This window comes from Nocardiopsis sp. KDC1DS13DA1, from assembly GCF_055632325.1.
In genome coordinates, this window is record NZ_JBVMUY010000005.1 from 1 (window position 1) to 54,743 (window position 54,743).

The following is a 54,743-nucleotide window of genomic DNA, read 5'->3' on the forward strand; positions in this document are numbered from 1 at the left end:
GAGGGGGGGGGGGGGGGGGGGGTGTGGTAGGGGCGGGGTGGGAAGAGGGCCGTGCGGCAAAGAGGGGGTCGTGGTGGAGGGTGTGGCGGGCATCGCTGAGGAGGAGGCGGCTGTCGCGCGCCGGTACCGGGGGTTCGCGCGGCACTACGCGGCTGGGTCCTCGCCCGTCTACGAGCGGATCGCGTTGGGGGTGGCCGCCGACCCTGAGATGGTGCGGTTGGTGATGAGGTTGCCGGCGGGGAACAAGCGTCAGCCGAACCTGCTGTTGGCGGCGGTGCGGTATCTGGGTGGGCCGGTGGAGGAGTGGCCGGAGTTTCGGGGCTGGGTGGTGCGGAACTGGGAGCGTGTGGAGCGGGTGGTGTTGGAGCGCTGCACCCAGACCAACGAGGTGCGGCGGTGTGCGACGTTGCTGCCGGTGTTGGCGTCGTTGCCGGGGCCGTTGGCGTTGGTGGAGGTGGGGGCGTCGGCGGGGCTGTGTCTGTATCCCGACCGGTACCGGTACTCCTTCGACGGGGGTGTGCCGGTGGGGCCCGGGGAGGGTGGGGTGGTGCTGGAGTGCGACACGTTCGGTGGGGTGCCGGTTCCGGATCGGGTGCCGGAGGTGGTGTGGCGGGCGGGGATTGACCTGAACCCGTTGGACGCGGGTGATGCGGGGGATGTGGCGTGGTTGGAGTCGTTGGTGTGGCCGGGGCCGGTGGAGGCCGAGCGGAGGGGGCGGTTGCGTGCGGCGGCTCGGGTGGTGGCGGCCGACCCGCCGCTGATGGTGGCGGGGGATCTGGTGGAGTGTGTGCCGCGGGTGGTGGCGATGGCTCCGGAGGGGGCCACGGTGGTGGTGTTCCACAGTGCGGTGTTGGCGTATGTGTCGCCTGCGGGGGTGGCGGCGTTCGAGGAGGTGGTGCGGGGTGTGCGGGGGCACTGGGTGTCGAACGAGGGGTGGCGGGTGTTCGCGGGGTGGGAGCGGGCGCGTCCTGATCGGGAGGCGCGGTTGACGTTGGCGTTGGACGGTCGGGTGGTGGCCTACACGGGTGAGCACGGCCAGTCGGTGACCTGGGTGGGGTGAGTGGCCGGTGGGCGGGGCCCCGTACCGGGCGGGTGCGGGGCCCTTGGCGTGTTCAGGCGGTGGGGTGGGCGTCGAGTTCGGCGATGAGGGCGTCGCGGCGCTGGGCGGGCAGGAAGGCGGCGGTGAAGGAGTTGCGGGCCAGTTGGCGCAGGGCGGCCTCGTCCAGGCCCAGGTGTTCGCGCAGGCCCTCGTAGTTGTCGTGGACGTAGCCGCCGAAGTAGGCGGGGTCGTCGGAGTTGACGGTGACCAGCAGGCCGGCGTCCATGAGGGCGGGCAGCGGGTGGTGGGCGAGTGTGTCCACGGTGCGTAGGCGCACGTTGGAGAAGGGGCACACGGTCAGCGGGGTCTGGGTGGCGGCCAGGTGGGCGATGAGGTCGGTGTCGTCCAGGCAGCGGATGCCGTGGTCGATGCGCTCGACCTTGAGCAGGTTGAGGGCCTGCCAGATGTAGGAGGCGGGGCCTTCCTCTCCGGCGTGGGCGACGCAGCGCAGGCCCATGTCGCGGGCGGCGTCGAAGACGTGGGTGAATTTCTCGGGCGGGTGGCCGACCTCGGCCGAGTCCAGGCCCACGGCGGTGATGCGGTGCAGGTGGGGGCGTGCCTGCTGGAGGGTGGCCAGGGCTTGGGTGGCGGGGCGGTCGCGTAGGAAGCACAGGATGAGGGCGGTGCTGATGCCGTGGCGCTGTTGGCTGGTGTCCAGGGCGGCGGCCAGGCCGTTGATGACGGTGTCGATGCTGACGCCGCGGCTGGTGTGGGCCTGGGGGTCGAAGAAGATCTCGGCGTGGCGGACGCCCTGGGCGGCGGCGCGGGTGAGGTAGGCCTCGGCCAGGTCGGTGAAGTCCTGTTCGGTGCGCAGGACCGCCATGAGTTCGTAGTACAGGTTCAGGAAGGACTGCAGGTCGGTGAAGGAGTAGGCGGCCCGCAGGGCGTCGATGGTGGGGTGGGGCAGGGTGATGTCGTTGCGTTGGGCCAGGGTGAACGCGAGTTCGGGCTCCAGGGTGCCTTCGATGTGGACGTGGAGTTCGGCTTTGGGCAGGGGTGTGGGCACGGGTCGGGTCTTTCGCGTGTTCTGGGGTTGGTGGTGTGGCCATTGTGGCTGATGGGTGGGGGTGGTCGGTGCGTGTTGGGGGGTGTGGGGGGTCACCGTGTCCGGAACCGGTGGTGCGGTGGGCAGGAGTCGGTGGGTGTGGGTGGGCTGACCCGCACGGGAGCGGGCGCCCACGGTTGGTGGGCGCCCGCTCGGTTGTGTGCTACTTGCGGCCGCGGCCGTCGTCCTTGCCGGGGGTCCAGTTCAGGGCGCTGGCCCGTTCCATGAACTCCTCGACGGTGATGTCGCCGCGGGCGAACCGGTCGGCGAGGGTGCGGCGGGCGTCCTCCTCGGGCGGGGCGGTGTGGTGGTTGGTCCAGGGCGGTGGGCCGCCGTGGCGGCGGCGCAGGACGGTGAAGGCCAGGGCGCCCAGGGCCAGGGCGATGAGCAGGCAGAACATGAGTGCTCCCAGGGGTGCGAAGGGCGGCGGGCCGTCTCCCCAGGGTGGGGAGCCCGCCAGGGTGGTGGCCGCGGTGGTGGCGTTGACGGTGTCCATGGGTCCACTGTGTGCGGGGGCGGGGGTCGCGGTCGTCGCCCGTGGGGCGGCTCGTGGTGTACGTGGGTGGGCGTAGGGGGTCTACGCGTGGTGGGGGACGTCGGGGTCGGGGGGCGGGTTCTAGGGTCGGTGGTGTGAGCGAGCTGCGGGTGTTGGTGTGGGACCTGGTGTTGGGTGTGGCCTTGGGCGCGGTGGCGTTGGTGGCCGTGCGTGGCCAGATGGCGGTGCGCCAGTCACCGCGGGCCTGGGAGGGGGGTCCGCCGTGGGCGGGTGGGTCGCCCGGGGGCGTGGACTGGGGTGTGGTGTCGCTGCCCTGGGGTGTGTGGGCGGGTGTGGCCGTGTTGGCGGTGGCGGTGGGTGTGCGCCGGGTGTGGCCGCGGGTGGCGTTGGCGGTTGCCGCGGTGGGGGCGGGGTTGTTCGCGGTTGCTGGGGGGCATGTGTGGGTGCCGGTGGTGGTGATGCCCGCTCTGGTGGTGTTCTCGGTGGCGATCCGGATGGCGCCGGTGCGGTTCGTGGTGTGGGCGGTGCCGTTGGTGGTGGGTGTGGGGTTGGTGTCGCGGGTGGGTGAGCCGTGGTGGGGGTGGGCTGATGGTGGTGCGGTGGCGGCTGTGGTGTTCGCGGTGGGGGCGATGGCCGTTCCGGCGGGGGCGGGGGTGTTCGTTGGGGCGCGCAGGGAGGCGCGGCGGCGGGAGAAGGCTGAGGAGGTGGAGCGGCACCGGTATGAGGAGCGGTTGCGGATCGCGCGGGAGGTGCACGATGTGGTGGGGCACAGCCTGTCGGTGATCAGTATGCAGGCGGGGGTGGCGTTGCACGTGGTGGATCGGCGGCCGGAGCAGGCGACGGTGGCGTTGGAGGCGATCCGGGACAGTAGCCGTGCGGCGTTGGAGGAGTTGCGGGGCACGTTGGCGGTGTTTCGTGGTGAGGGTGGGGCGGAGCGGGCTCCGTTGCCGGGGTTGGGGCGTGTGGAGCCTTTGGTGCAGGAGTGGCGTGCGGCGGGTCGTGAGGTGGAGTTGGTGTGGGAGGGGCGGGGGTGTGAGGTGCCTGCGGCGGTGGAGCATGCGGCGTTTCGGATCGTGCAGGAGGCGTTGACGAACGCGGTGCGTCACGCGGGTCGGGTGCCGGTGCGGGTGGAGGTGCGGTGTGGGGAGGGTGTGTTGGTGGTGGGTGTGCGTGATGGGGGTCGTGGGGTGGGTGGTGTGCGTGAGGGGTCGGGGATCGCGGGGATGCGTGAGCGGGCTCGGGCGGTGGGCGGGCTCCTGGAGGTGGGTTCGGTGGATGGTGGGGGGTTTGAGGTGGTGGCGGTGCTGCCGTTGGGGGGTGAGCGGTGACGGTGCGGGTGGTGGTGGCTGATGATCAGCCGCTGGTGCGGATGGGTTTGCGGGTGCTGTTGGAGGCTGAGGAGGATCTGGAGTTGGTGGGGGAGGCTGGTGATGGGGCTGAGGCGGTGCGGGTGGTGCGCAGGGAGCGGCCCGATGTGGTGTTGATGGATGTGCGGATGCCGGTGATGGACGGGTTGGAGGCGTTGCGGCGGATCAGTGCGCAGGAGGGGTTGGCTGGTACCCGGGTGGTGGTGTTGACGACGTTCGAGTTGGACGAGTACGTGTTCGAGGCGTTGCGGGCGGGTGCGTCGGGGTTCTTGATCAAGGACAGTGATCCGGGCCAGATGTTGGCGGCGGTGCGGGTGGCGGCCCGGGGTGAGGCGTTGTTGTCGCCGTCGGTGACGCGGCGGGTGGTGGCGGCGTTCACCTCGTCGGCGCCGGTGGGGGGTGAGGCGCCGCGGTTGGGGGTGTTGACCGGCCGGGAGCGTGAGGTGGTGGGGTTGGTCGGTGAGGGGTTGAGCAATGAGGAGATCGCGGAGCGGTTGGTGGTGTCTCCGGCGACGGCGCGCACGCATGTGAGCCGGTCGATGGTGAAGTTGGGGGCGCGGGACCGGGCGCAGTTGGTGGTGTTCGCGTTCCGGGCGGGTTTGGTGCGGTGAGGTGGTGTGCCCCGCCATCTGGGTGGTGGCGGGGCGGGCGGGTCAGCGGGCGAGGCGGTCGGTGGCGGCGCGGGCGGCTTGGAGCATGGTGGGTTCGCCCTGGGTGTGGCCGCGTCCGTGTCCGGCGCCGGAGAGGATGGTCAGTTCGGCGTCGGTCCAGCGTTGGGCCAGGCGGTGGGGGATGTCGGTGGGTCCGCTGATGTCGAGGCGGCCGTGGATCATGTGGCCGGGGATGCCGTGGAGGGTGGGGGCGTTCTGGAGCAGGTGGCCGTCGGGGAGGAAGGCGGCGTTGCTCCAGTAGTGGGTGACCAGGCGGGCGAAGGTCATGCGGAAGTGGGGGTCGTCGTAGCGGGGGTTGGGGCGGGCGTCGGGGACGGTGGAGATGTGTACGTCCTCCCATCGGCACCAGGCGCGGGCGGCGTCCTCGCGCACGCGCGGGTCGGGGTCGGCCAGGAGGCGGGCGTAGGCGGTGGCCAGGTCGTGGGGGTCGGCGTGGGGTCCGGCGGCGTGGCGGAAGCGGTCCCATTCCTCGGGGAAGACGCGGCCCATGTCGTGGGTGATCCAGTGGACTTCGGCTGCGGTGGTGGTGGTGACGCAGACCAGGACGATGCCGTGGACGCGGGTGGGGTGGGTTTGGGCGTAGGCCAGGGCGAGGGTGGTGCCCCAGGAGGCGCCCAGGAGGAGCCAGGTGTCGATGCCCAGGTGGGTGCGCAGGGTTTCGATGTCGGTGATGAGGTGGTGGGTGGTGTTGGTGGTCAGGTCGGTGGTGGGGTCGTGGGCGGGTGGGGTGCTGCGGCCGGTTCCGCGTTGGTCCAGGAGGATGACGCGGTGGCGGGTGGTGTCGAAGAAGTGGGTCCAGCCGGGGTGGCAGCCGGAGCCGGGTCCGCCGTGGAGGACGAGGGCGGGGGTGCCGTGGGGGTTGCCGTGGGCCTGCCAGTGGAGGTGGTGGCCCTGGCCGGCGTCGAGCATGCCCTCGGCGTGGGGTGTGGGTGTGGTCATGGTGACTCCTTGTGGTGGGGTGCGTGGAGTCTAGGGGATGGGGCGGGTGGTGTGGGGGGTGGGATGCTGGGGTTTTCGATGACTGTGTGGGGAGTGTGTGGTGGGTGAGTCTGTGGTGGCGGAGGACGAGTTCGTCGTGTTCTGGAGTGAGCGGCGGTTGTGCATGTTGGCCAGTTCGCGTCCGGACGGGAGTATTCACCAGGTGCCGGTGGGGGTGACGTTCGATCCGGTGCGGCGGGTGGCGCGGGTGATCTCCGACGGCGGGAGTTACAAGGCGCGGAATCTGGCGGCGCGTGTGGGGGTGCGGGTGGCGGTGAGCCAGGTGGAGGGGCGCCGGTGGTCGACGTTGGAGGGTGTGGCGCGGGTGTTGCGGGATCCGGGTGCGGTGGCTGAGGCGGAGCGCCGGTATGAGGAGCGGTATCGGCGGCCGCGGGAGAACCCGCATCGGGTGGTGATCGAGATCGCGGTGGATCGGGTGTTGGGGAATGTGCGTCCGGTGTGGGGGTGAGGTGTGGGGGGCCTGGCCCCCCTTTTTTTGTGGTCAGTGGGGTGGCAGGGGGATGCGTTCGAGGTCGGCGGCCAGCACGATGGGTCCGTCGAACTCCTGTGCGGCTTGGGCGACGAAGTGGGGTTCGTCGGTGGTGTCGTAGCGTTCGGACAGGTGGGTGAGGACGAGGGTGCGTACTTGGGCCTGGGCGGCGATGCGTCCGGCCTGGCGGGCGGTGAGGTGTTGGTAGGAGCGGGCGAGGTGGGCCTGGTTGTCGAGGAAGGTGGCCTCGATGACGAGCATGTCGGCGCCGCGGGCGAGTTCGACGGCGTTGGGGCATGCGCCGGTGTCCATGACGAAGGCGAACACCTGTCCGGGGCGGGGGGTGGCGCAGTCGGCGAGGGTGAGGGTGTGTCCGTCGTCGGTGGTCAGGGTGCCCTGGGTTTGGAGTTGGGTGATGCGGGGGCCGTGGATGCCGTGGGCGCGTAGGCGGTCGGGGAGCATGCGCCAGCCGTCGGGTTGGGCGATGCGGTAGCCGTGGCAGGGGATGGAGTGGTTCAGGGGCAGGGTGGTGATGTGGAGGTCTTTGTCTCCGGGGATGTGGGTGGTGTCGGGGGTGAGGGGTTGGCTGATGATGACGCTGGTGTCGTGGAAGGCGGAGGCGTGGCGGAGGCGGCGCCAGTACTGTTCGCCGTCGGCGGGGTAGGCGATGCGGACGGGGTGGGGGACGCGGTCGCGGGACAGGCGTTGGATGATGCCGGGCAGGCCGAGGCAGTGGTCGCCGTGGAAGTGGGTGATGAGTACGCGGGTGATGTCGGTGGCGGCGAGTTTGGCCAGGCGCATCTGGCGTTGGGTGCCTTCGCCGGGGTCGAGGAGGATGCCGTGGTTGTCCCAGCGTAGGAAGTAGCCGTTGTGGTTGCGGTTGCGGGTGGGGACGGCGCTGGAGGTGCCCAGGACCACGAGTTCGCGTGTGGACATGGTCGGATCATGTCAGTTGCGGGGTGGTGGGGCACGTGGTCTGTGGGGGTGTGTGGTTCAGGCGGGGTCGATGGGGGTCAGGACGCGGCGCAGGAGGTCGGCGAGTTGGGTGCGTTCGTCGGGGGTGAGGGGGGCCAGGACGGTGGCTTCGCGGTTGAGTTGGTCGGGGTAGAGGCGGTCGATGAGGTCGCGGCCCTGGGGGGTGAGTTGGACCTGGACTTCGCGGCGGTCGCGTTGGAGGGGGGTGCGGGTGATGAGTCCGGCGGTTTCCAGGCGGGTGAGGCGTTTGGTGGTGGCGGCGCCGGAGGAGAGGGTGGCGCGGGTGAGTTGGCGGGGGCGCAGGCCCTGGGGGGAGCGGCGTAGGGCGGACAGGACCTCGAATTCGGGGCGGGTGAGGTCGCTGTCGGCGAGGTGGTCCTCGGTGATGGTGTTCATCAGGGAGGCCAGGCGGCGGACGCGGCCGATGGTTTCCATGCTGGACAGGTCCAGGTCTGGGCGTTGGTGGGCCCAGGCGTCGCGGAAGCGGGCGACGGCGTCGCTCATGGTGTGTTGTTCCTGACGGCCGGTGGTCGGGGTGCCCCCGGGTGTGGGTGGCGGGTGACCACACTAATATAATTTACTTGTGAATTACTTTGGTTCTGCCCGGTGGGTCCGCCTGTTCGGTCTGGGAGGTGCCCTGCGGCCCCGACGCGTGATGGGCAATGTCGTGGTGACGGCGGTGCGCGCCGGAGTGTGCGTGGCCGTGCCCCTGGTGGTGCTGGTGGGGGTCGGCCGTGTCGACCTGGCCCCCTACGCCGCGCTGGGGTGCTTCACCGCCCTGTACGCGCGCGATGACACCTACGCCCGCCGTCGTCGGGTGCTGGCCCTGGTGGGGGTCACGTTGACGGTGTCGGTGCTGGTGGGGGCCCTGACCCGGGCCCTGGTGGGTCAGGCGTGGGTGTCGGTGCTGGTGGTGGCGGTGGTGGCCGCTGGGGTCAAGTTCGCCTCCGACGCCTGGGACCTGGGTCCGCCGGGCGGGCTGATGTTCGTGTTCGCGGCGGGGGTGAGCTCCTACACCGCGCAGAGCCTGGGCGCGATACCGGTGGAGGTCGCCACGACCGCGGTGTCGGCCGCCCTGTGCTGGGTGGTGGCGTCGGTGGGGGTGTGGGTGCACCCCAGCGCGCCGGAGCGGTTGGTGGTGGCGCGTGCCCTGGTGGCGGTGGCCCACCAGCTGCGGGATCCGTGTCTGGGGCGGCGGCGGGGGGCCGAGGCCGCGGTGCGTCAGGCGTGGGCGGTGGTGGTGGCCGCGCCGCGTTCGCGTGTGGCGGTGCCCGAGCTGGAGGTGTTGACGGCGCGCGCGGACGCGGCGTTGGCGGGGTCGGGGGACCGGGTGGTGGACGCGCGCACGGCCGCGGAGTTCACCGAGTTGGCGCGGCGGTGCCGTCGTGCCCGTGTGCCCGAGGTGTTGGCGGGTGAGGGGGAGCGGGCGGTGCTGGCCGCCCGCGTGGAGCGGGTGCGTGGGGCCCGGCCGGGTGCGGTCGGGTGGGGTGCGCGGCTGGGGCGGGCGTGGCGGTGGCCCTCGGCGGCGCCGGTGTCGGCGGCGCGGGTGATGGTGGCCGCTCTGGTGGCGGGTGCGCTGGCTCCGGTGTTGGGGGTGGAGCACTGGTACTGGGCGGTGGTGTCGGCGGCGTCGGTGTTGCAGGCCACGAACGTGTCCTCGACCTGGCATCGGACGGTGCAGCGTGCCGTGGGCACGATCGCGGGGATCCTGGTGGCGGCGGCGGTGTTCGCGGTGGAGCACACGGTGTGGAGCACGGTGGTGTTGATCGTGGCCTGTCAGATCGGCGCGGAGTTGGTGGTGATGACCAACTACGCGTACGCGATCGTGTTGGTGACGCCGTTGACGTTGGCGTTGTCGAGTCTGGTCCAGCCGGGGGCGACCACGGACGGGATGGTGTTGGAGCGGTTCTGGGCCACGGTGTTGGGGGCCGTGGTGGGGGCTGTGGTGTGTGTGGTGGTGCTCAATCTGCGGGGTCCGGCGCGGGTGGAGGCGGCGTTGGCGTTGTGTGAGCGTGAGTGCGCGCGGGTGGAGTCCGGTGGTGGTGTGGTGGCCCGGTACCGGTTGGCGGGGGCGTTGGTGGATCTGTGGCGGGTGCAGGAGGAGGCCGAGGGTGAGGTGGGGGCGCGCGGTGGTGAGGCCGGGCGGGTGTGGGGTGTGGAGTCGCGGGCGCGGGCGTTGGTGGATGGCGGTCGTGTGGTGGCGCCTGGTGCGTTGGCGGGGTCAGCGCAGGGTGTGGGGGTCGATGCCCAGTAGGTCGGCCAGGGCGTGTTCTCCGCGGGGGGTCACGTGGAGGGCGCGGCCGGTTCCCAGGGGTTGGCACCAGCCGGAGGTGAGGGCGTGGTGGCACAGGGCGGCGCCGGCGGCTCCGGCCAGGTGGGGGCGGCGTTGGGTCCAGTCCAGGCAGGAGCGGGCCAGGGGGCGTCGGCCGGTGCGGGGCAGGTCGATGCCGTGGTCGGTGAACCAGGCCAGTCCGGTGTCGGTGAGGGCGAATCCGGTGTCCTGTCGTAGGAGGCCCTGGTGGGTGAGGGCGTCGGTGATGGTCACGCCCAGGTGTCCGGCCAGGTGGTCGTAGCAGGTGCGTGCGCGGGCCAGGGCGTGGTTGGCGCGGTGGGCGCGCAGGGTGGGTGGTGGGGTGGTGGGTGTGGTGTGCGCGGCCAGGGTTTCGATGAGGTGGGCGGTGTGGGGGTCGGTGAGGCGGACGTAGCGGTGGCGGCCCTGGCGTTGCTGGGTGAGGAGGCCGCCCTCGACCAGGAGGGTGAGGTGTTCGCTGACGGTGGGTGCGGTGACGTGGGTGTGGTGGGCGAGTTCGGTGGCGGTCCAGGCGCGGTTGTCCAGCAGGGCCAGGCAGATGCGGGCGCGGGTGGGGTGGGCCAGGAGGCGGGCCAGTGCTGCCAGGTGGGTGCCGTGGTCGGTCATGGTTCCAGGATGGGGTGGGCGCGCTGGGGCGGGTGCCCGGGCGCGCCCGGTGTGGTGGGGTTCAGCGGTGGCCGACGAGGATGGTGGCGTCGGTGTGGGGGTCGGTGACGGTCTGGGGGGTGAGGCCGCCGCGGGTGAGGGCGGTGCTGGCCTGGGGGATCTGGTGGTCGTTGACCTCGATGAGGAGGTGGCCGGTGGGGGTGAGCCATTGGTGGGCGTGGGCGGCGACGCGGCGGGCGAGGTCGAGGCCGTCGGGGCCGCCGTCGAGGGCGTGGCGGGCCTCGTGGTCGCGGGCTTCGGGTGGCAGGAGGGGGATCTGGTCGGTGGGGACGTAGGGGACGTTGGCGACCAGGACGTCGACGTGTCCGCGTAGGTGGTGGGGTAGGGCGCTGAACAGGTCGCCGTGGTGGACGGTGTGGCCGGGGAGGTTGCGGCGGGCGCAGGCGACGCTGGCGGGGTCGATGTCGGCGGCGTGCAGGGTCAGGCCGGGGTGGGTGCGGGCCAGGTGGGCGCCCAGGGCGCCGGTGCCGCAGCACAGGTCGACGGCGGTGCCGCGGGGTGGTAGGAGGGTGGCGGCGTGGCGGGCCAGGTGTTCGGTGCGGGGGCGGGGGACGAACACGCCGGGGTCGACGGCGATGCGCAGGTCGCAAAAGCGTGCCCAGCCCAGGACGTGTTCGAGGGGGGTTCCGGCGCAGCGTTGGTCGGTCATGGCGGCGAGCCGGTCGGGGGTGTGGGCGGTGGTGGCCAGGAGGAGGGCTTCGTCCTCGGCGAAGACGCAGCCGGCCTGGCGCAGGCGGTGGGTGAGGGCGGACAGGGTGGGGGTGTGGGGCGAGTCCACGGGTGCCTTTCGGGTCGTGGGTCGCCCGTGGTCAGGGGTGGGTTGGTCCGGTCCCTGGTGAGGGCGCCCAGCGGTTGGTTGCGAGGATCGCTTCTCACCTCCCTTGGTGGTCGCGTTGGGCGTCTGCCACCGTACACGAATTTGTGTGTTTTGTCGGTTTTTTGTGTGGTGGGGGTTGCTGTTCGGGGTGGGGCGGGTGGGCGCTTTTCCCTCGGGTCGGCTCAGGGCGCCGCGCCCGGTCGGGGGTCGTGGCGTGGACCTGGAGCCGACCGCGGCGGGGTCGGCGGCGGCGCCCGCCCGGCAGCCCGCGGGGGTCAGCCGCCCGGCGCCGGGCGGCTTGGGGCCGTGCGGGCCCACGGCGCTGTGCACGGCCCCTGCCCCTGCCCGGCGCTCCCGGGCGTCAGCGCGCCGGGTGGTAGGGCGTGGCCTCCACCAGTGTCACCCCGACCACCGCGCCGCGCGGGGAGGTGAAGGTGCGCCGTTCGCCCCGTGCCGCCCCCAGCAGCGAGGAGCCCAGCGGGGACTGCGGCGAGTACACCGTCACCGGGTCCGCCACCGACGCGTCCCGGGCGCCGAGCAGGAACTCCTCGGTCTCCTGCTCGCCGTCGTAGCGGATCGTCAGCACCTTGCCGGGCGCGGCGACGCCGTCGTCGGGTGCGGTCTGCTCCACCACGGCCTCGCGCAGCAGCCGTTCGATCGTCTGTACCCGGGCCAGGCGTACGGCCGGGTCGTGAATGTAGCGGGGCGCGGGGATGATGTCTCCCGCGCCCCCGGTGCCGGATCCAGAATCCGCACCGGTGTCGTCCTCGGGGAGTGCGCTCAGCACCCGGAGCTCCTCCTCGAGCCGCTTGTACGCCTCCCTGGTCATCCAGGGGTCGGTGGTCTTGTGCATGGGTCGTTCCTTGTCTTCACGAACGCGCGCCACGGACCGGTTGTCCGTGGCGCGGATGGGAGCAGGCGAGGGCCGGGGGCGCTGTCCCTCGAACACGAGTGTCCCCACCGGGGGCGGGCGACCCGTTATCGTTGGGCGACAATCAGGGTGTTGGTTCTTGTCGTTTTTCGACAACAGGCGGTGGTGGGGAGGCGGGAGGATGATCAACCTCGACCGGCTCGTCAACGTTCTGGGCGGTTATGGCGCCCACCTGGTCGGCGAGGGCGGTCTGCGCCGTCGCCAGCTGCGCAGTGTGGCCATGCACGACCCCACCGACGACGCACCGCCCCTGGGCGACGTCTTCCTCGCGGTGGGTGTCGGCTCCGCCGGGGCCGCCCTGCGGTTGGCCGGGCAGGCGCGTGCCGTCGTCGTCATCGTGCGCTGCGCCGCGGGTCCCGGCGCGGATGTGCGCGAGGCGTTGTGCGAGCGCGGTATCGCCATGGTCGTGGTCGAGCCCGCCGTCTCCTGGAGCCAGATCTCCGGCATCGTCTACGGGCTGGTGCTGGAGGGGCGCGAGACCGAGTCGGGGCGCGGCCCCAGTGACCTGTTCGCGCTCGCCGACACCGTTGCCGCCGAGGTCGGTGCCCCTGTCACGATCGAGGACCGGGCCTGGCGGCTGATCGCCTACTCGGCCGGGCAGTCCGACACCGACCGGGTACGCCGCGACACCGTCATCGAGCGCCGTGCTCCGGCCGCGGTCCGTGCCCGGCTGGAGGCCGACGGGACGGTTGCCCGGTTGGCCGGTGCCGAGGGGCCCGTGCGTGTGCCGGCGCTGGCGGAGTTGGGGATGGGCGGGCGTACGGCCGTGCCGATCCGGGTGGGTCGTGAACTCCTGGGTTCGTTGTGGGCGATGGGTGACGCTCCCCTGGACGCCCGTCGTGCCCGGGCGCTGAGCGAGGGGGCGCGCACGGTGGGTCTGCACATGCTGCGCGCCCGGGTGAGCAGTGACCTGGAGCGTCAGGTGGAGTCGGAGTCGGTCATCGACCTGTTGGAGGGTTCGGGGGATCCGGTGCAGGCCGTCGGTCGGATCGGGTTGCCCGAGGAGGGGTTGCGGGTCATCGCCCTGCATGTGCGCGACCAGCCGGCCGATGCCGCTCTGCTGCATCTGTTCGAGCAGGTCACCACGGGGTTCGGTTGGTCGCGGCCGGGGCGCAGCACGCTGCTGGGGACCACCGTCTACACGGTGTTGCCCTGCGGTGGGCAGGTCGCTCCGGCGCTGGAGTGGGTGCGTGCCACGGTGCGTGGTCTGCCCGGGCACCCGGGTGTGGCGGCGGGGGTGGGTGGTGCGGCCGCGGTGGGGGATCTGCCCGACAGCCGCCGGGAGGCCGACGAGTGTTTGACCCTGGCGGGGGAGGGGGCCGCTCCGGTGGTCTATGACCAGGCTTGGGACGCCGTGCTGCTGCGTCGGCTGCGCCTGGTGGCCGAGGCGGGGCGGATGCCGGGCCGCAACCCGGTCGCGGTGCTCGTGCGCCATGACCGTGACCACGGCAGCGACTACACCCGCACGCTGCGGGCCTGGCTGTACGCCCACGGTGACCTGGGTGCGGCCGCCGGTCTGTTGGGGGTGCACCCCAACACGGTCCGTTACCGTCTGCGTCGCCTGGGCGGTGTCACCGACCTGCGGTTGGACGATCCGGACGCGCGGGCGGCGCTCACCGTGGCGCTGGCCGCCCTGCCCGAGTAGGACGGGTGGTCGGTGGGTGGTTTCGGGTCGGCTCAGGGGTCGGGTCGGTCCGGTTGGCCGGGGTGGCCGGGCCGCGTGGTGTGCGCTGGTTGCGCCTGGTTCTTGTGCGGGTGGTTGGACTGAGCGCCCGGCCCCCGCGTCCTGGCGGGAACCGTCGAGGGTGGCTGCGCCCGCACCGGCGCGGCCGACTGGGCGGCCGCGCCGGTGCGGGCGGGATCGGGGGTTCCTACCCGGTGGCGAGGATCGGAGGAGGGGGCGCGCGGATGCGGTCAGCGCAGCGGAGGACCCGGAAGAACACCGCCTAGTCCCCGGCCAGCACGGTGAAGGTGAACGCGGTGCTCCTGGGGCGGCGCAGCGCGACGTCGCACTTGACCCGGTGGCGTACCTGGTTCCTGCTGAGGCCGAGCCCGTGGGCGATGAGCCACTCCGGGCGCACCGGTACCGGGTCCTGGAAGGTGACCTGCACCTGGAGCGGCCACGTCCGGTCGATCGGTGGCGAGGGGGTGTCCAGCCGCCAGGCTCCCCTCCAGTCCAGGGTGAAGCGGTTGCGTCGGGCGAGCAGCGGATCCAGCAGTCTGGAGGCCACCAGCTCCGGATCGTTGGCGTGGTAGCCGTCGAGTTCGGTCGGATCCAAGGATCTGACCGGTGCCCGCTCGTGCACGGTGAGCTTGCTCGTGCGGTCGCAGGACACGCAGCGGATCAGGAGCCACACGTCCAGCAGTTTGCCGTTGGCGTTGACGCGGAATCTGCCCTGGCCTGTGGTGGCCGACTCCGAGCGGCAGTGCGGGCACCGCGACGACAGCAGAGGCAGCCGGGTCCGGTGAACGACCCAGGGCAGCACGGTATGGGGTGGTGAAGACATGATCTCTCTGGACCTGACACGAGGCCGATTGCGCGCGGCCTCAGACGCTGTGGGGCCGGGCGCGCGCGGGCAGCCCGGCAGAGCCGGCGGGAGGGCCGGCCTGGGGGTGGGTGAAAGAAGGTGTCAGGTCTACAGAGCAGGCGGGGTCACGCGGTCCGGTCCCTTGTCCTCACGGTGATGGGGGCACGGGCAACCTACGGGATCGGGGGAGGAGGGCTCCAACGGTTTTTTCGGCGGCGGTGGCCCCGGGGCCGGGTGGGGCCGCGTCCGTTCGCCCCCCGGGAGGGGCGGGCCGAGCCCGTGGTGCGCCCCGGGGGGCGCGGTTTCTTCAGGTCGACAGGACGGTGAGCCCGGTGCGGCACCGTGGTGCGGGTTCACCCACGGTGGACTCCTTGTGCGGGGTCGGCGTTGGTCGCCCATGAGGCGAGGAGGCAAAGCGCCTCGTGGGTGGGGCTGTGGTGTGGCGCGGTCCAGATCACGAGCTGTTGCTCGGAGTCGTGGGCCTCGACGAGGGTGTCCCAGTCAAGGGTGAGCTCTCCGACCTGGCGGTGGTGGAGCGTCTTGGTGCCGGTGGTGAGGCTGGCGACATTGCGTTCGGCCCACCACTGGCTGAACTGGGGGTCCTGCACTGAGAGTTCACCGACCAGTGATGTCAGGCCGGGGTCGTCGGGGTGCTTGGCCGCTTCCATGCGCAGCTGGGCGACGGCGGTGCGGGCCACGGACTCCCAGTCGGCGTACAGGGCCCGCATCACGGGGTGGGTGAAGAGTATGCGCACGTAGTTGCGCTGCTTGGCGGGGATCTGGGCGAAGTCGACCATCATGGCCGCTGCCAGCCGGTTCCAGCCGAGGATGTCCATTCTTCTGCCCATGACGATCGCCGGCGTCGTGCTGAGATCGTCCAGGAGTCTGCGCAGTTGCGGCTGGACCTTCTGCGTGCTCGGGCGGCGTGTCCGGGTGGAGGGCTTGCCGGCGAGGTTGAACAGGTAGCGGCGCTGGTCGTCGTCGAGCCTCAGTACGTCGGCGATGGTCTTCAGTACTGGTGCGGACGCGGTGATGCGTCCCTGCTCGATCCGTGTGTAGTAGTCGGTGCTGATCGATGCCAGGTGGGCGACCTCCTCACGCCGAAGACCGGTCACACGGCGCGGCCCGGGGGTGTGGGCAAGCCCGACCTCACCGGGGGTCAACCTGGCGCGACGGGTCCTGAGGAAGGTGCCGAGCTCGTTCAGCGTGGTTTTGCCAGCCATGTCACGAGTGTCTCACCCTCCCTGTTTGTGCATGGGGGGATAGAACACTCCCAGGATGTTTCCTTCCGCTGCCGCTGGAGCTCATGGCGCACCACCATGGGACCGGGGCACCGCGCGCACCGCGCGGGACCACGAGCGTGAGGGGGACCGACCTTGACCGAACAGCCATCGGCAGCGCAGCGGGCCGTCGGCGACATCACTCCGAAGCTGGCCGACCTGACCGACCAGGTGTTGTTCGGGGACGTGTGGGAGCGGCCCGGGCTCTCGCGGCGGGACCGCAGCCTTGTGACCGTCTCCGCGCTCGTCGCGCTCTACCGCGGCGAGCAGCTGAACTTCCACCTGAAGTTCGCGATGGACAACGGACTGGGCGAAGGCGAGCTTGCCGAGGCCCTCACCCATCTGGCGTTCTACGCCGGCTGGCCCAACGCGATGGACGCCGCCGCACGGCTGAGGGCGCTGCGTAGCAGTGACGATCACCAGGAGGAACGATGAGTGGCATGGACATCGACCCGATCTTCCCGCGCGGGCAGAGGAACGAGGCCTACGCCGCGAACTTCATCGGGCAGAGCTACCTGAACATGCTCACCACCGAGGGCGTCGTCGTCGCCAACGTGACCTTCGAGCCCGGGTGCCGCAACAACTGGCACATCCACCACGCCTCCTCCGGGGGCGGGCAGATCCTGCTCGCCACGGCGGGAAGCGGCTGGTTCCAGGCCGAGGGCGAAGATCCCGTGAGCCTGGAACCGGGATCGGTGGTCCAGATCCCCGCCGGAAAGAAGCACTGGCACGGCGCCAAGGCCGACTCCTGGTTCACCCACATCGCCATCGAGGTGCCCGGCCAGGACACCCGCAACGAGTGGCTCGAACCGGTCACCGACGAGCAGTACGGCAAGCTCAGCTGAGAAGGGAAAACGCATGACGATCCTGAACGAGACCTACACCCTGTCCCACGGCGTGACCGTTCCCAAGCTGGGTCTGGGCACGTGGTTCATCGACGACGGCGCCGCGGCGCAGGCGGTCCGCGACGCCGTCGAGATCGGGTACCGCAACATCGACACCGCGCAGGCCTACGGCAACGAGCGCGGCGTGGGTGAGGGTGTTCGCACCGCGGGTGTGGCCCGCGAGGACCTGTTCGTGTCCACCAAGCTGGCCGCGCAGATCAAGGACTACGACCAGGCGGTCGCCGCGATCGACGGGTCGCTGGAGGCACTGGGGCTGGACCACGTCGATCTGATGCTCATCCACAGTCCGCAGCCATGGGACGACTTCCGCGGCGGGGACTACGCCGAAGGCAACCGCGAGGCCTGGCGTGCTCTGGAGGACGCGTACAAGGCCGGCAAGCTCCGTTCGATCGGGGTGTCCAACTTCCTGCGGTCCGACCTGGAGAACATCCTCGGATCCTGCGCCGTGGCACCGCAGGTGAACCAACTGCTCGTCCACGTCGGCAACACCCCCTCCGAGCTCATCGCCTTCTGCCGCAGCAACGACATCCTCGTGCAGGCGTACTCACCGATCGCCCACGGGCAGATGCTCAAGAACGCCGACGTCGTGGCGATGGCCGCAAGGTACGGGGTGACCGTCCCGCAGCTGTGCATCCGCTACACGCTCCAACTGGGCACCGTGTCGCTGCCCAAGACCGCGAACCCCGACCACATGCGCAGCAACGCCCGGGTCGACTTCACCATCTCCGAGGAGGAAATGGAGGCCCTGGGGGGCGTGCGCATGCAGGACTACGGTGAGCACAGCGTGTTCCCCGTCTACAGCGGCAAGTAGCGACCGCAGTCCGCCCAGGACCGGCGCAGAGCCCTGACGAAGGGGTTCATCGCCGGGTTCGAGTGGGTCGGGGAGTCGGACACCGCGCAGAGCACGCCGGACGGCCGGCGGGTCGGTGACCGCGCCCGGGAGTCGAACCCGCTCTGGGCGGTGTCCGACTCCCGATCAGGGGCTGCGGCGTCCCTGTCCGGCCCGGTGCGCGTTCGTGTGCCCTCCAGCTACCCGCCCACCGGGCCGGTGCCGCTGCCCGGTGTCCTCGGTTCGCCCCTTCCGGGCACGTCCGCCGCCCCCGGCCCGCGCAGCGCCCGCACATGGGTGGCGTCCACGGTGGCCAGCGCTGCGGGAGCGGCCCGGCGCACCCGCCCGCGGGCCAGGAGGATCCCTCCGGCCAGCAGTGGGGCGGCGGACGTGCGTTGGGCGGCGGGGGCCAGGGCCAGGTCGATCAGGCCGGTGCGGTCCTCCAGGGTCGCGAACACGATCCGCGCACCGGAGCGGGTGGGCGGGGTCTGCACGCTGACCCGCAGCCCGGCCACGGTGACCGGGGCGCCGTCGGGGAGCCGGTGCAGGTCGGCGGCGTCCACACGGCCGCGGCGTGCGGACAGGTCCGCGAACTGTTCGGCGTGGGCGTCCAGCACGTGCCCGCTGGTCTCATAGCCCAGCACCCGCACCTCCTCGGCCACGGCGTCGATCCGGCTCATCGGCGCGACCGCGGCGGGTGCGCCGTGCGGGTGGGGGACCAGGGTGAGCTGGTCGGGGCAGGCGCGTGGGGTGCGGCGGGCCCGGAGTAGCCGGTGCGCCCGCACCAGGGTGGTGCGGCGGCGGGCGGCCCCGCCGGTGAGGGTGTCCAGGCCGCCGGCGAGGATCACCTCCTCCAGCGCGCGGCCGTCCAGGTCGGTGCGGGCCAGCAGGTCGGCCAGGCCGGTGAACGGGCGGCGGGTGAGCAGCTGGTCCAGGTGGGTGCCGGTGAGGGCGGGCACGTCCGCGAGCGGGGCCCGCACGCCCCACCGGTGGGCGTCCACGCGCTCCACCGCCCAGGCGCGGGCGGAGGCGTTGACGTCCAGGCCCAGGACCACCACGCCCATGCGGCGGGCGTCGTGCAGGAGCAGGCGCCGGGGGTACATGCCCGGGTCGTGTTCCAGGAGCCCGGCGGTGAAGGCGGCCGGGTGGTGGCGTTTGAGGTAGGCGGACTGGTAGGTGGGGACCGCGAAGGCCGCCCCGTGGGCGCGGCAGAACCCGAAGGCGCCGAACGCGGCGACCATCCGCCACACCCGGTCGATGGTGTGGGGGGTGTGGCCGCGTGCGGCGGCGCGGGTGCGGACCTCCTCCCGGACCTGGGTGCGGCCCTGGTCGGTGGCCAGGGTGCGGCGCATGGCTTCGGCGCGGTCCAGCCCGCAGTCGGTGAGGGCGTCCAGGACCTGGAGGAGTTGTTCGTGCCAGAGCAGGGCGCCGCCGGTCGGGGCCAGGATCGGGTCCAGGTCGGGGTGCGGTGCCGGTGGTGGGGTGCCGGAGCGTGCGGCCAGGTAGGCGGCGACCATGTCCACGCCCATGGGGCCGGGTCGGAACAGGCTGATGTCGGCGACCAGGTCGTCGCGTGTGGTGGGGCGCAGGCGGGTGAGAAGTGAGCGTTGGCCGGGGGACTCGATCTGGAAGCAGCCCAGGGTGCGGCCCTGGGCGATCATGTGGGCGGTGGCCGCGTCGGCGTCGGGGAGGGCGTCCAGGTCCGGTTCGGTGCCGGTGGTGCGGGTGATTTCGGCGCTGGTGTGGGCGAGGGCGGACTGCATCCGCACCCCCAGGATGTCGAGTTTGAGCAGGCCCAGTGGTTCGACGGTGTCCTTGGTGGCCTGGACCATCGCGTACCCCGCCCCGGAGGGCTGGGTGGGGATGCGGGCGGTGAGGTCGGTGTCGGTGAGTACGAGCCCGCAGGGGTGCAGGGCCGCGTGTCGGGGCAGTCCGTCCAACCGCTCGGCCAGGGCGAAGAGTGCGTCGACGTGCTCCCCGTGGAGCGGGGCGCCGCCGACGCGGGCCAGTTCGGGTAGTTCAGCGGCCTTGTGGCGGATGTGGGAGGCCCGGACCCGGTGGCCGAACCCGGTGGCGATGGCCTCGACCTCCGCCGCGGGCAGGGACAGGGCTGCTCCGGCGTCGCGGATGGCTGAGCGGGCGCGGTAGGTGTCGAGCATCGCTACCGCCGCGGCGGTGCCGGGGTGGGCGGCGATCACCGCGTCGTAGGCCTGAAGGCGGCGTGCGGACTCCACGTCCACGTCGATGTCGGGGGCTCCGGGGCGTGAGGGGGTGAGGAACCGTTCCATGAGCAGGCCGTGGTCCAGGGGGTTGATGGCGCTGATGCCGAGCAGGTGCACGATCAGGCTCCCGGCCGCGGACCCGCGCACCGAGCAGCGGATGTTCTTGGCTTTGATGGCGTCGACGGCGTCGGCGATGGTGAGCAGGTAGGACCACAGGCCCATCCGGTCCACGACGGCCAGTTCCTCCTCCAGTCGGGCTCGGGCGCGGGGGTCGCGGTCCAGGCCCTGGCGGGTGGCGCCCTGGGCGCAGCGGGAGCGGAGTTCGGCGTGCGGGTGGGGGCGGTGGGGCAGGTGCAGGCGTCCCATGCCCAGGTCGGCGGTCGGGTCCAGGGCGCAGGAGGCGGCCAAGGCGGTGGTGTGGGCGAGCAGGCGCCGGGCGCGTGTGGTGTCGCCGGCGCACACTCCGATCGCGACGTCGGCCATCTGTGTGCCGGTGGCCAGGTGGGCGCGGTCGGTGGGCGGGTCGGGGGTGTAGCCGCCGGGCGCCCACTGGCGGATGCGGTCCAGGGCCCGGGCCAGGGGCGCGCCGCCGGGGTCGGGGTGGCGCACCCGGTTGGTGAGCACGGCCAGGACGCGGTCCTGGTCGGCCAGGTGCACCATCGCCCGGGCGGTGGTGCGCTGGCCGGGGCAGCCGTGGTCGTGTGGGGCCAGGGCGACCTGGGCGCCGGTGGTGCGCCAGGTGCCCAGCAGGGTGCGGGCGTGGGCGCCCCGCCGTTGGGTCAGCGCCGTGCCCACGTCGGAGTCCGGGCCCAGGAGCACGACCAGCCCGTCGGCGTGGGCGGCCACGTCGTGGGGGGTGAGCGCGAGTGGGCCGGGCCGGTGGTGCAGGGTGGTGAGCAGGTGGCACAGCGACGCCCAGCCCGTGGCTCCGCGGGCCAGGAGCACGGCCCGCCCCTGGTCGGGGGTGCCCAGGGCCAGGTCCACCCCCAGCACCGGGTCCAGTCCGGCCTGGCGGCAGGCCTGGACGTGGTCGACGGCGCCGAAGAGGTGGTCGCGGTCGGTGAGGGCCGCGGTGGGGTGGCCGTCGGCGGCCGCGGCGGCCACCAGCGCGGCCGGGTCGGCGGTGCCGTGCCGGAAGGAGTAGGAGGAGGCGACCCGCAGGTGTGCGAACACCGAGTTTCCTCCCCTCCCACAGCAGCGGCAGGGGAAGACACCGCACGTTTGTCGAACACTTGTTCGATCACTGTAGCGCCGGCGAAGCCCTGTTGGGAACCGTTGAGCTGCGCCGATACCCCGGTCCGAGGTCGGATCGCCTGTGGGGCGGGCGGTTCGGCGGTGCCGGTGAGATCGATTTCCCGTCGTCTGGGGCGCGCGGGGTGGTGTCAGGGTTCCGATCAAGGTTCTGCCCGGTATCGGACGCCTGGTGTGCGCGGAGCAGGAACGCGCGGGTCCCCGCAGGGGGTGGGCCATGTGCGCCGGAAAGCGGCAACGGATTGATCAACGGGCCTGCTCGCATCCGTGTCGGGGCCCGTACTTGTCGGGCCCTGTCATCACGCGGGTGCCCTCCTCGCCCCCAGTGCCGATGGCTCGGTCACCAGCCCGGCCAGGATCGCCTCTCCTTCTCCGTCATGACCGCCGACCCGTCCGGCAAGCCCCGGTGCGTCCAGTCCGCGATGTCGTTGTTGCCCAGGAACAGGTTGGCCGCCATGCTCCGCACCTGGTCCGGGGGCGGGCGGAAAGACCACCCCACGTGATCGGCCAGGGGCACGACCAGGACGGTGCGGTCGTCGCTGAAGTCGGTGCGCACGAGCAGCCCCCGGTCGTTCTGGGTGATCACGGGCAGGGGCGCGGCGGGCGGCTGGTAGCGGGGTGGCTGGGCCGCCGTCTCCAGGACATCGCCCATCAAGTCGGGGGAGCCGTCCGGCCAGTCCTCGTAGGACTGGCCGGGTTCGACCTCGGCGGCGCCGCACTCCGCGTGGTACTCCAGGGTGTCTTCGATGCTGGGGCGGTGCATGACCGGGTAGGTCATGCACCGCCTGGCGGGGCGTGACGCGGAATCGGCAGGGGCCGTCGTCGCTGGGGAGGAAGGCCGTGAGCGGGCGCAGGGCGGGATCGCGGGTGGTGCCGCGGCCGGCGATCAGGACCAGGCCGGGAACCCTGGCGCCCCGCCGTCGCACAGCGCGCCAGGGTCGACCGGCGCGAACCCGAATTCCGTCAGCAGCCGCGTGAAGGGGGCTTGGTCTTCTCGTCGTCACCGGTGACGCCCTGGAGTGTCGAATGCGTCCCGTGTGGACGATGTGGCGCCTAGAGCTGTGTGGCGCCGCCGTCGACGAGCAGCTCCGCGCCCGTGGTGAAAGTGCTTTGGTCGCCGACCAGGTAGAGGGCGGTGGCGGCGACCTCGTCGGGACGGCCGACACGGCCGAGCGGAGTCGGTGGGGCGGTCCGATCGCCGCGCGGCAAAGCGGCGCGGAGCTCGTCCCCGCCCGGGGTCTCGACAGGGCCGGGGGTGAGGGTGTTGACGCGGATTCCGCGGTCGGCCAGTTCCGCGGCCCAGGTGCGGGCGAGGCTGCGGATCGCGGCCTTGGTGGCGGCATAGACGCCCAGGCCCGGGGCGGCCCGCAGGGCCGCGCTGGAGGAGAGCAGCACCACCGATGCGCCGGTCCTCAGCAGCGGCAGTGCCTTCTGGACGGTGAAGACCGTGCCCTTGAGATTGGTCGAGGTGGTGCGGTCGTACTCCTTCTCGGTGATCGTGCCGAGCGGGCCGTGGTCCCCGACCCCGGCGTTGGCCACCACCTGATAATCCGCAGGGTGCCCCGGCCTTCAGGCCGGGGGTGAATGCGGTCCGCCGCGTAGCGGCACAGAGGACGACGAACCTCCCTCAGGGGCGGTTCGTCGTCTCGCCAGCGCCGACGGTCCGGCGGATCAGGGCGACCAGGTAGGAGTTCACAGACCGGTCGTCGGCCGCCGCCGCTGCTTTGAGTTGTTCGTTCAACTCGTCGGGGAGTCTCACCGTGATCTTCTGCATGCCATCACTCTACTGGCAAAGTGATGGTAAACTGACGGCATGCCCAGGTTCCGATTGCACCCCACCCGCGCACAGGAAGCCCAGCTGTTCGGGCATTGCGCGCAGGCCCGGCATGCCTGGAACCTGGCGTTGGAGGTCAACTCCTCCTACCGCAAGGGCGGGGCCCGTACCGAACGGCCACCCCGGTTCGCGGGGATGTGCCGGATGCTGTCGCAGGTACGCCAGACCGGTACCACCGGCATGAGCTCGGAGGAAGCCGACTACATCAATTGGGTGGTGTCCGGGAATGTGGACGTCCAGCAGCAGGCGCTGCGGGACTTTGACCAGGCCCTGACGAACTTCTTCAACGGCTCGCACCGGTATCCGACGCCGCGCAAGAAGTACCGCAACGAAGGGTTCCGGATCATCGGGACCGGCCGGGTTCTGGCGTTCACGGCTGACGGCGAACCTCTCTTGAACGCCAAGGGCAAGCAGGTCATGCACCGCAAAGTGCTGGTGCACAAGCTCAACAAGAAGTGGGCCCAGGTCAAGATCCCAGGGTGCGGGTGGGTGAAGTTCCGCAACACCCACCAGGGTCTGCCGGACGCCAAGTCGTACCGGGTGACCTACCGGCACGGCCAGTGGCACATCAGCTTCGCCGTGGTACCCGACCCGATCGAGGCGCCCAGCGACGGGTCCGTGGTCGGCATCGACCGGGGCGTGACCATCACCGCCGCCCTCTCTTCAGGCAAGATGCTCAACTGCCCGCAACTGTCGAAGAAGGAACGAACCAAGCGCCGCAAGCACGAACGCCGTGCCGCACGCGCCGCGAAGGGCAGCCCACAGCGCAAAGCCGAACTGGCGAAGGTCAACCGGTACCGGCGTAAGGAGGCGAACCGGCGCAAGGACTGGGCGGAGAAAACCTCCACCCGTCTGGCCCGCGGCTTCGACACCATACGGTTCGAACGCCTCAACATCAAGAACATGACGGCCTCCGCGCGGGGCACCGCCATCGGGCCCGGGCGCAACGTCGCCCAAAAATCTGGCCTGAACCGGGCCATCCTCGCTCAAGGATGGGGACTCCTTCGCACCCGGACCGGACACAAAGCCCCTGGCCGGGTTGAAGACATCCCGGCCCCCTACACCAGTCTGCAATGCAGCGACTGCAAGTGGATCGACAAGAACTCGCGCAAGAGCCAAGCCGAGTGGTCGTGCACCAACTGCGGATTCACCTGCAATGCCGACCTGAATGCTTCCTACAACGTCGCGGCAGGGCAGGGTGCAAGCCCCGGGTCGAAGACCCGTGCCGGAGGGGCGACCGGGAGAGATCCCGCGAGCGTCCGTGAACCCCAGCAACTCCCGCTTTTCTGAGTCGGTGTTGTTGGAATCCCCCTCGTTCACGAGGGGGAGGATGTCAAAATGTCCAGGCGGCCGCTGCGGTCCGCGATCTGGGCGAAGAGCCGGTCGAGGTCGCCGAGGTCGGAGGTATCGCCCTGGATGGCGATGCCGCGGGCGCCAACCTGTGCGACGGCGGCCTCCAGCGCGGCCGTGCGGCGCCCGGTCAGGTACACGGTCGCGCCCTCGGCGGCGAAACGGCGGGCGATCGCCAGGCCGATGCCGCTGGAGGCGCCGGTGACCAGGGCGGTCCTGTCGTCCAGCTGTCCCATGAGATTCTCCGATTTCTTGATGTAACCTTTTTGGTTACATCGTTGGGCGCGGGATGCGATCCCCTTCGGTCAGGGAGGTCGAGGGTCCGAGGTCAGGCGGCTTTCAGGACGTCCCGCAGCACGTCCTCCAGCGTGGTCTTGGCCAGCTCCCCGCGCAGTGCGGCCTCCACGTCGTCGTACACGGCGGTCATCGCCGGCCCGATGCCGTGGCCCACGACGCACTCGGGGTCCGGTGTCGCGGGATGCAGGGCGAAGACCGGTCCCGGTTCGATCGCCTGGTAGACGTCGAGCAGGGTGATCGCCGCCAGGTCCCGCACGAGCATCCAGCCCGCCCCCGCCCCTCGCCGTGAATCGGCCAGACCGGCCTTGCGCAGCTCGGCCAGCAGGCGGCGGATCACCACCGGGTTGGTGTTGACGCTGGTGGCGATCTGCTCGGAGGTGGCGACCTCGTGGCCGCGCCGCTGATACAGCCCGATCCATGTCAGGGCGTGCGCCGCGATGGTCAGTCTGCTGTTGGCGCTCACGCCGCACTCCACCTCCCCGACCTCGTCAACAGTCGTAACAATAATAGTTACAACTACTCGTGGCAAGTCCCGCGGGACCGGCCGGACCTGCCTCGTCAGCCCGCCTGGCGCGTGTACCGCTCGGAGTGGTCTAGCGATCCGGTGTGGTTCGCCCGGATGTGTCCTGCTTCGGGCCGCCGATCATTGCGCTTACCAGTGCGGCCAGAGGGGCGGCCGAACCCTTCCCGTTGGATTTTGCGCGCACACTACCGGGACCCCTTGTCGCCTGGCGGCACAGCGAACAGATATCCGGTTGCCCGGTGGCGAGGGTGGCGGATGGAATGTGCGACATGATCACACGTGCGCGATCACCGCGGCCACAGGGACGAACACCCGCCACCGGATCCTGTCTCCCGACGGGCCCGGGCCGCACCCGACCGAACCCTCACACAGGAGCCGCCGACACATGAACACGTCACCATCGTCGCCTGGGTCGGAGCGGACTGATGGATCACCGGTGCGGATCGGCGCCCTGGCCCCGCTGACCCGGCCTGGCTGGGTCGAGGCGGGCCAACACCTGCTCGCCGGACTCCGGACGGCCGTCGGTGAGGTCAACGACACCGGCGGGATCGCCGGCAGATCGCTGGAGCTGGTGGTCCGAGACACCGCGGCCGATCCGCGAAGGGCCGTGGCGGCCGTGGACGAACTGGCGGGCCTGGGTGTGTGCGCTCTGGCCGGGGAGTACCACAGCGTCGTCGCCCGCGCCGCCGCCTCCAGGGCCGACGACCTCGGTCTGCCGTTCCTCTGCTCTTCGGCGGTTCTGGACACGCTCACCGAACAGCCGACGCGACGGGTCGCGCGCCTGTGTCCGGCGCAGTCGCACGGCTGGCGGATCTACGCGGACTTCCTCCTGGGAGCAGGTCACCGTCGCATCGCCCTGGCGGCCCAGCCGAGTCTCTACTGGGAGTCCGGAGCCCGCATCCTGCGGGACCGCCTCGCTCCGCACGGCGGCAGCGTCGTCGAACTCGGCATGGACTCCCTCACCCCCGCGGCCGTGTGCGACGAGCTCGTCCGCCATCGCGCGACGGCCCTCCTCATTCTGACCGGCCACCCGGAGCCCGCGGTGTCGATCGTCAGGTCCGTGCGCCGCGACCAGCGCCTGTCAGAGGTCATGATCGGTGCTCCGGCGGGGCAACCGGAGTTCGCCCCATGGGCGGAGCTGCTGGGCGAGGACGGCTCAGCGGTCCCCTTCCTGCGCTACCTGCCCGAGCGGCTCACCCCACTCGGCGCACGCGTCGAGACGGCCCTTCGCGAGCGGTTGGATCAGGAGCCCTCCTTCGTCGCCTTCGAGGGCTATGACACGATCGCCGTCCTGGCCGAGGTGCTGCGCTCCCACGGCACGGACCGGACGCGTATCGCCGAGGCCTGGGCGCACGTCGCCGTCGAGGGCACCCGCGGGCGGATCCGGTTCTCCCGCGTGCCGGGCATCGGTGTCTGGCAGTGGGCGTGGACGTCGGTCCAGGTCGTTGACCGGGATCCGGCGGAACCCGATCGCTTCCGGATCCTTCGCACCGGCTGAGAGGGCACGCGGGCCGGACCGCGCTCCCGGACTCTGACCCGGGAACGCTCGCACAACCCTCGCGCCCTGGTCGTTGACCGCGCCGGTCCCGTGCGATCGGGGCCAGCCCGTCACTGCTGGGTCACCACCGATGGCACGATCACCGGCACGACCGGGTCCCCGGGTTACGTGTCACGTCGCGACAGCTGCGGCGGGGCGGGGCCAGTCTCCGGAGGCCGTTGACCTGGGCTGATCGTGGGCTCCAACCTTCGCGGGTCGATGTTGTCGATCTTCGGAGGGCCGTTGTGGCGGTCGAGTTTCTGACGGATGAGCAGGCGTCCCGATACGGGGCGTTTTACGGTGCCCCAGCACGGGCGGAGTTGGAGCGGTTCTTCTTCCTGGACGACGCGGACCGGGAGAAGGTGCAGGCGAAGCGGCGGGCGCACAACCGGCTGGGCTTCGCGGTGCAGCTGACGACGGTGCGCTTTCTGGGGCGGTTCATGCCGGACCCGCGGCAGGTGCCGCGCGAGGTGGCGGAGTACCTGGCCGAGCAGCTGGGGATCGAGGACGCCTCGGTGCTGGCGGAGTACGGGGAGCGGGACGGCGGCTGGCGGGACTTCGCCGAGGTCCGGGACGAGCTGGTGGTGTGGCTGGACGCGCGGGCCTGGACGACCGGGGAGGGGCCGAAGGCGCTGTTCGACGCGGCGGTGGGGTGGCTGCGCGAGCGGCGGGTGCTGCTGCCGGGGGTGAGCCGGTTCGCCCGGCTGGTGGCGTCGGTGCGGGAGGCGGCGAACCAGCGGCTGTGGGAGACGCTGCATGGACTGCTCACGCCCGGGCAGCGGGCGGCGCTGGACGAGCTGCTGACGGTGCCGGCCGGGGCGCGGGTCTCGGAGCTGGACCGGCTGCGGCGCGGGCCGGTACGGGTGTCGGGGCCGCAGATGAAGGCCACGCTGGAGCGGGCCCAGGAGATCGCCCGGCTGGGGATGGGCGAGGTGGACGTGGCCGGGGTGCCGCCGCGCTGGCTGGCGGAGCTGTCCCGGTACGGGGTGGACGGGAAGGCGTCGCTGCTGCGCCGGCACGGGGACGCGCGGCGCCTGGCCACCGCGGTGCACCTGACGACCAGGGCGGTGGACGACGTGCTGGACCTGCTGGACGTGCTGGTGGCCACCAGGCTGCTGGCGCGGGCGGAGCGGGAGAGCGCGAAGGAGAAGTTGAAGACCCTGCCGAAGGTGGAGCGGGCCGGCGCGAAGCTCGCCGCCGCGCTGCAGGTGGTGCTGGAGGAGACCGCCGAGCAGGTGGACACCTCCACCGGGGAGATCACCGCGCCGAAGGTGGCCACGCTGGCGGCGATGTGGGAGGCGATCGAGGCGGTGGTGCCGCGCAAGGAGCTCGCCGCGGCGGTGGCCGCGATGGTCGATCTGGCGCCGCCGCTGGACTCGGACGCGGACGAGGCGTGGCGGCGGATGCTGGTAAGCCGGTTCTCCACGGTGCGGCCGTTCTTGAAGCTGCTGGTGGAGGTGGTGGACTTCGACGCGACCGCCGAGGGCGCGCCGGTGCTGCGGGCGTTCCTGTCGCTGCCGGAGCTGATGGGCCGCAAGAAGGTGGCGGTGGCGGAGATCGACACCAGCCTGCTGGCCGGGTCGTGGAAGCGCCTGGTGCTCTCGGCGCCACACCTGGAGCCGGGCGAGGTGGACTGGAAGGCGTACAGCTTCTGCGTGCTGGAGCAGGTGCACCGGCTGCTGCGGCGCAAGGAGGTCTTCGCCGTGAACTCCTCGAAGTGGAGCGACCCGCGGGCGAAGCTGCTGGCAGGGGAGGCGTGGGAGCAGGCCAGGCCCACCGTGCTGGCCTCGCTCGGCCTGCCGGCCGACGCCGCCGAGCACCTGGCCGCCCGGGCCGCGCTGCTGGACGGCACCTTCCGGAACGTCGCCGTCCGGCTGCCGGCGAACGCGCAGATCAGCGCCGACGCCGACGGGCGGCTGCACTTCGCGGCGCTGGAGCCGGAGGCCGAAGGGGCGTCGCTGGTGGCGCTGCGGTCGGCGGTGAACGCGATGCTGCCCCGGGTGGACCTGCCGGAGGTGCTGCTGGAGGTGTTCTCCTGGACCGGCGCCGACCAGGCGTTCACCTCGGTGACCGGCGGCGAGGCCCGGCTGCGGGACCTGCCGGTGACGATCGCGGCGCTGCTGGTCGCGCACGGCTGCAACGTCGGCTTCACCCCGGTGGTCGGTGGCGCGGACGCCCTGCGGTACGGGCGGCTGTCGCACGTGGACCAGACGTACCTGCGGACGGAGACCTACCGGCAGGCCAACTCGGCGCTGATCGACGCTCAGGCATCGATCCCGCTCGCGCAGGTCTGGGGCGGCGGCCTGGTCGCCTCGGTCGACGGCATGCGCTTCGTCGTGCCGGTGCCCTCGGTGCACGCGCGGCCGAACCCGAAGTACTTCGGCGCCTCCACCGGCGGCGGGCGCCGGTCCGGGGCGACGTGGCTGAACCTGATCAACGACCAGGCCGCCGGGCTCGGCGGGAAGGTCGTGGCCGGCACCCCGCGTGACTCCTTGTACGTGCTGGACGTCCTCTACGACCGCGACGGCGGGCGGCGCCCGGAGATGGTCGTCACCGACACCGCCTCGTACTCCGACATCGTGTTCGGCCTGCTCACCCTGGCCGGGTTCGCCTACGCGCCGCAGCTGGCGGACCTGCCCGACCAGAAGCTGTGGCGCATCGACCGCGCCGCGGACTACGGCGCGTTCAACGACGCCGCCCGCGGCCGGGTCGACCTGGAGCGCATCGAGCGGAACTGGGAAGACGTGCTGCGGATCGTCGGCTCGATCCACACCGGCGCGGTGCGGGCCTACGACGTGATCCGCATGCTCTCGCGCGACGGCCGCCCCACCGTGCTCGGTGACGCCATCGCGCACTACGGCCGGATCACCAAGACCCTGCACATCCTGCGCCTGGCCGACGAGCCGTCCTACCGCCGCCAGATCAAGGCCCAGGCCAACCTCCAGGAGGGCCGCCACGCGCTCGCCCGGAAGATCTTCCACGGCCGCGCCGGTCAGCTCTACCAGCACTACCAGGAGGGAATGGAGGACCAGATCGGCGCGCTCGGCCTGGTCCTCAACGCCCTGGTGCTGTTCAACACCCGCTACATGGACGCCGCCCTCGACCGGCTCCGCAGCGAGGGCTTCAACGTCCGTGACGAGGACGTCGCCCGCCTTTCGCCGTTCGTGCGGCACCACGTCAACATGCTCGGCAGGTACAGCTTCCTGCTGCCCGAGATGCCCGGCGGCCTGCGGCCCCTGCGCGACCCGGAGGGCCGAGGCGTGAGCACGGATGTGTGAGCCCGTGGCTCCGGGAACCGCCTCGACGCTGCCCAGAGCCGTACGAAAGCGCGCCGGGCACAGTGCCGCAACTTAAAGTCCCGATATAATCACAGAACGCGACGAAGGCTTGAGGTTGAAGCCCGCGACCGGAAGTCCCCAGGTGAGGAGGCGCAGTGACCGACCGTTCGGACAACGTTGACGCATCGGTGAACGTGGTGGTGCTCGGCCATGTCGACCACGGCAAGACAATGCTGGCGACGGCCATCAGCCGCGTATGTGCGGAGGTGTACGGTGGCGAAGCGGTGGACTTCTCCACGGTCGACACCGCCGCAGCGCAGAAGGAACCCGCTCCTTTCGAAGCCGCCGTCGTCGAGTGCGACAGCAACAAGCGCCGCTACGCTCTGACGGACTTCCCCAGCCACGGTGACCTCACCAAAGCCATGCTCCAGCGCGACCCCTACGACGCCGCCATCCTGGTGGTCTCGGCGGCAGACGGGCCGATGCCCCAGAGCCGCGAGCACGTCCTGTTCGCCCATCAGACCGGCATCCCGCACATCCTGGTCTTCCTCAATAAGGCCGACCTGGTCGATGACGGGGAGCTTGTCGACGCGGTCGAGCTGGAGGTCCGGGACCTGCTGGCCACCTACGACTACCCCGGTGACCGGTGCACCGTCATCGTAGGCTCGGCCCGGCAGGCCTCTGAGGGCGTTGACCACAACGAGATGGGCATCAGCGCCGTCAGGAAACTCGTGGAGGCCCTCGACACCGGGGTTCCCGACCGCGCCGCGCAGTCCCGTCCCCAGCCGGCGGTGGCTTCCCGGTTCCTCGGCGAGGTCTACCTGCTCTCCGCCGAGGAAGGCGGGCGCACCACGCCTCTTCCCGCCGACCCTTCCCTGCAGTTGGCCTTCCCTGCGGGCGACGGCGCCGGAACGGGTGAGCTGCCCCAGGGCCTCTCAACGGCTATGCCCGGCGACAACTTCCAGATGACGATCACCTTGTCGCGCCCCGTCGCCATGGCTCAGGGCACCCGGTTCCAGATCCGCGAGGACGGCCGGACCATCGGTATCGGTGTTGTCGCCAAGGCACTCGACTAGGAACCGTCGGCCTCCCCGTCTTCCCCGTCCGGTGCGAAGCCTCCAGGGCGCGGACGGCGGTGAGCCGGTTGGGCAGGCCAGGGCGCACACCGCTGCCGGGTTCCCGACTCCCGCGGCGGGTTGCTACCCATCGCGGACTGCACCCGCCCCGGAAGAAGACCGGCGTCCGCCCGTCAGCGCCTGGCATCGCCCGGCGCGAGGAGGGCGGTCACGTCCGCGATGGCCTCCGCCGAGGGCTTGAGAAATACCGGCGGACGTTCTCCACCTTCTTGTGCCGGGACTTGGCCATCAGCATCAGCTCGGATCCGCCCCGCTCGCCGAGGTGGGTCAAGGAGGAGTGGCGGTACTCGTGCAGGTCCCAGCCGGTGCCCGTGCCAGCATGCGCAGTGTGCTGGTCGAGCAACGCGCGGGCCTGGCCGTAGGAGAGCCGAGCCAGGCCGGTGTCCGGGCAGACGTCCCGGGCGGAGAGGATCTTTCCGGGGCCGGGGCGGCGGTGGGTGACAAACACCGGCCCGCAGGTTCGGCCCTTCAACAGGCGGGGCAGCAGCCGGGCGGTGCCTGCGTCCCAGAACACCGTCTCCAGCACGTAGTCCGCGCGGGTGGCGCCGCGCCGGCGTACCTTCGGCTGGGCGCCCTTGGCCTTCACTGGGCAGCGGCGTCCGGCCAAGTCCAGCTCCTCGATGTTGACGTCCAGGATCTCCTCAGAGCGGGCGCACGTCTCGTAGAGCATCCGCCACAGCGTCTTCTCCCGTAGGTGGACGTCGCGGCGGGCGATCAGCCGGTCGATCGCCAGCTTCGAGCGCACCGGGGTGTCGGAGTCCGGCGGCGCAATCCGCTTCGCCCAGGCCGGGACCGCCGGCCCGTCGTACCCGCGCTCCGTGCACCAGCTCGTCCAGGACAGTACCGCCCCGCGGCGGGCGTTCCAGGTGTTCACCGCCGAGCTGCCCCACAACAGCTCCAGCGCCCCACCGACCTCGTCGTCCCCGACGGCCGCGAGCGGGCGGCCCTCGCCGAGGTGCTCGGCGGTCTTCCCGAGGGCGATGCCGTAGTTCCGCACGGTATTCGGGTTGGTGAGCGAGTCGAGGAAGGCGTCGGCCACCGTCCGGACGGTCAGCGCCTTCCCGGTCGGCAGCAGCAGGACCGCAGGCACCGGATCTCCTTTGCCACAGATAACGGGGTCGCTTCGCGCAGCGGCTCCGGGGCTTTGCCGCAGGTGACGCAGCCCAGTAGCACAGATATTAGGGCGTTATCCGTGGAACAACTTCAGACCGGTCCCACCGCCGGCGCCCCGTCAGCCGCCCACCAGGGCCGACGAACGCTTAGCGCACGATCTGACACGGATGTTCCTCAGCCCCCGGGCCCAGATCACCGGCTCAGCGTTGTGCCGTACCGATGGTCCAGGGCATCGCTGCCTCACTGTCCATCGTCGCCTCGCTGCGGTGAACGGGGCCGTTCAGGACCGGCGGCCGGCTGGTCGTGCGTTCCGGTGGGCGAGGACGGTGCCTCCAGGACGAAGAAGAGGAAGCCGATCCTGGTCGACAGGGCCCGGAAGTCGTCGGGGAACAGTTCACGGCCTGCCGGGTCGGGCTGGGGTTCGCTGATGACGCGGAGCTGGAAGCCGGCGGCGGTGAAGGCGTCGGTCATCGCGTGCAACGGCCTGCGCCAGAACCTCAGCGGGACGGTCTGCCCGCTGAAGGTCAACTCGTCGGTGTAGCTGGTGGTCGCCAAATAGTCGGGCCGGGGCTCCTGCATCATGTAGTCCGCGAACGGGTGCTGGACCGACGCGATCAGTCGGCCGCCGGGCCTGAGTACGCGCCGCATCTCGGTCAGGGGCGGCTCCCAGTCCTGGAGGTAGTGCAGCACCAGCGACGCGACCACGTCGTCGAACGCGCCGTCGGCGAACGGGAGGGGGTCGTTCAGGTCGACCACGCGCAGGTCCGCGTCGGCCCCGAGCCGCCGCCTGGCCAGGGCCAGCATGCCGGCGCTGGCGTCGATGCCGGTGACGTCGGCGCCGCGGTCGCGCAGGGCAGCGGACAGGGGGCCGGCGCCGCAGCCGGCGTCCAGGATCCGTCGGCCGGCCACGTCTCCGGCCAGGGACAGCATCGCGGGCCGCTCGTAGTAGGCGTTCTGGATGTTGCTCTCGTTGTCGGCCGCGTACGCCTGGGCGAAGCTGTCGTAGTCGTTGGCCGTGGCCGGATCCACGGACTGGGCGGGAGTCTCGGGCACGTCGGTTGCTCGGTCCATGGCTGGAGCCTAGTGTTCGCACAGTCCGCCGGACAGGGGCCGGTCACGGTCGGCGTGGGACATGCCAGTGGTCACCGGTACCGCCTCCGGGGCCGACACCGTCAGGTGCCCGAGCGGGGGGTGGGACTGGGAGGAGCCGTTGACCGAGTGATCGGTATTCTCCGTGGCCCCACCGCTTCGATCACTGTGTGTGGTCACCGGGGGCGTAGCGGTTCCCGGTCCCTCCCGCCTGGGCAACGACTCGGAGGGTGGTCTTGTCGTGGAAGCCCAGCGCCCGGGCGATGACCGGAGCGGGGGGCTGGAGCACGAGTTGGCACAGTGCGCAGGTGCGCACCGCTGTTGCGGGGATGGCCGATGTCGCGGATCAGGTCGGCGAGGCTGTGCGGGTGCATGGGGTGCATGGGGTGCATGGGGTGCTCGGCCCTGCGGCCCGGGAACAGCCAGGCCGCATGCCGGTCGGTGGTGTTCATGCTGGTCCGCTGATCCTTGGCCTGGAGCAACAGGTCGGCGAAGGGTTCGGGGACCGGGGCCGGTGGGCCGCCGACGCGTTCAACCGCCTTGACCTGCCTACAGCTGATCCCCCCTGCTGGGTGGTTCCGGAGGATGCATCCCGCCGCCGACGAGGTCACGTGGGCGGCCGGGCTGACCAACACCCGTGGGGCGCTGTTCCCCCGTCCGGCCCGCCGCCACCGGGTCACACACCCAGGGCCGCGCGCACGTCCGGGCGCTTGAGGGTGTGTACACACCAGGTGAAATGGCCATCGCCGCCGTCCTCGGCGTAGGCGTTGGCCCCCGCCAGAGCGTAGGCCGCCCGATACCACAGGGCTCGGATGCGGTCGGCTCCTGACTCCGCCGTCCGGGCGCTCGACCAGCGCGTCCATCTGGCGGTCGAGCTTCTGCGATCCGGTGCAGACCCGGGCGTAGCCGATGCGGACCTCGTTGAGCACGACCGGTTCGGCGGCGAAGCGGTCCGGCTGACCGGAGGCATCCATGCCCCCGGTCCTCTCAGAAAACGGTTCTGGAGGGTTGTTGAACCCCTTTGGTTTCTGAAGGTGTTTTTGAAGGATCTGAGGGGTGTTCAGCGTTCGCCGGGATGGTGCTTCAACAAACGATCGCTCGTTGGACACCCGCTCCCACCGGTGGCGGGTGTCAGCAGATGCGGCAGTTGCCGGGACTCACCGTTCCGTTTCTTCTTGGACCCCCTCGACGAGTGGTTAGACTCGCTGTTTACATTTGGAAAATTCGTCTAACATGGGGATGGCAGGGTGCCTGCCGGGTCGTGGGACCCAGCGACGGCACGCCGAACCAGGAGAAGCCGGAACCGTCTATGAACACCGAACAGCACTCAGCCGCCACCTCCCCCGACCTGTACGACCGGTCCGGAAAGCGCTACTCCCTGGACGACCCCCGCTGGCGGGGCGAGGACGGCAGTCCTCTCGCCGTCAGTACACTGCCGGGCCTGCGCCCCGAGCAGATCGACACCACAGAACGCTCCCTGTGGCGCTACCACGAGGCCCTGCCCGTCCCGGCCGCCCGCCGGGTGAGCCTGGGCGAAGGATGCACGCCGATGGTCCCGGTCGACTGGGCCGACCGGCGCGTCCACTTCAAGCTGGAGTGGTTCAACCCGACCTCCAGCTTCAAGGACCGGGGCGTATCGGTGATGATGTCCCACCTGGCGGCACACGGCGCCGACCGCGTACTCGAGGACAGTTCGGGCAACGGCGGTTCCGCGGTGGCCGCCTATGCCGCCGCTGCCGGCATCCGCGCCAAGATCATCGTTCCTGCCGCCACCTCGGAGGCCAAGATCCTCCAGGCCCGCGCCTACGGAGCGGAGATCGAGATCGTGGGCGGCACCCGCGACGAGGTCTCGGACGAGGCGATCCGCCAGTCGGAGCAGATCCCCTACGCCAGCCACAACTGGCATCCCATGTTCATCCAGGGCACCAAGACCATCGCCTACGAGATGTGGGAGTCGCTCGGCTTCACCGCGCCCGACAACGTCGTCCTGGTGGCCGGGGCGGGCAGCAACGTCATCGGGTGCGACATCGCCTTCGGTGAGTTGCTCGACGCCGGTCAGATCGACAGGCGCCCGCGCCTGTTCGTCGGGCAGCCCGAGCACTGGGCGACCATCGCCGATACGTTCAACGGTACCGACCCGGCCCGGCGCGGCGGGCGGGTACCGACGATCGCCGAGGGCGCGTCCATCGCCCACCCGGTCCGGCTGCCTGAGGCGCTGGAGGCCATCCGCCGCTCCGGCGGCGCCGCCTGCGCCGTGCCGGAAACGCAGATCCGCGCCGCGGTTCGCGCACTGAGCGCGCGGGGCCTGTACGCCGAGCCGACCAGCAGCGTCGCCGCGGCAACCCTCGACCACTTCATCGCGACGGGCGACATCGCCCCGGGCGAGACGACCGTGGTCGTGCTCACCGGTGCGGGGCTCAAATCCGCCGAGAAGATGGCCTCGGTGTTCGCCGGGCCCGCTGACTGAGCTCTGACCAGGAAAGGAGAGCGCGATGGCACACCCCTCCCAGGAGGATCTCACCGACGAACACCCCGACCCGGAGGACGAGCACCTCCTACGGGAGGCCGAGCGCATCGCCGTCGCCATCGGGCGCATGTTCCCGGGCCTGTGCGAAGTCGTCCTACACGATCTGCGCCGGCCCGACAGCGCCATCCGCGTCATCGAGAACAACCTGTCCGGGCGGCAGGTCGGCGACTCCGCCACCGAACTGGGGCTGCGCCGCATCGAGGACCCCGACTACCCCAGCGTCATCCAGAACTACAGCAACCGGTTCCCCGACGGACGCCCGGCCAAGAGCACCTCGATCGGCATCAAGAACGCCGACGGGCGTTACGTCGCGGCCCTGTGCCTGAACCTGGACGTGAGCACGCTGTCCCCGCTGGCGCTGACCCTGGCCAACCTCGTCGCCACGGACGTCGAACACCGGGGTGAGGTCCTGGAGACGCTGCGCGACCGCACCGGACGCGAACTCCGGTCGGCCATCGACTCCTTCGCCGCCGAGCGCTCCAGCACCCCCCGCGGCCTCAACCGCGACCAGAAGCGCGAACTGGTCCGGCAGTTGCATCGCGAGGGGTTCTTCGAGACCCGCAGTTCCGCACAGCTCATCGCCGACCAGCTCGGTGTCTCCCGGGCGACCGTCTACAACTACACGAAGTAGCCACCCCGGCTACCCGCCGGAACGACCCTGTGATGACCGAGGAAGCAGCGCCATGACCAACAGCACCGTCATGATCGGGCCGCCCGCAGCCGGTGAACCGCTCGATCGGGCAGGCGTCACCGGCTAATCGATCGTGCCCGTCCGGCGCGGCCCTGGTCATCACCCACGGCACCGACACCATGGCGGAGACCGGTCGGCACCTGCTCAAGCGCATCGGCCGCACCATCGACAAGACCGTCGTCCTCACCGGGGCCCTGCAGCCAGTGGCCATAAGCCACAGCGACGCCGTCTTCAGCCTCGGTTCCGCAGTCTCCTCGCCGCCAGGACACTCCCGCCGGGCGTCTACGTCGTCATGCACGGCACAGCGTTCGACCTGGCAACCGTCCGCAGGGACAGGGCACAAGGGCACTTCGTCCGACCCGGCAACGGAGCCTGGAGAAGGGCCCGCCCCCGGAGTCATCCGCGCGCGGCGGCGTTCTTTTCCATCCCGGTGTTCTTACCCATGTCCTCTGCTTGCCTGCTGACCAGCCCATTGCCGCTTTCCGGCGTACTGGGGCCGCCCCCCGAGCGGCCCCAGCCGTGGCTTCCGGCCCGGGGCCCCGGGCCTCCAGTGAGAATTCCTGCCAGTCGGACCAGTTCTGGAGCCGGTCCGCGTAGACCTGCTGGCGCCTGGGGTGGAAGCCGGGGGTCGAGGAGGATCGGTAGCGGGCGCGGGGGTCGCTCCACCGGTCGGCGCCATGGGCGAAGGTGCCGCGGCGGGGCGGGGGCTCGATCACGCACCGGATGAACGCGGCCTTGCCCACCCGGCCCCCGTCCGGGTCGGCGTGGGTGGCGGTGTCGCCGGGGCGCACGTGCTTGCGGCTGCGCGCGTTGGAGGCCGCGGCGCGCAGCGCGGTCAGCACCGGTTGTGGGGTCAGGCCGCTAACGGGAGTTTCTTCCGGGATCCTCCTCGCCCCCCAGGTGGACGTCACCGCCCACGTCCTCGGCGCCGGCAGCCCCCAACAGAGCCCCGACCAGCCCGGGGAAGCGCTCGTCCAGGTCCTGGCGGCGCAGCATGACGAAGCAGCGTATGCCCTCCTGGCGGGTGCGGGTCACCCCCGCATCGCGCAGGACCCGCAGGTGGTGGCTGAGCGTCGACTTGGCCACGGGCACCCGCAACTCTCCCCACCCGCGTTCGGCGCCGTCGGCGAGCACCCGCACGAGCCCGATACGCAACGGGTCGCTGAGCGCCGCCATCACCTCGGGCAACGACAGTTCCTCGGTCGCCGGGTGGTGTGCGTGTCTCATACTCCCCATGCTAGCTTGTTCGATGTTCGACGAACAACGAACAAAGGAGACGGCTTGACCGAGCCGCAACACCACCAGCACACCGACCTCAACGGCCGGGTCGCCATCGTCACCGGCGCCGGATCGGGCATCGGCCGCGCCACCGCGATCGCCCTGGCCCGAGCCGGAGCCCGCGTCCTGGGGGTGGGTCGGCGCCAGGAGGCGCTCCAGGCCACCGCCGCCCACCACCCCGGTATCGCCACTCACCCCGCTGACCTGCGCGCCCCCGACGCCCCCGCCCGGGTGGTCCAGGCGGCGACGCAGCAGTGGGGCCGCATCGACGTGCTCGTCAACAACGCCGGAGCCACCTCGATGATGCCGCTGGCCCAAACCGATGCGGACCGCATCGCCGCGCTGTTCGCGCTCAATGTCACCGCCCCCAGCCTTCTGGCCGCGGCGGCCCTGCCACACCTGCGCGACCGCAGGGGAACGATCGTCAACGTCTCCAGCACCTACGGCCACCGACCGCTGCCCGGCGCCGCCCACTACGCGGCCTCCAAGGCCGCCCTCGAGCAGTTGACGCGCTGTTGGGCACTGGAACTGGCCCCCGAGGGGGTGCGGGTCAACGCCCTGGCACCGGGCCCCACCGAAAGCGAGGCTCTGTCGGCGGCGGGGCTCACCGAGGCCGACGCGGCCCGGGTCAAGGAGGCCGAGGCCGCGCAGATCCCGCTGGGCCGCCGCGGTGAACCCGACGAGGTCGCCCAGTGGGTGCTGCGGCTCGCCGACCCGGGCACGACCTGGCTCACCGGGCAGGTCCTCACCATCGACGGCGGCCTCGAACTCACCTGACCCCGGGACCGCCCCAGGGGTAGGGGCACGGTGGTTTCCGCGGTGGGCCCAACGCCCAGCGTTGGGCCCACCGCGGCTGATCACAGACCGGGGGACCACCGTCCCACGGCAGGCCGGTCGCATCGGCTGAAGGAGTTTGGCACCTGATGCGACCGGACCGCGTCCTCACCCGTGGGAGTTCGACCACCGTGTGCGCGCCGGTGATCAGTTTCTCCGCGACGTCCTCCCCTGGACAGATGGCCGGTGCCTCCTTTCCCGACGCACGGGCGGTCCAGGAAGCGTCAGGGGGATTCCCCCGCAGTGTGGACACCTTCGCATCAGGCAGCGAGTCCCGGGCTGACCGCCCGCTGCTCGTAGACGAGCGGGCTGAGCCGGCCGTGCGCCCAACGCCGCCGGGTGTCGTGGCGGCCGGTCCAGGAGAACACCGCCACCCGTGCCGCCCCGGTGCCTGCCCACCGCTTCACCCCGGGCGATGGGCAGGGGTGCGTTCCCCCGTGGTCGGACAGAGGGCTTCGGGGGTCAGCCCGAAGCAGCGTTCCAGGTCGCTCACCGACAGTTCGTCGGAGAGGTGCCCGTGAGCCGTGGCCCAGAGTGCGGGGCCCGCGCATCGGACAAAACGGCGCTGCCATCGAACCGCCGCTCGGATCATGGTTCTACCGCCACATCCTGTGGCGATCCCCCTCGCCCCCAAACCGTGCCGAAGAGCACCCGCCTGGGCGGGGCGTCGGCGGGCTGATCGCCCATGGACGCGCCCAGGCGCCCGCGCGGCCCGTCGTCGGCGGGGACGGCCGAGTCCCTGCGACAGGCCCGCCTGTGTGACCTGCGCCATGGGGATCCGAGATCGACACGGTGGGCCGGTGTCGCTCCGGACACCCTCTGATAGTTCAGTGCTTGCTGTATCCGCCGCGTTTTCGCGGGTCGGAGGCGGTGCGTCAATAACGTTGGCGCCGGTCTGTGTGCGCACGGAGGGGTGCGGGGCACCCTCAGACCGCTGACCCCCGAGAAGGTTCACTTATCGGGGGTCAGAATCGGTGCCCTCCTGAGCGTGGTTTCGTTGTGCGAAAACTTGTTACGTTTAATAAGTAACGTTTCCAACGAAACGAAAAGGAGAGCATGCCGAGATCACGGAGTCCGGACCACGAAGGCCCGCGAGGCGCCATGCGCCCGGCCTCCGGCGACGCGGGCCCGCATCGCCCCCGACCCGTTCCGGTGCACCGTTCCCCGGGGCGGTGGTTCCGGCGCGTACGCCACCGTGGACCGCATGAGCACATCCGCGTTTCTCCCCGGCCTGGAACTGGCCCGCCGCTTCTACCACGAGGCGGTCCGCCCCCTGCTGGAGGAGGTGGCACCCGGAACACCCCACTCCGCGGCCCTCCTGGGCCCCGGCTCCGAAGTGCTCGGGCTCGACACCCCCCGCTCCCGCGACCACGACTGGGGGCCACGCCTGCAGATCTTCCTGACCCCCCGCGACGCCCGCCGCCACGGGCCGCGGATCCACCGCCACCTCGCCGAGCACCTGGCCGAGGACTTCCTCGGCCACCCCACACGCTTCGCCCTCACCGGAGAGGACGCAGCGACCGGGGCCCGCCACCAGGTGGAGGTCACCGACCCCGCCGCCTGGTTCACCGCGCACCTGGGCTTCGACCCCACGGTCGGCCTCACCCCCGCGGACTGGCTGGCCACCCCCACCCAACTCCTGGCCCAGGCCACCGAGGGCGCCGTCTTCCACGACGGCCTGCACCGCCTCGCCCCCGCACGGCACCGGCTCCGCTGGTACCCCCGCGACCTGTGGCTGCACGTCCTCGCCTGCCAGTGGCGGCGCCTGGCACAGGAGGAGGCCTTCGTCGGCCGCTGCGGCGAGGTCGGCGACGACCTCGGCTCAGCCGTGGTCACCGCCCGCCTGGTTCGCGACCTCATGCGTCTGAACCTGCTCATGAACCGGCGCTACCCGCCCTACTCCACATGGCTCGGCAGCGCCTTCGCCCGCGCCCCCGGGGCGGCGGAGCTCACCCCGCACCTGAGCGCCGCCCTCAGCGCCCCCGACTGGCGCACACGCGAACACCACCTCTGCCGCGCCTACGAGCACGCGGCGCGGGCGCACAACCGGCTCGGCCTCACCGACCCCGTCGACCCCACCACACACCTCTTCCACGACCGCCCGTTCCGTGTCCTGGGTGCCGACCGCCTCGCTGCGGCACTGCGGTCCCGGATCGCCGACCCCGAGCTGCGGGCGCTCCCCGCGTCCGGCGCCGTCGACCAGTACGTCGACAACACCGATGTCCTCACCCGGCCGCCTCTGGCCCGGGCGAGCGCACTCACCGCACTCGCACAGCCGCCCCGCCCCTGAACCCAGGCGCCGTGGTCGGCGGCACGGACCATTCCTGCGCTTCCGCTGCCGCTGCCGCGGCCCCGGAAGCGCAGGAACACTCCCGTTCGGAGAACGAACGCTGGACGGACACCCGCATGGGTGCGCACTCGGTCACGTGAGTCACGGACAGCGCCACCGCCAAACCCCGGACCGATCCTGCCCGCGGGCCAACAGTCGACGTACGCCGCCGGTCTAGGCGTGGAATCGGGTCAAAGGCTCGCGCAGGACCCGGTCGAGCGCCGCCCGTCCGGCAGGACCCCACTCCGGCTTGCCTCCGGGCAGGCCGCGGTCCCCGTTCTGGCCCATCAGCATCAGGAAGAGGCTCTTCAGTGCGGCCAGCCCGCGGGCGCGCCGAACCGTTGCCTCGTCGGCCTCGGCGTACGCGGCGAAGAAGCGTGCGGCCGCGCCCGCCGGCAGCAGTACCCAGGCGGCCGCCAGGTCCGAGGCCGGGTCTCCGACGAACAGGTCGCCGAAGTCGACGACGCCCGCCAACGTCCCGTCTGTGACGACGACGTTCGCGGGATGCAGGTCGCCGTGCACCCACACCGGCGGACCCTCCCACGCGGGGGCCGCGACGGCTTCGTCCCAGACAGCCCGGACGTCGGCGGCGTCGGAGCCGATCGCGTCAGGGTCGACGGAGTCGAAGAACCGGTCGAAGCCGTCGGTGTGGTCCTCGGGGTGTGCGCCGCGGCCGGTATCCACCGGTGCGTCGGCGGGCGCTGGCACATGCAACGCCCGGAGGAACGCCGCCAGGGTGTCGGTCGCGTTGCTCGCTCCGGGTGATCGCCCCGTGGTCCAGCGGCAGGCCCCGCACCCACGTCATGACCGTCCACATCTTGGGGAAACGCTCGGAGGGCGCACCACTCCGCACGGGCACGGGCAGCGGCAGGCGTGGGGCGAGCAGCGGCAGCCACCGGCGTTCCTTGAGTTGGTGGTCGGGGTCGGTGTCCATGCGCTGGATCCGCACGGCCAGCTCGTCCCCGAGGCGCCACATCTGGTTGCCCCAGCCGCCCTCCACCTCATGGAGGGGCAGCTCGGCCAGGTCCGGATGCTGGTCTCGCAGCAGTTCGCGGATGAGACCCACGGTGATCTGGGTCATACGGAGCAACCATACGGGGTTCGACCACGGCAACGCCGTCCGGCCGGGCGGTGGCGATCGTGGTCAACCTCTTCGGCGGCTCGGATCAGCCCAATGCGCGAACCAGGCGGTGACGGCACGGCCCCGGAGACAGCCCGGAGGACTTCCCCGACGACATGAGCGAGGCATGAGCGCGACCGGGGCCGCCCCCGTTGCGACATCGGGGCGCGGCCCGGTCCGTGCCAGCCGCTGAGTCCGCCTTCCCCTCGGCGCGGTGCGGGGCCCGAGGCCGGGCCCGATGACCGGTGGGCCGGCGCGGACTGCGGGGAGTGTGCGCACGGCTGTCGGGCGCGTGCCCCCGGTGCTGGAGCGCTAACGATCGGAGAAGAGCACCAGGGCCTGGGCCGCCTCCACGGGCACCGTCAGATCCAACCCCGTGGCCTCACGAAACGCCTGGAGCCGGTTCACCACCGTGTTCCGGTGGCAGTACAGCGACGCGGCGGCCGCCTTCACCGACCCCGTCGCCGTGTAGTGCGCCAGCGTCTCCAGCAGCCGACCGCGCGCCTCCTCGTCCAACCGTTCCAGGCGCTCGGCGCGCTCACGGCCGAATCCGGGAAGTACCTGTACCACCCGGTCGCGTGCCAGACGCAACCACACCTGCTCGTCACGGACCAGGCCCTTGCCGGGGCGGGCGTAGCCGGCCAGTGCGCGGGCGGCCCCGATGGCCGCGGGGACCTCCGCCAGCCCGCGGACCCCCTCGACGATCCCGCCTGCCGCGCTCTGGGGAAGTGAGGGCCAGTGGGACCGTCCCGGCTCGCTCACCAGGGCCACCCCGTCGTCGTACTCCCAGGTCAAGAACCCGTTGCGGGAGGGGTTCCACGTCTGTGCGCGCTCTGCCTGGTGCGGGGGCAGGACCAGGAAGGCCACGTCGAACACCCCGTGTTCGGGCAGTCCCAGCACGGGCGCGACCCTGCCCGCGACCTCCGTGACCCGTTCGCCCGCGCCCAGCAGGCGCGCGAAGGCCTGGGCGGCCGCGGCACGCGAGTCGCGTTCCAGCACCGCCCGTTCCTCCAGGAAGGCGGCCTGTACGTCGCTGATGAACTGCTCCACGGCCTCCAGGATGTCCTCCACGTGCGGTACCAGTACGCGCGCGGAGTCGTCACCGCTGGCCCGCACCAACCCCGCCCACAGCACCTTGAAGTCGAGGCGGACGGCCTCCAGCAGGTCCTCGCGCTGCACGCCCTGGCGCGCCCTGCGCCGACCGAGCCGGGTCGCCAGGTCGCGCAGGCGCGCCGGGGGTTCCAGTCCGGCGATCCTGCGGGTGAGCAGTTCGAAGCTGTCCATGCCCGCCTGGCGCAGGTCCTCGGTCGGTACCAGGCCGTCGTCGTAGCGGCCCAGCGCCGCCAGCCGCTGCAGGAAGTCCTCCACCAACTCGTCCGGGTCCAGCAGTTCCACCATCCGGGTCCAGGAACGCGCGCCGTCCGCGGCCGACCACTCGTGCGGCGATCCGTTCATGGCCCTCCCTCCCGGGGTCGGTCGCCCACCACGGTGATTGGGCAAAACACCAGGAACGATGGTGCCACGTCCGACCCCGACGCGTGTACCCGGGCGTTCACCTGCACTGTTCGCGCAGCTTCCGCGGATCGCGCCGGGCGGTTCTGGTCATGTGCACACCGCCCCGGGCAAATCTTGTGTGGATGTCGATTGAGCGGTCCCGGGTGCGCACCGAGGATGGGAACGGCCCCGACAACCACCCCTCGCGGAGGAAAGGAACACTCCCATGAGCGCCCCGGAGCAAGGACGCCCCGATGACGACGCCCGTTTCCTGGCGGACTTCCACACCATGAGCGGCTTCGGCGCGACCCCCTCGGGCGGGGTCGACCGCCAGGCGGCCACCGAACCCGACACGGCCCAGCGCCGCTGGCTCCACGCCCTGCTGGAGGAGCACGGGATGCGCGTGGTCTACGACCGCATCGGCAACCAGTTCGGCCTGCTCGAACGCCGTCCCGGCGCGCCCTACGTCATCGTCGGCTCCCATATGGACTCCCAGCCCACGGCCGGGCGCTTCGACGGTGCCTACGGTGTCCTGACCGCGGCCCACGCCGTGGTGCGTGCGGCCCGGGCCGACACCGCCCGGGGTGTCGAACCCGCCTACAACCTCGCGGTCGTCAACTGGTTCAACGAGGAGGGGTCGCGTTTCACCCCCTCCATGATGGGCAGCGCCGTCTACACCGGCAGACTCGATCTGGACACCGCGCTGGCCGTTCGCGACCGCGACGGCGTCACCGTGGCCCAGGCCCTGGCCCCCACCGGGCACGTGGGCGAGGGGGACGGCCCGGTCGCCGCGTTCTGCGCGGAGATCCATATCGAGCAGGGTCGGGTCCTGGAGGAGTCCGACACCACGATCGGTCTTGTCGAGGCGTGCTGGGCGGCCCGCAAGTACCGGGTCGTGGTGCACGGTGAGCAGGCCCACTCGGGTGCCACCGTGATGGCCGATCGCCGTGACGCCCTCCTGGGTGCCTCGATGCTCGTGGTCGCCGCCCGTGAACTGGCCGACCGTTTCCCCGGGGTCCTGCACACCGCCGTCGGCCAGCTCGACGTCTACCCCAACTCGCCGGTCGTGGTGCCCTCGCGCGTCGAGCTTCTGTTGGACCTGCGCTCCCACGACGAGCAGGTGCTCGCCGAGGCAGACCGGCTGCTGCGCGAGCACGTCGAGCGTGTCCAGGACAGCGCGCGGGTGCGGGTCGAGGTGGGTCTCTCCCACGCGTGGGCCATCGACCCGTACCAGCCCGAGGGGGTGGACCTGGCCCGTTCGGCCGCACGCGACCTGGGCCTGTCCCACGGCACCGTGATGACGGTGGCCGGGCACGACTCCATCAACATGAAGGAGCGCGTGCCCACGGTCATGCTCTTCGTCCCCTCCGTCGGGGGCGTCTCCCACAACGAGGGCGAGTACACCGAGGACGCCGACATGCTCGCCGGTCTGGCGATGCTCACCGAGGTCGTTGGCCGCCTCGGCGTCGGCGAACTGCCCCGGGCCGGTCTCTACGATCCCGCGCGGCGCTGACGTGTGGGAGGGGCCCGGTCGGCAGTCTGCCGACCGGGCCCCTTCCACACGCGGGCCGGCTCGGGGCTCAGCGCGTCACCACGACCTCGTCGCGCACCCGCAGCCGCTCACCCAGGAAACCACCCAGGGCCGTCACCAGGGCCACACCCGCCAGCAGTACCGACGCCACCCAGGAACCGCCGCCGGTGCCGCCCAGCATCGCCGTGGCCGCGAACGGCAGGAACCCGCTGAGCGCGCCGGCGATGTTGTAGGCCAGCGCCACACCGCTGTAGCGCAGCTTGGCCGGGAACAGTTCGGTCAGCAGCGCACCCGAGACGGCGTAGGACACCGACAGCGACGCCACACCCGCGGCCACCGCCAGTACCACCAGCACCGGGGAGGCGGTGTCGATCAGCCAGAAGACGGGGAAGGCCAGCGCGGCCGTGGCCAGACCGCCCCACATCGTCACCCGGCCCGGGCCCAGGCGTTCCGCCAGCCGCCCGAAGTACAGGATCACGCCGATCTGGGCCAGGGCGGCCAAGAGCGTGGCGTTGACCATCAGTCCCCGGGAGAGCCCCAGGGTGTCGGTGCCGTAGCTGATCGCGAACGTTGTCATCACGTAGAACCCGCCCACGCCGAGCAGGGCCGATCCGATCGCGACCAGCAACCGGCCCCACGCGCGGCGGAACACGTCCAGCGCCGGAACCTTGGAGCGCGCCTCCTGCTTCTCCATCTCCTCGAAGATCGGCGACTCCTCCACCTTGCGGCGGATGTAGACCGCGATCACCAGCAGCGGGAACGCCGCCAGGAACGGCAGGCGCCAACCCCAGGAGTCGAACTGCTCGGCGGGCAGCATGAGTACCAGGGCGAAGGCTCCCGAGGACAACAGCGTGCCCACGGGCGAACCGATCTGCGGTAGGGCCGCGTACCGTCCGCGCTTGTCCGGTGGGGCGTGCTCGACGGCGATGGTGACCGCGCCGCCCCACTCACCGCCCACGGCGATGCCCTGGAGGAGTCGCAGCAGGGCCAGCAGCAGGGGTGCGGCCACACCGATGGACGCGAAGTCGGGCAGCACACCGATCAACCCGGTCGCCACTCCGATCCCCACCACCGTGGTCAGCAGAGCCGGTCGGCGACCGATGCGGTCCCCCATCCACCCGAACAGCACCGCGCCCACGGGCCGGGCCACGAACCCGACGCCGAAGGTCGCGAACGCCGCCAGGGTGGCGGCCGTCGGGTTCAACGTGGTGAAGTACAGGCGGTTGAACACCAGTGCCGCGGCCGTGCCGAAGAGGAAGTAGTCGTACCACTCCAGGGCCGTGCCCACGAAGGCCGCGAACGCGATCCGTCCCGCCTCCCGGTCGCTCACCTTGGGACCGCTCGGGGAGGGACTCCTCCCGGTGGCCTCACTGCCGAGGTCACTCATGATGATCAGGTTCTCCTATCCGGTCTGCGCGCCACCACCGGCGCGGGGTCTTCAGGGGTGACGGTCGTGGGGAACCGTCAGGCGTCGGCGGTCAGGGGCCGCAGTCCGTTCAGTACTCCGGCGTCGTGGGTGCACGCGCCGCCGACCAGGGTGGCCAGGACGCGTACCGAGCCGATGTCGTGCGCGGCGCATGTGACCGGGTCGCGGTCCAGGATGACCAGGTCGGCCAGTTTGCCGGGGGTCAGGCTGCCGCGGCGGTGCTCGTCATGGCTGGCCCAGGCGGCGTCGATGGTGTAGGCGCGCAGCGCCTGCTCGGCGGTGACGCGTTCGTCGGCGGCCAGCACGGCTCCACTGCTGGTGGCCCGCCGCACCATCGACTCCATTCCCAGCAGCGGTGCGCCCGGTGCGACCGGCCGGTCCGAACTTCCCGGTACCCGGATTCCGTGGTCCAGGAAGGATCGGTGCCGGTACAGCCAGGGCACCCTCCGCTCGCCCAGGGAGGCCGCCATCGCGTCGCCCATGGTGTGGAGGAACCGGGGCTGGGGGACGGGGACCACGCCCAGGCGGGCGAAGCGCTCCAGCTGGTCGGGGCGCACCACTCCGGCGTGCTCGATCCGGTGGCGCATGTCCGGTCGCGGCGCGTGGGACTGCGCCTCCTCCAGGGCGTCCAGTGCCAGGTCCACGGCGTCGTCGCCGATGGCGTGCGCGGCCACCCGCCATCCGGCGCGGTGGGCGGCCACGACCAGTGCGCGCATCTGCTCGGGCGGGTTCTGGTACACCCCGTGGCCGTGGCCGCACAGGGGTTCGGTCACCGCCGCCGTGCGGCCGATCAGCGAACCGTCCAACCAGATCTTCATCGGGCCCAGGCGCAGCCGGTCGTCGCCGAAGCCGGTGCGCAGGCCCAGGTCGATCCCGGTGTGGATGCCGTCGTCGGCGTGGGCGTCCAGGCGCCGCATGTTGTCGGCGGCCACCATCAGCTCCACCCTGGTCAGGAGTCCGCCGCGCTCACGCGCGCGTTGGTAGGCGGCGGCCTCCACCGGGCTGCGTCCGATCAGTCCGCGTCCGATGCCCGCCTCGACCACATGGGTCAGCCCCTCGGCCGCGTACACCCGGGAGGCGCGCTCGACCGCGGCGGTCAGTTCGGTGACCGGATAGGGCATCACCAGTGCGGTGACCAGTTCCTGGGCCCGTTCCTGGAGCAGTCCTGTGGGCTGGCCCGCGTGGTCGCGTACGATCACCCCGCCTTCGGGGTCGTCCGTCTCCTGGGCGCCGATGCGTTCCAGAACCGACGAACTGACGGTGCACATGTGCCCGGAGCGGTGCTTGAGCCAGACTGGTCGTCCGCCTCCGGCCCGGTCCAGGCCCTGCCGGGCGGGGTGGGCGCCCAGCGCCGTGTCGTCGTAGCCCGATCCGACGATCCAGGCTCCCTCGGGCAGGGTGCGTGCCGCGCGGGCCACCGCGTCGTAGAGCCCGTCCAGGGTCGTGGCCTCCTGGAGGGGGAGCTCGCCCAGTGACTGGCCGAACCACGCCATGTGGTTGTGGGCGTCGCCGAACCCGGGCACGACGGTGGCGCCCTCGCAGTCCACGACGGTGCGCGCGGGCAGTGCGGCGACGTGTTCGTCGAGTCCCAGTACGCGGCCGTCGAGCACACCCACGACGGTGGCGTGCGGCCGGGTGTCGTCGACCGTGCGCACACGGGCGTTGGTCAGTTTGACGTCGAGCATGCTCAAGCGGCTTTCCTGGGAGTGGTGTGGTGGTTCTCCCAAGGGTGCAGTCCGCGCGAACTCTCGTTCAATGACCATTCACAGCGGATTGGGTGCCCTGGACTGGGCACATGCACAACCGGTGGCTCGTACGGGCCCGCCCGTGCCGGGGCGCGGGGGCCGGTTCGCGGTCCGGTTGTGTCCGGGTCTGCGGTTCGGGGCGGCCGTATCACCGGAGCGGGCGGCTCGGCGGTGGAGCGGTCGGCCGCGCGGCCGTGCACCACGGGTTGTGTCCGGTGGTGGTCGCACGGTCGCGCGGCCGGGGCGGGTTAGTGCGGGTGTGCCTGTTTCATGGCGTGGACGGCGGTGCGGGTGTCCTCGGCGACCAGGTCGGCGTTGATCGCTCCGGCGGCCGTGGAGCCGGAGGCGGCCGAGACCAGGACGGTCGCGGCGGGGTTGGTGAGGTTGCCCGCGGCCCACACGCCCGGGACCGGGGTGAGGCCGGTGGGGTCGGTGGCGATGTGGGCTCCGCTGGGATGGGGGGCGGGTTCCAGGCCGAGTGCGGTCAGGAGTCGTGCGCGTGGGACGGCGCGGGGTGCGAGGGCCAGTGCGCGCAGGGGGATCGTCTCGCCGGTGTCCAGGTGGACTCCGGTGAGGTGGTCGTCGGTGGTTTCCAGGCCGGTGACCCGGCCGGTCACGACGGTGATCTGGCGTGCGGTCAGTTGTTCGGCCTCCTGGGGGGTGGGGTGGGGGTTGGTGTGGAGCAGGAGGGTGAGCTGGTCGGTCCACTGGCGGAACAGCAGGGCCTGGTGCACGCTGTGGGGGCCGGTGGCCAGGACCCCGATGGGTTGGTCGCGGACCTCCCAGCCGTGGCAGTAGGGGCAGTGCAGCACGTCGTGTCCCCAGCGCGGTCGCAGGCCGGGGATGTCGGGCAGGTCGTCGGTGATTCCGGTGGTGACCAGGAGCCGTCGGGCGCGGACGGTGCGGCCGGTGTCGAGTGCGACGGTGAACTTGTCGTCGTCCTTGGCGGCCGACTGGGCGAGGCCGGTGGTGGTGTGGACGCCGTAGCGGGCCACCTCGCGGCGTCCGGTCGCCAGCAGGTGGGCGGGTGGGGTGCCGTCGCGGGTGAGGAAGCCGTGTACGTGGGTGGCCGGGGCGTTGCGGGGTTGGTCGTTGTCGACCACCAGTACCGATCGTCGGGCCCGGCCGAGCATGAGTGCGGCGTTCAGGCCGGCGGGTCCTCCGCCGACGATCACCACGTCGTACTGGTCGTTGTGGGTCTGTCGTGTCATCGTGACCACCTCCGCGGTCAATCTGCCTCCCGGGGCGGCCGGGCGGCAAAGTTCTTTGCCGGAACCGCACGATGTGTGTGCGGTGCCCGCGGGTGTGGTGGTCGTGCCGGTCAGGATTCGAGAAGCCCCGGTTCCGGGGGCGCCGATAGCGTGGTCTCCACGGACGTCGCCGGGGCCCGTTGTCGCGGGGAGCCCGTGGTGCGCACGGTGCGCGGGGCGTCCCCACCCATGAGACGGAGGCATGATGGACATGGCCGTGAGGTCCGGTGCGGGGGCGTCCGAGCAGCACACCGCCGACAGCCACGATCTGATCCGTGTGTACGGTGCGTGCGAGAACAATCTCAAGGACGTCAGTGTCGAGATCCCCAAGCGCCGGTTGACGGTGTTCACCGGTGTCTCCGGGTCGGGGAAGAGCTCGCTGGTGTTCGGGACGGTCGCCGCGGAGTCGCAGCGGTTGATCAACGAGACCTACAGTGCGTTCGTTCAGGGTTTCATGCCGACGTTGGCCCGGCCCGAGGTCGACGTCCTGGACGGGTTGACGACGGCGATCATCGTCGACCAGCAGAGGTTGGGAGCCGACCCCCGGTCGACGGTCGGTACCGTCACCGACGCCAACGCGATGCTGCGGATCCTGTTCAGCCGGTTGGGGACGCCCCATGTCGGTTCGCCGGGCGCGTTCGCGTTCAATGTCGCCTCGGTGCGGGCCAGCGGTGCGATCACGGTCGAGCGCGGTGACCGCAAGACGGTGAAGCAGACCTTCAGCCGTGCGGGTGGGATGTGTGTGAACTGCGAGGGGCGGGGGTCGGTCTCCGATGTCGATCTGACCCAGCTCTACGACGACTCCAAGTCGATCACGCAGGGCGCGTTCACCATCCCCGGGTGGAAGTCGGACAGTTTCTGGACGGTGCGGTTGTACGCCGAGTCGGGTTTCCTGGATCCGGACAAGCCGATCCGGGAGTACACCGAGCGGGAGATGGCCGACTTCCTGTACCGGGAGCCGACCAAGGTGAAGGTGGAGGGGGTCAACCTCACCTACGAGGGGTTGATTCCGAAGGTGCGCAAGTCGTTCCTGGCCAAGGACCGGGAGGCGATGCAGCCGCACATCCGGGCGTTCGTGGACCGGGCGGTGACCTTCACCGCCTGCCCGGAGTGCGGGGGGAGCCGGCTCAACGAGGCGGCCCGGTCGTCGCGGATCGGCGGGGTCAACATCGCGGAGGCGTGCGCGATGCAGATCAGCGATCTGGCCGGGTGGGTGCGCGGGTTGGACGAGCCCTCGACGGCGCCGCTGTTGGGCGCGTTGCTGCGGACCCTGGACTCGTTCGTGGAGATCGGGTTGGGTTATCTGTCGTTGGAGCGGCCCTCGGGCACGTTGTCGGGTGGTGAGGCGCAGCGGGTCAAGATGATCCGTCATCTGGGTTCCTCGCTCACCGACGTCACCTATGTGTTCGACGAGCCCACCACGGGGCTGCACCCCCATGACATCGAGCGGATGAACGGGTTGCTGCTGCGGTTGCGGGACAAGGGCAACACGGTGCTGGTGGTGGAGCACAAGCCGGAGACGATCGCGATCGCCGACCATGTCGTGGATCTGGGGCCCGGTGCCGGCACCGAGGGCGGGACCGTGTGTTTCGAGGGTTCGGTGGAGGGGCTGCGGGCTGCCGGTACGGTCACCGGGCGTCATCTGGACGACCGGGCGTCGGTGAAGGGGTCGGTGCGCACGCCCACCGGTGTGTTGGAGGTCCGCGGTGCGAGCACGCACAACCTGCGTGACGTCGACGTCGACCTGCCGTTGGGGGTGCTCACGGTCGTCACCGGTGTGGCCGGGTCGGGGAAGAGTTCGCTGGTGCACGGCTCGGTTCCCGCCGGTGCGGGGGTGGTGTCGGTGGACCAGGGGGCGATCCGCGGTTCGCGGCGCAGCAACCCGGCGACCTACACCGGGTTGCTCGATCCGGTGCGCAAGGCGTTCGCCAAGGCCAACGGGGTGAAGCCGGGGCTGTTCAGCGCCAACTCCGAGGGGGCCTGCCCGGAGTGCAACGGTGCCGGGGTGATCTACACCGATCTGGCGATGATGGCGGGGGTGGCGTCGCCGTGTGAGGAGTGTGGGGGCAGGCGGTTCCAGGCCCAGGTGCTGGAGTACCGCCTGGGGGGCCGGGACATCGGTGAGGTGTTGGAGATGTCGGTCGCCCAGGCGCACGTGTTCTTCGGCGGTGAGGGGGCCAAGGTGCCCGCGGCCGTGCGGATCCTGCGGCGGTTGGAGGACGTGGGGTTGGGGTATCTGCGGCTCGGTCAGCCGCTGACCACGTTGTCGGGCGGGGAGCGGCAGCGGTTGAAGCTGGCGGTGCACATGTCCGAGAAGGGCGGTGTCTACGTTCTCGACGAGCCGACCGCGGGTCTGCACCTGGCCGATGTGCGGCACCTGTTGGGTCTGCTGGACCAGTTGGTGGACTCGGGTAAGTCGGTGATCGTGGTGGAGCACCACCAGGCGGTCATGGCGCACGCCGACTGGATCGTCGATCTGGGCCCGGGGGCGGGGCACGACGGTGGGCGGATCGTCTTCGAGGGCACGCCCGCCGATCTGGTCGCCGCCCGTTCCACGGTGACCGGTGAGCATCTGGCGGCCTACGTCGGCGGGTGAGGCGGGGCCCGGCCGGTGTGGGCCGCCCGTGTGCCGTCGGGGTGGGATACTGGCCGGGTGGGACGCCTGGGGGTTGATGATCTGGTCCGGTTGCGGCGGGCCCGTGACCGGATGGACCGTGACTACGCCGAGCCGTTGGACGTTCCGGCGTTGGCGCGTGGGGCGTTGATGTCGGCGGGCCATTTCTCCCGGAGTTTTCGGGCGGCCTTCGGTGAGACGCCCTACCAGTACCTGATGACGCGGCGGATCGAGCGGGCCAAGGCGTTGTTGCGGCGCGGCGACCTGACGGTGACCGAGGTGTGTTTCGCGGTGGGCTGTACGTCGCTGGGGTCGTTCAGCGCGCGGTTCTCGGAGCTGGTCGGTGAGAGTCCGAGCGCCTATCGGGCCCGTGACCACGGGGAGGGTGCGGCGGCCGTCCCGGCGTGTGTGGCCAGGATTCACACGCGTCCGCTGCGGGGGTGAGCCCGGGGCGGGGTCACGTCCCGGGTTCGCACATGTGCGGTCCGGGCCGCAGGAGGTGGTCGCGGACGCGGATGACGTGCGGGTTGTAGGGGGTGCCTGGTCGTTGGGCCAGGTAGGCGGTGTTGATGGGCGGGTCGTCGGTCTCGTGGAGCAGGACGAGCGCCCCGGAGGCGAACGCGTCCCTGCACAGGTAGGTGGGCAGGACGCTGAAGCCCGCTCCGGCGACCACGGCGGCCAGTACGCCGCGCAGGTCGGGCACGGTCAGGGAGGCGCGGCAGGCCAGGCGGCGGCCGAACACGTGGCGCCAGTAGCGGCGCACGATGGGCAGGTCCTCGGCGTAGGTGACCAGGGGGACCTCGTGCAGGGCGGTGGGGCCCTCCTCGGCCAGGCGGTCCTTGACGCGGTGGGCCCACCCGGGTGCGGCGACCAGGGCGAACTCCTCGTCGGCCAGGGGTTCGGAGAGCAGGCCGCGGCCGCGGGGGCGGGTGGTGGAGATGACCAGGTCGTAGCGGCCCGCGCGGAGTTCGTCGAGGAGGGGTTCGGTCAGGCCCGTGGTGACGCGCAGGCGGACGCCGTCGGCGACCAGCGGAGCCAGCGAGGTCATGACGCACGTGCACAGGTACTCGGCGGGTCCGGCCAGGTGGACGGGGGCGCTGGGGGTGGGGTGTTCGGGGTCGTGGCCCGTGGCGGCGGTGAGCGCGTCCAGGGGGGTGGCCACGCGGGCGGCCAGGTCGTGGGCCAGGGGGGTGGGGGTGACTCCGCGCGGCAGGCGTTCGAAGAGGTCCTGGCCGGTGCTGCGTTCCAGGTTGCGGATCTGGGTGGTGACGGTGGGTTGGGACAGGCCCAGGAGTGAGGCGGCCGCGGTGAAGGAGCCGGACCGGTAGACGGCCAGGAAGGTGCGCAGCAGGTTGAGGTCCGGCTGTAGCGCCGGGAGGGGTGGTGTGACCGGGGTGCCGCGGTCGGTGTGCCTCATGGTTGTCGAGTCTACGAAGGTGCGCGCGGTGGTGGGTTCCTCCGGTTCCGGGGGTGGGGCCGGTCCTGGGCCGTGGTCGGTTGTGCGGGACCGGCCGTGGTGTGTGCTGGCCGGGTCAGCGCTGAGCGGTGGGGCGGATGATGATCTCGTTGACGTCCGCGTCGGCGGGTCGGTCGGTGGTGTAGCCCACGGCGCGGGCGACGGTGTCGGCGGGGGTGTGCGCCGCCCGGTACCCGGCCATCAGTTCGGCCGCGTGGGTGTCCGTGATGTGGCCGGCGAGTTCGGATGCGACGACTCCCGGGGAGGGGGCGGTGACCCGGATGGCCGGGTCGGCCTCCTGGCGGAGTCCCTCGGTCGGGGCCGGGGCCGCGTACTTGGTGGCTGAGTAGATCGCCGACGCGCGTGGCAGGCGGGTGGGGACCAAGCGGTTCCCCCATCCCGAGGTCGGGGAGCTCACTCTGCGCATGAACGCGTTCGGTGTGAGGGCTGGTGGGCGGCGAGGGTGGCCTCGGCGTCGCGGATGATCCGGGTGAGGTGTGCGTGGTGGGCGCCGGGCCAGTACACGTGTGCGCAGGTGTCGCAGCGCGCGAAGGTGTCGTAGGTGGCGCGGGTTCCGGCGGGCAGGGTGTGGGCGACCTCGCCCTTGTCGACCCAGGAGAGCGGGCCGTTGCACTCCAGGCAGCGGGTCCAGGGGGCCAGTGGCGGGGCGAAGCGTTCCAGGACGTCGGTGAGCTGGCGGTCGGGTTGGTCGTGGTGGACGTGGGCGCCCGCGCGCAGGGCCTTGCGGCACAGGAGTTTGCGGTCGCGGGTGAGCAGGACGCGGTGTTGGTCGTTGGCCTGGCGGACCAGGGTGGGGTCGTCGCGGTCGTTGTGGTAGTCGGTGTCCAGTCCCAGAAGGCGCAGGCGGCGGGCGAGGGTGCCCAGGTGGACGTCGAGGAGGAAGCGGGGCGGGTCGAAGCCGGGGGGTAGCGGCTGGGGGCGGGGGACGGGGGTGACCTCGATGACCTGGGTGGGGACGGGGCGGTGGGCGGCGTCGACGGGGTGGCCGTCGGCGTACAGGGGGCCGATCTCGGTGCGGGGGATGCCCAGGGATTCCAGGACGTGGCCGAGGGTGGAGGTGCCGTCGTGGCCGGTGCGCAGGGGGGTGGTGTTCCGGTGGCGCGGGGGGAGGAAGAACCGGAGTTCGGGCGCGATGCGCAGCGTCAGGGTGGCCTGTTCCATGCCTTCAGGATGGCACGGGGGTGTCAGGGGGTGGTGGTGCGGAAGCGGGCGCGGTAGGCGGAGGGGGTGATGCCCAGGTGGCGCAGGAAGGCGCGGCGCAGGGATTCGTCGCTGCCCAGTCCGCTGCGGTGGGCGGCGGTGGTGACGCTCTCTCCGGTTTCGAGGAGGGTTTGGGCGGCTTCCAGGCGGAGGGTCTCCACGTGGGCGGCGGGAGTGGTGCCCAGCTGTTCGTGGAAGAGGCGGGTGAG

General features: G+C 71.4%; 51 protein-coding genes and 1 pseudogene (1 of these 52 running past the window's edge). 22 read left to right on the plus strand and 30 right to left on the minus strand.

The features are described 5' to 3' along the window. Positions 1 to 73: 73 nt before the first annotated feature. On the plus strand, positions 74 to 1,060 hold the full coding sequence (locus ACTVAJ_RS03690; protein ID WP_470386954.1) for a DUF2332 domain-containing protein: 987 nt from the start codon (positions 74 to 76) through the stop codon (positions 1,058 to 1,060). Positions 1,061 to 1,112: 52 nt separating this feature from the next. On the opposite strand, the gene ACTVAJ_RS03695 is transcribed toward ACTVAJ_RS03690, so the two are convergent. Next, positions 1,113 to 2,105, minus strand: a complete 993-nt coding sequence (locus tag ACTVAJ_RS03695; RefSeq protein ID WP_470386606.1) for an adenosine deaminase — start codon at positions 2,103 to 2,105, stop codon at positions 1,113 to 1,115. A 202-nt stretch (positions 2,106 to 2,307) separates the two neighbouring features. Continuing rightward, positions 2,308 to 2,640 carry an SHOCT domain-containing protein gene (locus ACTVAJ_RS03700; protein WP_470386607.1) on the minus strand — a complete coding sequence of 111 codons (333 nt, stop codon included), beginning with the start codon at positions 2,638 to 2,640 and terminating at the stop codon, positions 2,308 to 2,310. 134 nt (positions 2,641 to 2,774) lie between these two features. Here ACTVAJ_RS03700 and ACTVAJ_RS03705 point away from each other — a divergent pair, with 134 nt between their 5' ends. Next, positions 2,775 to 3,968 carry a sensor histidine kinase gene (locus ACTVAJ_RS03705; protein WP_470386608.1) on the plus strand — a complete coding sequence of 398 codons (1,194 nt, stop codon included), beginning with the start codon at positions 2,775 to 2,777 and terminating at the stop codon, positions 3,966 to 3,968. Next, complete coding sequence (locus tag ACTVAJ_RS03710; protein WP_470386609.1) at positions 3,965 to 4,618, plus strand: response regulator; 654 nt, start codon at positions 3,965 to 3,967, stop codon at positions 4,616 to 4,618. Before ACTVAJ_RS03705 ends, ACTVAJ_RS03710 begins: the two co-directional genes overlap by 4 nt. Positions 4,619 to 4,660: 42 nt before the next feature. Here ACTVAJ_RS03710 and pip read toward each other — a convergent pair whose 3' ends face one another. Next, entirely contained in the window at positions 4,661 to 5,617 is a 957-nt protein-coding gene (gene pip / locus ACTVAJ_RS03715) for a prolyl aminopeptidase (protein ID WP_470386610.1), read from the minus strand. 97 nt (positions 5,618 to 5,714) lie between these two features. Here pip and ACTVAJ_RS03720 point away from each other — a divergent pair, with 97 nt between their 5' ends. Further along, positions 5,715 to 6,125: a TIGR03618 family F420-dependent PPOX class oxidoreductase gene (locus tag ACTVAJ_RS03720; RefSeq protein WP_470386611.1), complete on the plus strand. Its 411-nt coding sequence runs from the start codon at positions 5,715 to 5,717 to the stop codon at positions 6,123 to 6,125. 33 nt (positions 6,126 to 6,158) lie between these two features. On the opposite strand, the gene ACTVAJ_RS03725 is transcribed toward ACTVAJ_RS03720, so the two are convergent. Together ACTVAJ_RS03725 and ACTVAJ_RS03730 are read right to left on the minus strand one after the other, a co-directional pair. After that, positions 6,159 to 7,082, minus strand: coding sequence for a ribonuclease Z (locus ACTVAJ_RS03725; RefSeq protein ID WP_470386612.1), 924 nt, complete (start codon positions 7,080 to 7,082; stop codon positions 6,159 to 6,161). Between the two features lie 57 nt (positions 7,083 to 7,139). After that, positions 7,140 to 7,625 carry a MarR family winged helix-turn-helix transcriptional regulator gene (locus tag ACTVAJ_RS03730; RefSeq protein WP_470386613.1) on the minus strand — a complete coding sequence of 162 codons (486 nt, stop codon included), beginning with the start codon at positions 7,623 to 7,625 and terminating at the stop codon, positions 7,140 to 7,142. 79 nt (positions 7,626 to 7,704) lie between these two features. Here ACTVAJ_RS03730 and ACTVAJ_RS03735 point away from each other — a divergent pair, with 79 nt between their 5' ends. Further along, complete coding sequence (locus tag ACTVAJ_RS03735; protein ID WP_470386614.1) at positions 7,705 to 9,375, plus strand: FUSC family protein; 1,671 nt, start codon at positions 7,705 to 7,707, stop codon at positions 9,373 to 9,375. Here the strand turns inward: ACTVAJ_RS03735 and ACTVAJ_RS03740 are convergent. The 3 genes from ACTVAJ_RS03740 to ACTVAJ_RS03750 form a co-directional block, all read right to left on the minus strand. Continuing rightward, the gene (locus ACTVAJ_RS03740) at positions 9,343 to 10,038 is read right to left on the minus strand and encodes an ArsR/SmtB family transcription factor (protein WP_470386615.1); all 696 of its coding nucleotides are present in this window, start codon (positions 10,036 to 10,038) and stop codon (positions 9,343 to 9,345) included. The two genes, ACTVAJ_RS03735 and ACTVAJ_RS03740, sit on opposite strands and share 33 nt — an antisense overlap. Before the next feature lie 61 nt (positions 10,039 to 10,099). Next, on the minus strand, positions 10,100 to 10,876 hold the full coding sequence (locus tag ACTVAJ_RS03745) for a putative protein N(5)-glutamine methyltransferase (RefSeq protein WP_470386616.1): 777 nt from the start codon (positions 10,874 to 10,876) through the stop codon (positions 10,100 to 10,102). A gap of 400 nt (positions 10,877 to 11,276) precedes the next feature. After that, positions 11,277 to 11,768, minus strand: coding sequence for a GreA/GreB family elongation factor (locus ACTVAJ_RS03750; RefSeq protein ID WP_470386617.1), 492 nt, complete (start codon positions 11,766 to 11,768; stop codon positions 11,277 to 11,279). 199 nt (positions 11,769 to 11,967) lie between these two features. On the opposite strand from ACTVAJ_RS03750, the gene ACTVAJ_RS03755 reads away from it, so the two are divergent. After that, the gene (locus ACTVAJ_RS03755; protein ID WP_470386618.1) at positions 11,968 to 13,491 is read left to right on the plus strand and encodes a PucR family transcriptional regulator; all 1,524 of its coding nucleotides are present in this window, start codon (positions 11,968 to 11,970) and stop codon (positions 13,489 to 13,491) included. Positions 13,492 to 13,792: 301 nt separating this feature from the next. Here ACTVAJ_RS03755 and ACTVAJ_RS03760 read toward each other — a convergent pair whose 3' ends face one another. After that, positions 13,793 to 14,353 (minus strand): DUF1062 domain-containing protein, encoded by a 561-nt coding sequence (locus ACTVAJ_RS03760; RefSeq protein WP_470386619.1) that lies wholly within the window; start codon positions 14,351 to 14,353, stop codon positions 13,793 to 13,795. A gap of 374 nt (positions 14,354 to 14,727) precedes the next feature. Further along, the gene (locus tag ACTVAJ_RS03765; RefSeq protein ID WP_470386620.1) at positions 14,728 to 15,597 is read right to left on the minus strand and encodes a helix-turn-helix domain-containing protein; all 870 of its coding nucleotides are present in this window, start codon (positions 15,595 to 15,597) and stop codon (positions 14,728 to 14,730) included. Positions 15,598 to 15,750: 153 nt separating this feature from the next. On the opposite strand from ACTVAJ_RS03765, the gene ACTVAJ_RS03770 reads away from it, so the two are divergent. From ACTVAJ_RS03770 to ACTVAJ_RS03780, 3 genes are read left to right on the plus strand one after another with little or no spacing between them, the layout of a single operon-like run. Next, the gene (locus tag ACTVAJ_RS03770; RefSeq protein WP_470386621.1) at positions 15,751 to 16,089 is read left to right on the plus strand and encodes a carboxymuconolactone decarboxylase family protein; all 339 of its coding nucleotides are present in this window, start codon (positions 15,751 to 15,753) and stop codon (positions 16,087 to 16,089) included. Then, on the plus strand, positions 16,086 to 16,499 hold the full coding sequence (locus ACTVAJ_RS03775; RefSeq protein WP_470386622.1) for a cupin domain-containing protein: 414 nt from the start codon (positions 16,086 to 16,088) through the stop codon (positions 16,497 to 16,499). Before ACTVAJ_RS03770 ends, ACTVAJ_RS03775 begins: the two co-directional genes overlap by 4 nt. 13 nt (positions 16,500 to 16,512) lie before the next feature. Further along, a complete protein-coding gene (locus ACTVAJ_RS03780; protein WP_470386623.1) occupies positions 16,513 to 17,370 on the plus strand; it encodes an aldo/keto reductase in 858 nt (285 codons plus the stop codon). A 218-nt stretch (positions 17,371 to 17,588) separates the two neighbouring features. Here ACTVAJ_RS03780 and ACTVAJ_RS03785 read toward each other — a convergent pair whose 3' ends face one another. From ACTVAJ_RS03785 to ACTVAJ_RS03800, 4 genes are all read right to left on the minus strand, one after another. After that, positions 17,589 to 20,783 carry a PHP domain-containing protein gene (locus ACTVAJ_RS03785; protein WP_470386624.1) on the minus strand — a complete coding sequence of 1,065 codons (3,195 nt, stop codon included), beginning with the start codon at positions 20,781 to 20,783 and terminating at the stop codon, positions 17,589 to 17,591. Positions 20,784 to 21,201: 418 nt separating this feature from the next. Next, positions 21,202 to 21,639, minus strand: a complete 438-nt coding sequence (locus ACTVAJ_RS03790) for a hypothetical protein (RefSeq protein ID WP_470386625.1) — start codon at positions 21,637 to 21,639, stop codon at positions 21,202 to 21,204. 275 nt (positions 21,640 to 21,914) lie between these two features. Further along, positions 21,915 to 22,400 carry an SDR family NAD(P)-dependent oxidoreductase gene (locus ACTVAJ_RS03795; protein WP_470386626.1) on the minus strand — a complete coding sequence of 162 codons (486 nt, stop codon included), beginning with the start codon at positions 22,398 to 22,400 and terminating at the stop codon, positions 21,915 to 21,917. An 88-nt stretch (positions 22,401 to 22,488) separates the two neighbouring features. After that, positions 22,489 to 22,635, minus strand: a complete 147-nt coding sequence (locus ACTVAJ_RS03800) for an Arc family DNA-binding protein (protein WP_017601411.1) — start codon at positions 22,633 to 22,635, stop codon at positions 22,489 to 22,491. A 39-nt stretch (positions 22,636 to 22,674) separates the two neighbouring features. On the opposite strand from ACTVAJ_RS03800, the gene ACTVAJ_RS03805 reads away from it, so the two are divergent. Beyond that, entirely contained in the window at positions 22,675 to 23,985 is a 1,311-nt protein-coding gene (locus ACTVAJ_RS03805) for an RNA-guided endonuclease InsQ/TnpB family protein (protein WP_470386627.1), read from the plus strand. A gap of 26 nt (positions 23,986 to 24,011) precedes the next feature. Here the strand turns inward: ACTVAJ_RS03805 and ACTVAJ_RS03810 are convergent, their stop codons facing one another. Beyond that, complete coding sequence (locus ACTVAJ_RS03810) at positions 24,012 to 24,281, minus strand: SDR family NAD(P)-dependent oxidoreductase (protein ID WP_470386628.1); 270 nt, start codon at positions 24,279 to 24,281, stop codon at positions 24,012 to 24,014. A gap of 92 nt (positions 24,282 to 24,373) precedes the next feature. Then, positions 24,374 to 24,805 (minus strand): Rrf2 family transcriptional regulator, encoded by a 432-nt coding sequence (locus ACTVAJ_RS03815; RefSeq protein ID WP_470386629.1) that lies wholly within the window; start codon positions 24,803 to 24,805, stop codon positions 24,374 to 24,376. Between the two features lie 496 nt (positions 24,806 to 25,301). On the opposite strand from ACTVAJ_RS03815, the gene ACTVAJ_RS03820 reads away from it, so the two are divergent. The 3 genes from ACTVAJ_RS03820 (at position 25,302) to ACTVAJ_RS03830 (ending at position 30,756) form a co-directional block, all read left to right on the plus strand. Beyond that, complete coding sequence (locus ACTVAJ_RS03820; RefSeq protein WP_470386630.1) at positions 25,302 to 26,363, plus strand: ABC transporter substrate-binding protein; 1,062 nt, start codon at positions 25,302 to 25,304, stop codon at positions 26,361 to 26,363. A 284-nt stretch (positions 26,364 to 26,647) separates the two neighbouring features. Continuing rightward, a complete protein-coding gene (locus ACTVAJ_RS03825; protein ID WP_470386631.1) occupies positions 26,648 to 29,680 on the plus strand; it encodes a Tn3 family transposase in 3,033 nt (1,010 codons plus the stop codon). Positions 29,681 to 29,835: 155 nt separating this feature from the next. Continuing rightward, on the plus strand, positions 29,836 to 30,756 hold the full coding sequence (locus tag ACTVAJ_RS03830) for a GTP-binding protein (protein ID WP_470386632.1): 921 nt from the start codon (positions 29,836 to 29,838) through the stop codon (positions 30,754 to 30,756). Positions 30,757 to 30,964: 208 nt separating this feature from the next. Here ACTVAJ_RS03830 and ACTVAJ_RS03835 read toward each other — a convergent pair whose 3' ends face one another. The 3 genes from ACTVAJ_RS03835 to ACTVAJ_RS03845 all read right to left on the minus strand — a co-directional run bounded on the left by ACTVAJ_RS03835 (position 30,965) and on the right by ACTVAJ_RS03845 (position 33,307). Further along, positions 30,965 to 31,906 carry a tyrosine-type recombinase/integrase gene (locus ACTVAJ_RS03835; protein WP_470386633.1) on the minus strand — a complete coding sequence of 314 codons (942 nt, stop codon included), beginning with the start codon at positions 31,904 to 31,906 and terminating at the stop codon, positions 30,965 to 30,967. 263 nt (positions 31,907 to 32,169) lie between these two features. Then, positions 32,170 to 33,000, minus strand: coding sequence for a class I SAM-dependent methyltransferase (locus ACTVAJ_RS03840; protein ID WP_470386634.1), 831 nt, complete (start codon positions 32,998 to 33,000; stop codon positions 32,170 to 32,172). 181 nt (positions 33,001 to 33,181) lie between these two features. Further along, positions 33,182 to 33,307 carry a hypothetical protein gene (locus tag ACTVAJ_RS03845; protein ID WP_470386635.1) on the minus strand — a complete coding sequence of 42 codons (126 nt, stop codon included), beginning with the start codon at positions 33,305 to 33,307 and terminating at the stop codon, positions 33,182 to 33,184. Between the two features lie 523 nt (positions 33,308 to 33,830). Between ACTVAJ_RS03845 and ACTVAJ_RS03850 the strand changes: the two genes are divergently transcribed. From ACTVAJ_RS03850 to ACTVAJ_RS03865, 4 genes are all read left to right on the plus strand, one after another. Continuing rightward, the gene (locus ACTVAJ_RS03850; RefSeq protein WP_470386636.1) at positions 33,831 to 34,250 is read left to right on the plus strand and encodes a hypothetical protein; all 420 of its coding nucleotides are present in this window, start codon (positions 33,831 to 33,833) and stop codon (positions 34,248 to 34,250) included. Between the two features lie 77 nt (positions 34,251 to 34,327). Then, positions 34,328 to 35,485 carry a threonine synthase gene (locus tag ACTVAJ_RS03855; protein ID WP_470386637.1) on the plus strand — a complete coding sequence of 386 codons (1,158 nt, stop codon included), beginning with the start codon at positions 34,328 to 34,330 and terminating at the stop codon, positions 35,483 to 35,485. Positions 35,486 to 35,510: 25 nt separating this feature from the next. Beyond that, positions 35,511 to 36,176: a helix-turn-helix transcriptional regulator gene (locus ACTVAJ_RS03860; RefSeq protein WP_470386638.1), complete on the plus strand. Its 666-nt coding sequence runs from the start codon at positions 35,511 to 35,513 to the stop codon at positions 36,174 to 36,176. Between the two features lie 92 nt (positions 36,177 to 36,268). After that, positions 36,269 to 36,700: an asparaginase domain-containing protein gene (locus ACTVAJ_RS03865; RefSeq protein WP_470386639.1), complete on the plus strand. Its 432-nt coding sequence runs from the start codon at positions 36,269 to 36,271 to the stop codon at positions 36,698 to 36,700. A 397-nt stretch (positions 36,701 to 37,097) separates the two neighbouring features. On the opposite strand, the gene ACTVAJ_RS03870 is transcribed toward ACTVAJ_RS03865, so the two are convergent. Beyond that, positions 37,098 to 37,463 carry an ArsR/SmtB family transcription factor gene (locus ACTVAJ_RS03870; protein ID WP_470386640.1) on the minus strand — a complete coding sequence of 122 codons (366 nt, stop codon included), beginning with the start codon at positions 37,461 to 37,463 and terminating at the stop codon, positions 37,098 to 37,100. A 54-nt stretch (positions 37,464 to 37,517) separates the two neighbouring features. On the opposite strand from ACTVAJ_RS03870, the gene ACTVAJ_RS03875 reads away from it, so the two are divergent. Then, positions 37,518 to 38,291: an SDR family NAD(P)-dependent oxidoreductase gene (locus ACTVAJ_RS03875; protein ID WP_470386641.1), complete on the plus strand. Its 774-nt coding sequence runs from the start codon at positions 37,518 to 37,520 to the stop codon at positions 38,289 to 38,291. Between the two features lie 317 nt (positions 38,292 to 38,608). On the opposite strand, the gene ACTVAJ_RS03880 is transcribed toward ACTVAJ_RS03875, so the two are convergent. Beyond that, a complete protein-coding gene (locus tag ACTVAJ_RS03880; protein WP_470386642.1) occupies positions 38,609 to 38,755 on the minus strand; it encodes a hypothetical protein in 147 nt (48 codons plus the stop codon). A 797-nt stretch (positions 38,756 to 39,552) separates the two neighbouring features. Between ACTVAJ_RS03880 and ACTVAJ_RS03885 the strand changes: the two genes are divergently transcribed. Further along, on the plus strand, positions 39,553 to 40,638 hold the full coding sequence (locus ACTVAJ_RS03885) for a DUF4037 domain-containing protein (RefSeq protein WP_470386643.1): 1,086 nt from the start codon (positions 39,553 to 39,555) through the stop codon (positions 40,636 to 40,638). Between the two features lie 213 nt (positions 40,639 to 40,851). Here ACTVAJ_RS03885 and ACTVAJ_RS03890 read toward each other — a convergent pair. Both ACTVAJ_RS03890 and ACTVAJ_RS03895 read right to left on the minus strand, forming a co-directional pair. Continuing rightward, positions 40,852 to 41,758 (minus strand): annotated as a pseudogene (locus ACTVAJ_RS03890) (phosphotransferase). A 351-nt stretch (positions 41,759 to 42,109) separates the two neighbouring features. Further along, positions 42,110 to 43,252 (minus strand): RsbRD N-terminal domain-containing protein, encoded by a 1,143-nt coding sequence (locus ACTVAJ_RS03895; protein ID WP_470386644.1) that lies wholly within the window; start codon positions 43,250 to 43,252, stop codon positions 42,110 to 42,112. Between the two features lie 265 nt (positions 43,253 to 43,517). On the opposite strand from ACTVAJ_RS03895, the gene ACTVAJ_RS03900 reads away from it, so the two are divergent. Continuing rightward, a complete protein-coding gene (locus ACTVAJ_RS03900) occupies positions 43,518 to 44,804 on the plus strand; it encodes a M20 family metallo-hydrolase (protein ID WP_470386645.1) in 1,287 nt (428 codons plus the stop codon). A 67-nt stretch (positions 44,805 to 44,871) separates the two neighbouring features. Here the strand turns inward: ACTVAJ_RS03900 and ACTVAJ_RS03905 are convergent, their stop codons facing one another. From ACTVAJ_RS03905 to ACTVAJ_RS03915, 3 genes are all read right to left on the minus strand, one after another. After that, positions 44,872 to 46,209: an MFS transporter gene (locus ACTVAJ_RS03905; RefSeq protein WP_470386646.1), complete on the minus strand. Its 1,338-nt coding sequence runs from the start codon at positions 46,207 to 46,209 to the stop codon at positions 44,872 to 44,874. A 77-nt stretch (positions 46,210 to 46,286) separates the two neighbouring features. Further along, positions 46,287 to 47,933, minus strand: a complete 1,647-nt coding sequence (locus ACTVAJ_RS03910; protein WP_470386955.1) for an amidohydrolase — start codon at positions 47,931 to 47,933, stop codon at positions 46,287 to 46,289. A gap of 308 nt (positions 47,934 to 48,241) precedes the next feature. After that, positions 48,242 to 49,204 carry an NAD(P)/FAD-dependent oxidoreductase gene (locus ACTVAJ_RS03915; RefSeq protein WP_470386647.1) on the minus strand — a complete coding sequence of 321 codons (963 nt, stop codon included), beginning with the start codon at positions 49,202 to 49,204 and terminating at the stop codon, positions 48,242 to 48,244. A 244-nt stretch (positions 49,205 to 49,448) separates the two neighbouring features. On the opposite strand from ACTVAJ_RS03915, the gene ACTVAJ_RS03920 reads away from it, so the two are divergent. Next, complete coding sequence (locus tag ACTVAJ_RS03920) at positions 49,449 to 51,839, plus strand: ATP-binding cassette domain-containing protein (protein ID WP_470386956.1); 2,391 nt, start codon at positions 49,449 to 49,451, stop codon at positions 51,837 to 51,839. A gap of 111 nt (positions 51,840 to 51,950) precedes the next feature. Further along, a complete protein-coding gene (locus ACTVAJ_RS03925) occupies positions 51,951 to 52,301 on the plus strand; it encodes a helix-turn-helix transcriptional regulator (RefSeq protein ID WP_470386957.1) in 351 nt (116 codons plus the stop codon). Positions 52,302 to 52,314: 13 nt separating this feature from the next. Here ACTVAJ_RS03925 and ACTVAJ_RS03930 read toward each other — a convergent pair whose 3' ends face one another. The 4 genes from ACTVAJ_RS03930 to ACTVAJ_RS03945 all read right to left on the minus strand — a co-directional run. Further along, positions 52,315 to 53,274, minus strand: coding sequence for a LysR family transcriptional regulator (locus tag ACTVAJ_RS03930; protein WP_470386648.1), 960 nt, complete (start codon positions 53,272 to 53,274; stop codon positions 52,315 to 52,317). Between the two features lie 115 nt (positions 53,275 to 53,389). Then, positions 53,390 to 53,698 carry a Rossmann-fold NAD(P)-binding domain-containing protein gene (locus tag ACTVAJ_RS03935; protein WP_470386649.1) on the minus strand — a complete coding sequence of 103 codons (309 nt, stop codon included), beginning with the start codon at positions 53,696 to 53,698 and terminating at the stop codon, positions 53,390 to 53,392. Positions 53,699 to 53,727: 29 nt separating this feature from the next. Next, a complete protein-coding gene (locus ACTVAJ_RS03940; RefSeq protein WP_470386650.1) occupies positions 53,728 to 54,495 on the minus strand; it encodes a Mut7-C RNAse domain-containing protein in 768 nt (255 codons plus the stop codon). A 23-nt stretch (positions 54,496 to 54,518) separates the two neighbouring features. After that, on the minus strand, positions 54,519 to 54,743 hold the 3' end of the coding sequence (locus ACTVAJ_RS03945; protein ID WP_470386651.1) for a GlxA family transcriptional regulator. It continues 732 nt past the right edge of the window; the window shows 225 of its 957 coding nt (coding positions 733-957); its start codon lies beyond the right edge, outside the window; it ends in the stop codon at positions 54,519 to 54,521.

What these genes read in the sequence shown, in the direction of transcription:
- ACTVAJ_RS03790 (WP_470386625.1), bottom strand. Translation starts at nt 21,639, where the DNA reads ATGACCTACCCGGTCATGCACCGCCCCAGCATCGAAGACACCCTGGAG.
- ACTVAJ_RS03940 (WP_470386650.1), bottom strand. Translation starts at nt 54,495, where the DNA reads ATGGAACAGGCCACCCTGACGCTGCGCATCGCGCCCGAACTCCGGTTC.
- ACTVAJ_RS03930 (WP_470386648.1), bottom strand. Translation starts at nt 53,274, where the DNA reads ATGAGGCACACCGACCGCGGCACCCCGGTCACACCACCCCTCCCGGCG.
- ACTVAJ_RS03760 (WP_470386619.1), bottom strand. Translation starts at nt 14,353, where the DNA reads ATGTCTTCACCACCCCATACCGTGCTGCCCTGGGTCGTTCACCGGACC.
- ACTVAJ_RS03725 (WP_470386612.1), bottom strand. Translation starts at nt 7,082, where the DNA reads ATGTCCACACGCGAACTCGTGGTCCTGGGCACCTCCAGCGCCGTCCCC.
- ACTVAJ_RS03910 (WP_470386955.1), bottom strand. Translation starts at nt 47,933, where the DNA reads ATGCTCGACGTCAAACTGACCAACGCCCGTGTGCGCACGGTCGACGAC.
- ACTVAJ_RS03775 (WP_470386622.1), top strand. Translation starts at nt 16,086, where the DNA reads ATGAGTGGCATGGACATCGACCCGATCTTCCCGCGCGGGCAGAGGAAC.
- ACTVAJ_RS03870 (WP_470386640.1), bottom strand. Translation starts at nt 37,463, where the DNA reads ATGAGACACGCACACCACCCGGCGACCGAGGAACTGTCGTTGCCCGAG.
- ACTVAJ_RS03885 (WP_470386643.1), top strand. Translation starts at nt 39,553, where the DNA reads ATGAGCACATCCGCGTTTCTCCCCGGCCTGGAACTGGCCCGCCGCTTC.
- ACTVAJ_RS03765 (WP_470386620.1), bottom strand. Translation starts at nt 15,597, where the DNA reads ATGGCTGGCAAAACCACGCTGAACGAGCTCGGCACCTTCCTCAGGACC.
- ACTVAJ_RS03700 (WP_470386607.1), bottom strand. Translation starts at nt 2,640, where the DNA reads ATGGACACCGTCAACGCCACCACCGCGGCCACCACCCTGGCGGGCTCC.
- ACTVAJ_RS03750 (WP_470386617.1), bottom strand. Translation starts at nt 11,768, where the DNA reads ATGCACAAGACCACCGACCCCTGGATGACCAGGGAGGCGTACAAGCGG.
- ACTVAJ_RS03755 (WP_470386618.1), top strand. Translation starts at nt 11,968, where the DNA reads ATGATCAACCTCGACCGGCTCGTCAACGTTCTGGGCGGTTATGGCGCC.
- pip (WP_470386610.1), bottom strand. Translation starts at nt 5,617, where the DNA reads ATGACCACACCCACACCCCACGCCGAGGGCATGCTCGACGCCGGCCAG.
- ACTVAJ_RS03900 (WP_470386645.1), top strand. Translation starts at nt 43,518, where the DNA reads ATGAGCGCCCCGGAGCAAGGACGCCCCGATGACGACGCCCGTTTCCTG.
- ACTVAJ_RS03925 (WP_470386957.1), top strand. Translation starts at nt 51,951, where the DNA reads ATGGACCGTGACTACGCCGAGCCGTTGGACGTTCCGGCGTTGGCGCGT.
- ACTVAJ_RS03850 (WP_470386636.1), top strand. Translation starts at nt 33,831, where the DNA reads ATGCGGTCGGCTCCTGACTCCGCCGTCCGGGCGCTCGACCAGCGCGTC.
- ACTVAJ_RS03895 (WP_470386644.1), bottom strand. Translation starts at nt 43,252, where the DNA reads ATGAACGGATCGCCGCACGAGTGGTCGGCCGCGGACGGCGCGCGTTCC.
- ACTVAJ_RS03915 (WP_470386647.1), bottom strand. Translation starts at nt 49,204, where the DNA reads ATGACACGACAGACCCACAACGACCAGTACGACGTGGTGATCGTCGGC.
- ACTVAJ_RS03860 (WP_470386638.1), top strand. Translation starts at nt 35,511, where the DNA reads ATGGCACACCCCTCCCAGGAGGATCTCACCGACGAACACCCCGACCCG.
- ACTVAJ_RS03800 (WP_017601411.1), bottom strand. Translation starts at nt 22,635, where the DNA reads ATGCAGAAGATCACGGTGAGACTCCCCGACGAGTTGAACGAACAACTC.
- ACTVAJ_RS03905 (WP_470386646.1), bottom strand. Translation starts at nt 46,209, where the DNA reads ATGAGTGACCTCGGCAGTGAGGCCACCGGGAGGAGTCCCTCCCCGAGC.
- ACTVAJ_RS03840 (WP_470386634.1), bottom strand. Translation starts at nt 33,000, where the DNA reads ATGGACCGAGCAACCGACGTGCCCGAGACTCCCGCCCAGTCCGTGGAT.
- ACTVAJ_RS03805 (WP_470386627.1), top strand. Translation starts at nt 22,675, where the DNA reads ATGCCCAGGTTCCGATTGCACCCCACCCGCGCACAGGAAGCCCAGCTG.
- ACTVAJ_RS03855 (WP_470386637.1), top strand. Translation starts at nt 34,328, where the DNA reads ATGAACACCGAACAGCACTCAGCCGCCACCTCCCCCGACCTGTACGAC.
- ACTVAJ_RS03730 (WP_470386613.1), bottom strand. Translation starts at nt 7,625, where the DNA reads ATGAGCGACGCCGTCGCCCGCTTCCGCGACGCCTGGGCCCACCAACGC.
- ACTVAJ_RS03780 (WP_470386623.1), top strand. Translation starts at nt 16,513, where the DNA reads ATGACGATCCTGAACGAGACCTACACCCTGTCCCACGGCGTGACCGTT.
- ACTVAJ_RS03810 (WP_470386628.1), bottom strand. Translation starts at nt 24,281, where the DNA reads ATGGGACAGCTGGACGACAGGACCGCCCTGGTCACCGGCGCCTCCAGC.
- ACTVAJ_RS03740 (WP_470386615.1), bottom strand. Translation starts at nt 10,038, where the DNA reads ATGACCGACCACGGCACCCACCTGGCAGCACTGGCCCGCCTCCTGGCC.
- ACTVAJ_RS03920 (WP_470386956.1), top strand. Translation starts at nt 49,449, where the DNA reads ATGGACATGGCCGTGAGGTCCGGTGCGGGGGCGTCCGAGCAGCACACC.